Source organism: Pseudomonas sp. NFACC13-1, from assembly GCF_900104425.1.
Classification (GTDB): domain Bacteria; phylum Pseudomonadota; class Gammaproteobacteria; order Pseudomonadales; family Pseudomonadaceae; genus Aquipseudomonas; species Aquipseudomonas fluorescens_AA.
Genome location: NZ_FMXV01000018.1, coordinates 1 through 51,547, shown reverse-complemented (window position 1 = coordinate 51,547; position 51,547 = coordinate 1). Strand labels below are relative to the sequence as shown.

Here is a 51,547-nt window from a genome sequence, read left to right as displayed (position 1 = left end):
CAGGATCTCCACGCTGATCCATCAACCCAATAACGCCATTCGCCCAGCAACGCTGACCATCTACCTCATAAACCTGGTGACCTGCAGCGGTCCTCTCACCCTGGACGAGGAGAACTTCGCGGCTACCGAACTGTACCTTCATGGTCGATTTAGTCACTTTTAAACCTCGCCTTTTACGGATTCTTGATTTGTCTGGAGGCCGCGCCGGTCAAGGCCTCGTCGGGGTTTTGCGAATTTCCATTTCCACCGCATATGCACCCATGAATAGAGGTGAATCCGTTCCCGTCTAACCATGCGTGCCACTTCTCCAACGCTTCGCGCTTGAGCACCGATGCCGAGGTGTGGATATAGGTCTGCACGTTCCTGCTCAGGGTGTGATTCACCAGCATCTCGCCTATGAGGAAATCCACGCCGAGATCCGTCCAGGCGGTGCGGGCCACTTTCCGGAGGTCGTGGCTTGTCCACTCACCCTGGCCCAGGCTGGCGAACACTGCGCAGGCCTGACCCTCTGTCATGGCGCTGCCATTCTTGGATGGGAACAGATAGGCGCCGGTATAGCCGCGTGCGGACTGCCAGTCGCGGTACCGCTTCAGCAGTGCCCCGACCTGTGGCGTGACGGGCAAGGTATGTTCACAGCGGGTCTTGGTGTTCTCGGCTGGCATGAACCACTCGCCCACCTCGCCAAGGGTGATGTGAGCCCAACGGGCCTGGCGCGTCTCCCCTACCCTTGTGCCATGGCAGAGCATCATCAGCGCCAGCATGCAGCCCGCCGGATCATGATCGAACCCGGCGGCCAGTTGCCCAAGGATCGATTCGATCTGCACGGACCGCAGTCGCGATGTCTTAGGCTGGATTTTCGCCTTGGTGAAGTCCGTGAACTTGAACCCGGCAATCGGATTGGTGGCGATCATCTTCAGCTTGAAGGCCTGCTGGAACGCAACCACCAACACGCCCCACATCAGGCGAACGTAGGACAGGCTCAGCACCTCCTGAAGCGGCCACATTACGGCCTGGTCCAGGCTCGAACGCGTAACGGAAGCAACCGGCATGTCCGCCAGGCGTGGGAGAAGGTGACAGTTGATGGCTGACTTAGCGGTTTTCCGGCGCTTCGAGGATAGGCTACGGTCACGGGACTGCCGATCTGCAAACCACGTCAGCAACTCGCCGACGGTGCTCAACGTACCCTCAACGGCGGTGGCCGATGGATCGGCAGCGAGTCGCGCGCGGATCTGGGGCAGCACGCCGAGCAGCGTCTTTGCGTTCAAGTCAGGGTAGCCGGCGATGCGCTCCCACTTCTTTCGATGGACCAGATACCAGGTGCCCCGCTGGCGGTCCTGAGCGAACCGCATGTACAAGCCCGGGTGACGGGGGTCACGTAGCGTTGTCACCGCCTGGTCGGCGGCCTGCCGGCGGATCTCGGGCTCGGTGAGTGATACGATGGCGGTGGTCATGCGGCGACCCTCGTTGGTGGTTGCAGTAGATAGGCCCGGATCGCTTCCAGGGCGTCGATGTGCCCACGGCAAACGATGGCGAGATAGCCTTGCTCGGTCAGCGCCTGGATGTAGGCGTCCTGGCTGGCAGAGACGGCCGCGTCGAACGGCGGCATGGCCTTGAACTCGATGTACAGCCCGAAGTACCCGCCGCGGGCCATGGGCAGCACCAGGTCAGGAACCCCGGCCTTCACGCCCTGCTCTTTCAGCTTGATCGCCACCAGCTTGTGGCGGTGGCCGCCGTTCGGGACGTGGTAGATCAGCTTCGCGGCAGCCGGGTAACGCAGAGTGACCTCCTTCAGTAGCGCGGCCTGCTCCAGGCCTTCACGGTCGATGGACTTGGCGCGCTTCGGCTTCAACCCAAACGCCTTCATGCGGCCCCCTTGACGGTCAGTATCCCGGCCCTGATCAGCGCCTCGTGGGTTTCGGCAATGGCGCGCGGCATGTCCGCCCATTCAACGTCGCCAGCGGCCCGGCCGTCGATGACATCATGGCAAGCGCTGCAGGCGTAGACTGCGACTGTGTCGAAGCCCTTCATGCCCATGCCCTTCTGCCCGCATGGCAAATGCGCCAGGACGGTGGTTTCCGGATTGTGGTTGCAGACGCCGGGCATACGCACGGCGCAGTCCTGGCCGTTGGCCGAGGCCCGGAGTTTCTTCGAGGTCACCTTCATTACAGGCCCCTCACGCGCTGCTCCAGCTCGATCAGCAGCTCTAGGAAGTGCTTCACTTTCTCCAGATCAGCAAGGCCGCCCTTGTCACGCCACCGCGTCACGTACTTGATCACGCTGCCTTCAGCAAACGGAATTCCGTTGGCATGGATGTATTCGATCGGCTGGATCTTCAGTGACTTATAATGACCACCGGCCACTTGGGTATCTAATGCGCTCATTGAGATGCTCCGGCGCGGATTGCGCGCAGTTTGGCCAGGGCGTCGTTGCCAATTTCAGGGGTTCGCTTTGCTTGGGGTGCTGCCAACTCGGCGGCGGGGATCGGCCCCAACGGTTCGCCCTGCCAAAGCTTCCGGCACTGGGCCAGGTAGTGCCGCTCGAAGCTGGCAAGACCCAGTTCACGGGACAGCAGCGGCAGGCTGTGGAAGCCTGCGGCGGCCGTGGCGTGATAAATGGCCGGGTGCATCCACTTCGCCGAGGCGCGCATGGCCGGGTGGCAATTGCGCAGGCCCTGGGCGTAGGCTTTCTCCACACTGGGCAGGCCCAGGCCTTCGGGTGCGAAACACCAGCTGACGAAGACCCCAGGCGCCGGCACAAATGCAACCTTGCTCGCGCTCAGTACCCGCATGCCGTGGTCGATCTGCTCCATTCGGGTGATGCCCGAACGCATGAACTCGCCCAGCCACTCCAGCTTCGCGGCGTTCATCACCGCCTCGGTTGGCCAGGATTGACGCCAGGCGCCGCACGCGCCACGCAGCCGTAGGAAAAGGTTGTCGATCACGACCTTCGTTGCGGGGTTGACTTCAACAACGACTGGATCCGCCGGAGGCTGGTAAGTCGGGTCAGTTCGACGGGTTGCGATCAGGTCGCGGACATGAGTTGCGGTTTTCACAGGCGAACCCCCTTGGCTGTCCAGTCACCGGAACCGTCCATGTCGTCGACCACTTCGCCAGACTTTACCGCGCGGTCACGCTTGATCCACTTGGCCAGGCGATAGCACCAGCCACCAGCCGAGTCGCGGGTTTCGCTTTTTGCGATGAAAAAACCTTTGAACGAGCCGACTATCTCGTCGGTGACTGTGTCGAACTTCAGGCCCATCAGGTGGAGCTGGCTTTCGAGTTGGTCTGGGTCGTAGGTCCACTTGGCAAACATCGAGAAGCGTTGCCGGGAATCAGTTGGTTGATCGAGAGCGTCGAGCGTTTGGCGATCCTGCTCAGCGAGGTGATCGGAAAACTCGCGCTGCAGCTGCTGTTCGGTTACTTGATGGTTAATTGACGTATTGGGTGCAGATTCTGCACCCCGTTCTGTCTCAGGCTGCACCCCGTTCTGTTGTGAGTTGCACCCCGTTGCGTCATCTGCACCCCGCTCATTACGGGGTGCAGGATTTGCACCCCGTATCAGCTGGAGGTCATACACCACCGGGCGCCGGTCGTGGCGATCGATGTGCACGGCGGCAATCGCCTGGTTTCCTTTCTTGATCAGGCCCGACTCTTCCAGGGCGTCCAGCTTGTAACGCACGGTGCGCTCGGACAGGCCAGTGTCCTGGGCAAGGGTCGAAGCCGATGGGAAGGCCCCGGCACCATTGGAGCCGGCATAGTTGGCAAGGCACAACAGCACGTGGCGGGCGCTGGAGTCCTTAAGGGTTTGAACGGGCAGCGACAGCGCCCAGGACATAGCTTGAACGCTCACGACGAGATTCCTTGGAGTTTTTCAGCTGTATTGCACGGAGCGATGGTCTTGTTCATAATGGCCCCACTGTGTTTTACAAATTGTCGAAAGAGCCGCCCTGCCAGGCGGCTTTTTTATGCCTGCGATTCAGGCGGCCTTCAGCGATTCGCGCAGGATGTGAAGCGCGTCGATGGCCTCTTGAATTGCTTTCTCACCCTGGGCTTTTTCGTGCTGGCTGATGTGGTTGTCCGCCGCAGCGTCGAAGATCAGCCGGCCGACATCGCCGCACTCCGCAGAGAGGTGCCCCAAAGCAACCATCAGCGGTTTTGCGGCCGGCTTCTCGCGGGCAACCAGGTCATAACCGAACTGATTAGCAAGCGTTACCAGCGGGCGCATGTCACGGGTGTGCAGCAAGATGCCAAACAGGTGTTCAACGGTCAGGTGGTGGGCGGCGTTGTCGGGGTTGGAGCGCTGCAGCAGGCTCACGTGCGCCAGGCACATTTTTCCAGCCAGCTCCTCCGCCCCACTTTCCTTGACGGTGGTGTGGCAAGCCCTCAAGAAATTTTCCATTCGTAAAACCTCGATTTTGTTTCCGTAGAAGCCCAGCGAAGCGTGAGCGATGATGTGTTCAGCGCGTTAGGCAGCCGACTTTTGAGATGGAAACGGCCGCAGCTCACTCGCCCGGAAGCTCCCGTCTGGAAGCTCCAAAACCCGAATGTCCCGTTTCGCGATGAGCGCTTTGTGAATAGCCGGGGCAGTGACACGAAGAAGCCTTGCGGCTTCGGACTGCCCTTTTTCAGCAACAAACTTGTCGAGGGGGGTCTCGTTCATGATCAAGCCTCGGTTTTAGTTGAGGCTGATATTAACCATCTGTTAATTTTTAATCAATACCGATGGTTTCTTCTTATTTTTAACCGTTGGTATACATTCGCGCGATGACGAAAAAACGAATCCTACCTCCTGACCGCCTGGCCGAGTGCGAAGCCGCGCACGCACTGTTCCTCTCAAAGAAGAACGAGCTGAAGCTGAGTCAGAAAAAGATCGCCGATGCGGCCGGTATGACACCCGCTGCGGTGAACCTCTACTTCAAGGGGATCAACCCCTTGAATGCTCAGTTCGCAGCGGTTTTAGCCCGGCTGATTCAGGAACCGGTTGAGGCTTTCAGCCCGCGCTTGGCTGAAGAGATTCGCAGCCTGACAAGCGCGCCGGTTGTGCGGGAGAACGGCGGCAGCTACTCAACCGGCGGCACAGCGGCCGATGTCGTCCGAGAAATGCTGAGTCGAAGCGGGAAAAACCTTTCCGAGGATGCCCGCAGGCGATTGCTAGCGGTGGCACAGGCTGAGGATGGAGATGGAGCGATCGAGCTGGACTACTACCGCCCCGGCGCTGTCGGGGATGAGGTGTGGATTGCGCACTACGACATCCGCGCCGCCATGGGCGGCGGGCAGATCCCACACGACTATCCTGAAATGCTCCAGGACATCCGAGTCAGCCCCCAGCATCTGCGTGAGATGGGCGTCGAGTTCAAAGAGCACTTCCACCTCAAGATGGTGACAGGCTGGGGCCAGTCGATGGCGCCGACCATCAAGCACCGGGACCCCCTGCTCGTGGACATCAGCATCCGCGAGTTCGTTGGTGATGGAATCTACATGTTTTCCTGGGACGGCCATCTGTACATCAAGCGGCTCCAGTGGCTGGGCGATGACCAGCTCAGCATGATCTCAGATAACGCCCTCCATCCGCCAAGGACGATCCGCGCAGAAGATACCTACATTCAAGCACGGGTGCTTCTGGTGTGGAATGCATGTCTTGTCTAGTTACTCCATGCAGTGACTGATCAAAAAATCTGGGTCATAGGAGCTTTTTACCAGTGGACGATGATAAACATAGCGGCAAATCTCTTGGAGAGATCCTAGGCACAAAGATGGGAGAGATACTGGTAATTTCCATGTACCAGGCTCGTGCAACACTTACGCTTGCAAAGGCAATCCAAGAAGACTCTTCGACATCACCGGATGTGAAGGCGGCGGCACAGGAATCTCTCGCAGTTATTGACCAGATAATTGAAAAAATGGAGCAGTTCGTCGGGGATGATGCTATGGCATCGATCAGACCTCTCGTTGGGAAAACGGAATGAGCAATATTGATCTCAGGCTGATGATGCGGGAGCTTGAAAAGCTGAAAGCTGAGCGGGGCGATCGTGACAACGGATCCGGAGGGGGACATACTGGAGGAAACCCACCAGGAGGCAATGAATTGGAAGCTCGTGTAGCGGCACTAGAGGCCACGCTTCCCGAGATCAAGGAAAAGCTCAACCTGATCTTGGTGAAGGTTGATTCCATAGATAAACATACTGCGACAAAAGCGGACTTGGCGAATACTGAGCTAAGCATGCTGAAATGGTGCGTCGGCACAGCTATCGCTATGACAGGTCTAGCTTGTGCCATCACCTTCGGGCTGACGAAGCTGTTCACAGGAAGCTGAGGCAGCTGTCAATCCGAAGCCCGGCCACAGGCCGGGCTTTTCTTTGTCCATCAGAAAGGTGCCGCCTCCTCTACCCTTTCCATGACCTCTACCAGCCGATCCTCCTCGGCACTCGCCTCCCACCGCAGAGTCACCGACCCATCGTCGTTGAACGTCATGTCTATGCCGTCCGTTTCGGATAGCAGCCCCGTCACTTCCTTCCATTCCCTCTCCCCGTCGTTATCCAGGCGGTGGATTGTCACCCAGCGCTGAATCTGCGCGACCGGGTGATTGATCATGTTCGAGACCCTTAGCCCTAGCCTCTCTATCCCGGACATTTCATACCGCCCGTGGGGCGCCTGTTGTTCTTGTTCGCTCATGATCACCTCCTAATAACTGTACAAACATCCAGTATTAAGTGAAGCATATCGCACGCCCACTAAAAATAAATTAACCATCGGTATTGACGTACAAATATACCGATGGTTAACTACATCCATCGAGACGCCACAGCGACTCGCCAGGGCCTCAACAGACCCGCCGCTCTTTACACAACCTGACGTGACCCAACGACGTACCGGCAACCCCGGTGGTGAGAAAGCTAAACCGTCGTCCATGCAGCCTCTGGATAGCTGCCGTGCTCCCACATGTGAGTACGCGAAACCACGCAAGCCAGCCAGGAAGAACACCGGACACGAAATGTGTGACCTGGCCAGAGATATGAATCGGGCGATGCGCGTGGTGGAGAACAAACACCAATAGGAGGAAACAGCCGATGCACAAGTGAGACCAGCCGGAACGCGGACCGGCAACCCACGACGAACTGCCCTACCCAGTAGGCCGCCGAGCTGCAGTTGGCAGTCGTGTAGCGAAACCGAACCCCACGACCACGGAGCCGAAGCCGATATAGGCGCCGTGAACAGGGAAGCTCAAGGCCGAACAAGCGCAGCGTGAAGCCGTCGGCGGTGTAGCGCGACAGACATTGTTGATGCGATACCCCGGCCTGTCGCCAGCAGCGAGGCCGGGCACATTTGATTCAAGCCAATGACCGACTCCAGTAGCGGGTCACGGCGGACAGCATCACTTCTGCACCTTGGCAACAGGGTGCAGTGGGATGAAAGCAATGAGTAGTAGGCGATTCGCGGGGTCGTTCAGGTACGAGCGACCAGGCCTGATACGTGCCGGGCAGTGCCGGCCGCCTGCATCCCACATCAACCCGCCAGGAGGATGACCATCATGAAATAGCTCAGACCTAGCCCTTCCAACGAAGGCACTCGGCGCTCACATAGGGAGGTCTGTGTGAAGCCAACGAAAGCCCGGTCTCGATCGGGCTTTTTTTCGACCTGCCTTTTTTCGTCAGCACTCTCGCCGGCGCCCAACGGCAAACAGCCGGCGGCCAGAATGCTGACGAATGAACGCAACCCAACACCGAGGGATAAGCCATGCACCCAGCAATGCAAGCCCGCGTCGAAGGCAACATCGCACTTCAAATCCGGGCCACGGCAGCCGCCGCCGAGTTCTACGCGATGATCGGCCGGCCCGTGCCAGTCAGCAAGATTCGCTACCAGGTCGTCACCAAGGGCAACGCCTATCACATCGTTGAGCGCTCCACTGGCTTGACCAAGGGCTTCCGCTGGACCTGGAAGGCAGCCATCAACTTCGCCCAGGTACTCGAAGCACGGGCCGACGGCGTAAAGGTCACGCTGCAGGGTGTCGAGCAATGATAGGCGAGCCAATGCCCAACCCTCGGGACGCAATCATCCAGGACCTGAACCAGAAACTGGAGCAGTTTTTTGGCAGCGGTAAGACTGTCGAACAGATCGAGCCAGGTGCCAGCGCAGAGGCGCCCTTCATCGGCACCACCGGCCACCACAACAAGCTGCGCGCTCAGCGCGACAAGATAGCTCCCAAGGTTCGGGGGCTGGTCGAGGAAGGCAAGACAGTAAGCGAGGTCGCCAGCGTGCTTAAGATGCACATCAAGCGAGTGCAATTGATCTGCAGGGAAAACGCGATCAAGTTTGTTGACGCAAGATAAAGTGCGTCAACAAACTAACTTTTCCGCAGCCCACGCTGGATCTATGTCTCAACCAGAAAACGCAAAGGTAACCAGCGAAAGGGCGACCTGAGCCCAGCAAGCCATATTGAATCCGTTTTCATGCAGCCAGGTTTTAAGTTCCGACTGCTCGATAAGTCCTGGATTCTTGGAATCTTTTATCTGACCAACAGCCTCGCGCAACAAGTCAAGTGGGACGTCATGTGGCAAATTAAGGCTTGCAGCCAGCTCGGAGTAATCGATATTGCTTCCCGCGAAAATCGTTGTACGGTTGAAGGTGCTCTTGTCGTTTTCGAGTTGAAGAGCTACGCCATCCGTAACAATCTTTGTGTCGGTGAAATTTGAAGCGCCATTCTTGCTGATTATTGCAGGTGACATATTTACCCCTCCGTGACACTTCTTGAATTTTTTACCTGAGCCACAAGGGCATCGACTGTTTCGTCCAATGTTTTTGTGTTCAGCCAATGGAGCTCTTGCAATATCCACTGAGGTGTTCGAGAACCTCGTGCCTGTACCACCTTCCACGGCGATAGCGGTGTCCCAATCACCGGTAGCTTTAGTGTCCTCAAACGAACAGTTGACGGGATTGATAATTCGCAGTCCTGTCCATGCCATTTACTTGCCCCTTCTTATTTTTCGCTTCACCCGTCCTGTAATACTCCAACCAAAACCAAATTGCCACCACCGGTCACGGAGGGCGGCGCCATCCTGAGGAAAACCCATGAAGCCCGAAATGATTACCCTGAAGCACGGCGACGCCACGATCAAGATGCCGGCGTCATCCCTTGCCAAACTGGCATTCGCCAGCACGTTCGCAGTGATGTTTCCGCCAGCAGCAAACGTTGAGCCTGTCGCGCCGACAGCCATTCCGGCTCTGGGCGAGTACTGGCCCGGCCTGGGCGGCATCAACGGCGGTCACGTTGCCGCTCGCGGCGATGTTCCAGAGCACTACCTGATCTTCGCTGCAAGCGATATCGGGGAGCACGCATGGGGTCGATACCGCGAAGAGTCGGACGCCACCAGTAAATGGGACGGCAAGGCCAACACCGACGCACTGATCGCGGCAGGAGGTCATCCAGCCGCCGAAGCGTGCCGGGCATACACCGCTGACGGGCACTCCGACTTCGACCTTCCAGCGGCGGCCCAGCTCTATCAGGCCTGGGTCCATGACTTGATCAGCGAGGGCGTCTACTGGTCGAGTTCGCAGCGCTCCGCCGACTTCGCATTCGGCATGTACTTCGATGCTGGCTGTCAGGGCGGCAACGCCAAGTACGACGAGCTCCGCGTCCGCCCCGTCCGCAGATTCTTTATTTAATCCTTCATCCATTCGTTCTTGATCCGGCACCGGGCGCAGCAGCGCCTTTTTTGTTGCCTTCGAAAAGAGGAAAGACCATGTCCGCAGTAGCTCAAGCAGTACCAGCACTGACCATTCCGGCAATCGGCCAGCCCTTCGGCGGCGGCTTCTTCTCCGGCATCACTCGTGACCCTGCCACGGGCAAGCGCTACCTGAACATCACCGCCGGCGCCGAGCATGAGCTGGTCGGTGCCTGGGGCAAATACGGCGAGAAAATCGACGGCGCCGACAGCTTCACCGACAGCCGGGCCAACACTGAGGCCATGGCAGCGGCCGGCAGCGAACTGGCTCAGAAGGTCCTGGCCCTGGACATCGACGGCTTCGCCGACTGGGCCATCCCGGCCCGCGACGTGCAGGAACTGCAGTACCGCAACTTCAAACCGACCACCGAAGAGAACTGGGCTTACGGTCGCAACGGTGACAACCCAAACAGCGAGCCTGTGGGCCTGCTGTACAGCGCCGAATCGCCGACCCAGACCAGCGTCGAAGCCTTCCAGGAAGGTGGCCCTGAGGCCTTCAGAGACACCTGGTACTGGTCGAGTTCGCAGCGCTCCGCCAACAACGCCTTCTTCATGTACTTCGATGGTGGCTTTCAGCTCAACGGCGTCAAGGGCAACGAGCTCCGCGTCCGCCCCGTCCGCAGTCAATTGATTGATTAATTTGCTTATTTAATCCGGCCGCTTGCGGCCGGTGGCCCAAGGAGGGCGCGCCGATGGCGATGCACACGGAGTTGCAAATCTACAAGGTTTCGATGGGTCTACTCCAGATGGCTACGAACCTTACCCGAAACATTCCCCGCGACCTGAAGCAGTCGCTTGGCAAGCGGGTGATTGATGAGTGCATCGACGTGCTGATGTTGATTGCCCGGGCTAACTCGACCCGGGACAAACATCCACACCTGACCTCGCTGGTCGAGAAGGTCCAGGTCATCGAGTTCCTGATGCGGCTTTTCAAGGAAAACCGATTCATCAGCGTCCCGCAGCATGCCAAGGCAATTGAGGTGACCACCTCAATTGGCAAACAGGCCAACGCCTGGAAACGCTCCACCCCAACCGCGCCCGCCACCTGAGAGTTACGGCTTCCAGGTCTGTGCGAATTGAATCTGGTCGTGCCGCTGGCCTTCGGGTCACCGCCATGCGCACAAGAGATACCGCCGGTCTAAAGCGTCCGTGTAGGTCTTGCGCAGTTTCCTCGCTGATCGGCTCTGCCTTCGGCTTGGGGACGTAGATAGCACGATAGGTCGCAGCGCTCCGCCAACAACGCATTCAACATGAACTTCGATGATGGCAATCAGAACAACAACGACAAGAACAACGAGCTCCGCGTCCGCCCCGTCCGCAGATTCGAACGTTGGTCCCTACCCGTTCAGCGATCTTGTCCAGGCCTATTACGACTGCCGACGCTCCAAGCGCAACAGCGACAGCGCGCTGGCTTTCGAAATGGATCTGGAGCGCAACCTGATCGAGCTGCACAACGACCTGATCGCCGGCACCTACCGGCCAGGCCGCTCCATCTGCTTTGTGGTCACCCGACCGAAGGCCCGGGAAGTCTGGGCAGCAGCCTTTCGGGACCGCGTCGTGCACCACCTGCTGTACAACCATGTGGCACCGCGCTTCTACGCCAGCTTCATAGCGGACAGTTGCGCGTGCATCCCGGGGCGCGGCACGTTGTACGCCGCAAAGCGCCTTGAGTCGAAGATCCGCAGCGCCAGCGAGAACTGGTCGAAGCCGATCTTCTACCTGAAATGCGACCTGGCGAACTTCTTTGTCGCCATCGACAAAGAGGTACTACGTCGGCAGTTGGCCGCCAAGATCACCGAACCCTGGTGGCTGTCCCTCGCTGAGCAGATCCTGATGCATGACCCTCGCGAGGATTACGAGGTGCGCAGCCCGGCCCATCTGTTCAACCGGGTGCCGCAACACAAGCGCCTGACCGCTCAGCCTGCCCGCCTGGGCCTGCCTATCGGAAACCTGTCGTCGCAGTTCTTCGCCAACGTGTACCTCAACGCCCTGGACCAGTTCGCCAAGCACCAGCTCGGCGCCAAGCACTATGTCCGCTACGTCGATGACTTCGTGTTCCTGCATGAGTCGCCGCAACAGCTCAATGCTTGGTTGGCCCAAGTACAGGCGTTCCTGCCCAGCCTGGGCGCCAGGCTGAACCCAACGAAAACGATTCTCCAGCCAGTTGACCGGGGCGTCGACTTCGTCGGGCACGTAATCAAGCCCTGGCGGCGGACCACCCGCAAGCGATCACTGGCCCAGGCCCTGAAGCGAACAACCCAGGCGCCAGCCGAGGATCTGCGCGAAACCGCAAACAGTTACTTCGGCCTGCTGAGCCAGGCCAGCCACAGCGAGAAGGATCGGGCAGCCCTCGCCCGCGTCGTGCTGAAGCGCGGCAACACGGTGAACGGCAGCCTGACCAAGACCTACCCGAAGAAATAAACCCACAAACTCGGATCACGCCAGCCGGCGAGGCAATCGGCTGTCTGGAGCAATTATGAATCCCTACCTGATCACCGGCCCGGCCCAGATCGGCATCAGCGGTGGTCGCACCAGCGGGCACATGGTCCACAAGATCCTTGAAGCCCACGGCGGAACATTGCCGCCGGATGTGCACCTGTTTTTCCAGAACACCGGCAAAGAGCGCGAGGAGACGCTGGTCTTTATCGACCAAATCGCCAAGCGGTGGAGCGTGAACATCGTGTGGATGGAGTGGTGCCGCGTTTACGGTCAGCCGGACGATGCGCCCTGGTACAAGCTGGTGGGCTTCGAAACGGCCAGTCGCAACGGCGAGCCCTTCACGATGATGCTCGAGTATTACGCCGCATACCGGAAGGCAGAGAAGAACCTGCCACCGGTGCTGCCGAACTTCTCGAACAATATGTGCACCGCTTACCTGAAGGTGAAGATCGGCGAGAAGCACATGCGAGCCCTGGGCTACACAGAGTGGGACTGCGTCGTCGGAATCCGGTACGACGAACCGAAGCGTTACCACCGAATGATGGCGGCCAACGACCGCGGCGGGACGCGCTGGGACAACGTCTGTCCCTCCTACACCGCCGGCATCACCAAAGAGGATGTCGCCGCGTTCTGGGCGGCTCAGCCATTTGATCTAGGCATGGATTCTGATTTTGGCAACTGCGACCTATGTTGGAAGAAGAACGAAGGAAAGCTGATCAAGACGATCATGGAAGACCCATCGCGGGTTCTTTGGTGGTCAGGCACCGAAGAGAGGTTCGGCCAGGTCTTCCGGCAGGACCGGGCCGATTACAAGACCATGGGCTGGTCGGCTGAGCAGCGCTCCCGGCAAACCGACTTCGATTTCGACTATCTCGCCGAAGACATCGATTGTTTTTGTGGCGACTGAACTCCCCCACTCCACCGCCCGGGCATGCCCCGGCATAGGCTTAGCCGGTAGGAGGTATCCGGGGGCTCATTTTCACCATCGTCTTTGCATGATCTCGCATCCTCGTCACGAGGTAGGACAAATGATACTTTTCGAATGTGGGCTCGGGATGCTCCGGATGAATCCACTCAAAGAAGACCAGGTGTTGAGCCAGAGTCCGGCCGAACAAGGCGTCCATGAGTTTCTCCCCCTCGGCGTATGAAGAGGATTCAAAGTCGTCGAAATTGTGAGCGATGAATTTGTTTCGCAACCGCACAAGTTGTTTCTCATTCGCGAACTTACGAAACATCTTCACCTGTTGCTTTATGTCATCGGGATAAGCTCGGATCTCACTTCCGTAGTCTTTCAGAACATCGTGCAGCTTAGTAAGCGCAAGAATGGCTGAGCTTTTTGTCATTCGAGCTATCGCTAGAAATAAATCACTGTCTGGGCTGACATTAGACTTCGTCAAGTAATCGCGTAGTACTTTCGACGGCGATACTAAATCGTAAATCAAATCGTTCAACAGCCAGCCTAAGTGCTCATTCCTATCCATATTCTTCTCCCCAACTGGAGAGGAAATTGTATCGAGGAGGCATTCCCATGCCCACAGAAAACCGCAATCATCCGGACGACCGTCACGCGATCGAGAACCTGCATCAGCAGTACGTCGGCAAAATTGAAAGATTTTCCGACGACCTGATTGTTTTTCAGGACAAGGCCTACGCCATGGGCCTGGAGCGCGGCACGCTGCTTGCCAAGGGCAGCGTCACGCTGGCGAACACACGCGCCAACCACCTGTACCTGGCTGGTCCAATGACCGGCTTCGAAGACTTCAACTTCCCCGCCTTCAACAAGATGGCCGCCGAGCTGCGCGCCCGGGGTTACGTCGTGGAGAACCCAGCAGAGCATGGCGTCGTAGACGGTGCGGACTGGGCGGACTACATGGCCTACGACCTGACCCGTCTGGGTCTGTGCGGGATGATCGCGTTGCTGCCTGGCTGGGACTTGTCACAGGGCGCCCGCCTCGAAGTGATGATTGCGGAGCACCTCGGCATGCGGGTTGTGAATGCCCATGACCTGGTATCGAAGGAGGCTGTATGAGCGAGTTCAAACGCGAAGACCGCTACATCGTCATCAAGCGCAGCGACCTGAAAAAAGTGCCCGTGTCTTACCGCAGTAGCTTGGTAGAACCGATGTTCTCGCTGCTGTCCCACCTCCCGCGACGCGAATGCCTGGTCATCGAAAGTGACTGGCCTGAGTACGAGTCGTACTGGCAGATGATCGAGCGGCGCATGACCGGGCAACCACCAGTCACAGCAGCAGAGGAACTGGAAGCCGTCCAGCACTGGCGCGGCAAGCATGCCCTGGCGGTGCGCGAACGTGACGCCCTGCAGCAGCGCCTGAACGCAGCGGATCAGCGTATTGATGAGCTGACCGCGCAGCAGGCCGAAAGCCGCATGATCACCCTCTCGGGCTGCGAGTTCAGCGAGCACGAACTTCTACGTACGGCCGTTCGAATGGTGACTGGCACAAGCAGGCGCGGCACGCTGCGCTGGGTGGCGATGAAGGACGCTTTCTGCTGCGGATCCGGTGTCGCGCATGCGCTGTGCCGGCGGTTCGGATTCGATCCCGACGAAACGGTGAAACCATGATGCTCCCCCTGCTCTACATGGCCTGGCTGGTGTATCGGGGGCCCAAGCCATGAGGAAGGTGACTCGATTCGTAGATGACCCGGCGGCACGGTTCGGTTGCCGCTGGGTTCCGGCCACCTATGAGGAGGCCGAGAAAATTACCGGCTTCCGCCTGGATCGCCGCGTCAACTATTCGATCAACCAGGAAGGAGAGGTCGAGCAAGACAGCTGGTGCACTCTCGATTGCTCTGGTTGCAGTTGCGGTTGTGAAGGTGGCTGTAGCTGCGGACCTTCAGCGGGATGCAGCGAATGCGGCTACACCGGCAAGCGGCGGCATTACTTCGGCTTCCCGCCCTCCCCGCCAGAACGCAAGAACCCCTAACCCCCATCCCCCTACAGCCTGCCGGTGAACGGCGGGCGGAGCTATGCCATGAATAAACAAGACCTCGCGGACCGCTTAAGCGGAATCGCCTACCCCTGCCGCATCCACAAGGACCTGATCCAGATCGCCAAGGAATCGGGCCTGGTCATCGTCTACGGCGCCAGCGACGACCTGATGGAGTTCGAAGGCGCAGCCTATGAAGAGATCGGCTGCTACGACGGCGGCACAGCGCTGGTGGATGCCCAAGGCGTACTGCCCGACCGGGACAGCATCGACGATGACGACGAGCTGCAGCAGTACTTCCAGCGCAAGGCCAAGGCGAAGGCCATCGAGGCGCTGTGGTGCAAAGAGGATGGCTACTCCTGGACATACCAAACCGATATCCCTCACGCCACGTTCGAAGTGCTGGAAGACGGCGACAAGTACTGCCGGGGCATCGTCTTCTCGCTGGCGGACCTGGCCTAACCCAAAATCACCTTCTGCCGCCACGCGCGGCATGGAGCACACCCATGTCTGCAAAAAAACTGTTCGAAGTCCTGATCGGCGCGCTGCTGTACCTGCTGGTCAGTCTCCTCTGGTTCGCCTACGCCGTCCCGGGAATGCTCGAGCTCGGCACGGACGCAGCGCTGATCATCGCCGGCTTCGGCTCGCTGGTCTGGATCGCTACCACCGGCTGCATCGTCATTTACATCATCCAGAAAGCGCGGCCCGCGTAAATCATTCAGCCGCCAGGAGCGGCACGGAGCGAATCGTGACCATCACCAAGATCATCAAAGGCCCACACCGCTTTTGCGGGTTCTGGTGGGTCATCGCCGACTGCGGCGGAATCAAGCAGCACATGTCCTTCCGCACCGAGCAACAGGCACGCCAGGTTGCCGTGGGGCAGGACAGCGTGACCATCCATTAAACGTCTGCCGCCGAGCGCGGCGCGGAGCATCAATGCGCCTGATTTCCATAACCCAGGCGGCCGAAATGTTGAGCATCGGCCGCACGACGGCTTACGCCCTGGCAAAGGCCGGGAAAATCCCATGCGTTCGCGGCTTCGGCCCGCTGCGCGTTCATTACGAAAAGCTCGTCCAGATGATCGAGGCTGGTATCCCTGATACCCTCCCGGTCGCGGGCGGCGTACCCGAGGAGAAGGTATGCCCTATAAAAGAGGTAAAACTTGGTGGATCAGTTTCACCGCAGCAGATGGCACGTACGTTAGACGCTCTGCTGGCACCGAGGACTACGCAGCAGCCAAGGCCTTAGAGCAGGAGCACCGCGGCGCGGCCTGGCGGCAAAAGGAGCTGGGTGTTGATCCGCCCAGGACATTCGAAGAGGTCATGGTCGAGTACCTGGGTAATGCAGCATCGTCGCAGAAGAGCTTCGCGACCACTCAGTTCAGGGTCAAATCGCTGCAGCGGCACTTCGCCGGGATGATGATGAACGAGCTTTCGGGCAAGGACGTGCGGGAGTACTCAGCGGCCAGGACCAAGGCCGGCAAGTCGTCGGCCACCATCAACCGCGAGCTGGCAGCATTGTCCGCCGCCATCAACTGGTGTGTGACTGAACTGGAATGGAAACTGCCGAACCCGGTCAAGGGCCGAAAGCTGAAAGAGCCAGAAGGCCGGGTCCGCTGGATCACCCGGGCAGAGGTCGATGGCCTGTGTCGGATTGTGAGAAAGCAGCGCTTCGGCGACATGCTCGAGGACTTTATCCGGCTGGCCGTGAACACCGGGTGCCGGAAAGAGGAAATGCTGGGGCTTGAATGGCGCCGGGTCGATTTTGCCAACCGGCTGATCTATCTGGACGGGGAGCACACCAAAGCTGCCAAGCGGAGAAGTATTCCGCTGAATGAAGGGGCTTTGGCTGCACTTAAAGGAAGGATGGCTGTTCGGGCGGAATATTGCCCGACAACGCCATGGGTATTTACGAGGAAAAACGGAGCAAGAGTTGCCGATCCTTCAACGGGTTTCGATAACGCTTGTATAAAGGCAGGAATAACAGATTTCACGATTCATGACTTGCGTCATACGTGTGCAGCATGGCTGGTGTCCGCCGGAGTGCCGCTCATTGAGATTCGTGATTTGCTGGGACATTCGACAATCCAGATGACCGAGAAGTACGCGCATCTTGCACCGGCCAGGGTACGAAATGCCGTCAGTGTTCTCGATATGGGCTTGTCACAATCTCGCTACAGCGAGAATCCAGCGGTGCTACAGGAGGGGTATCTAAGGCTGGTAAAACCTTGATTTATAAGGTGGTGCGGACGGAGAGACTCGAACTCTCACACCTTGCGGCGCTGGAACCTAAATCCAGTGTGTCTACCAATTCCACCACATCCGCGTATCAAGCTTTTAAAGCAAAGGCGCCAGATTGTTAGATCTGGCGCCTTTCTAGAATATGGGGTGGACGATGGGGATCGAACCCACGACAACGGGAGTCACAATCCCGTGCTCTACCAACTGAGCTACGCCCACCATATTGCCTTGTTGCCTTACTTGTGCCAAAGCTGCCTAATTGGCGCACCCGGCAGGACTCGAACCTGCGACCATCCGCTTAGAAGGCGGATGCTCTATCCAGCTGAGCTACGGGCGCCTTTTTAATCTGTATTCTTGGACGATTACAAACTAAGTGCTTTCAGTTTTGCCGAGTTGAAACAACCAACTCCGCTCCACCTTCTTAACCAGTGCTAGGCTGTGCCCGACAAGTGCGACGAATGTTATAGACGGCCTGATAGGTCGTCAACTCTTTTTTAAAAAAAATTCATTTAATTAAAGGGGTTAGGGGAATTTGCAGACCAAGCGCCTTTGCCCTCACGCCCCGGCATGCGAGAATGCGTTCTCTTTTTTTCCCCTCTCGATGGTTAACCACGCGCAATGACTGCACAACTTATCGACGGCAAATCGATCGCCGCCAGCCTGCGCCAGCAGATCGCCCAACGAGTCACCGAGCGCCGCCAGCAAGGTCTGCGCACGCCCGGCCTTGCGGTGATCCTGGTCGGCAGCGATCCTGCCTCTCAGGTTTATGTCTCGCACAAGCGTAAAGACTGTGAAGAGGTCGGCTTCCTTTCCCAGGCCTACGACCTGCCTTCCGAAACCACCCAGCAAGCGTTGGCCGATCTGATCGACCGCCTGAACGACGACCCGAACATCGACGGTGTTCTGCTCCAGTTGCCGCTGCCTGAACACCTCGACGCCTCCAAACTGCTGGAGCGTATCCGCCCGGACAAAGATGTCGACGGTTTCCATCCTTATAATGTCGGCCGCCTGGCCCAACGCATCCCACTGCTTCGTCCCTGCACCCCCAAAGGCATCATGACCCTGCTGGAAAGCACTGGCGTGGACCTGTATGGCCTCGATGCCGTGGTGGTGGGGGCGTCCAACATCGTCGGCCGTCCGATGGCCATGGAGTTGCTGCTGGCCGGCTGCACCGTGACCGTGACCCATCGCTTCACCAAGGACCTGGCCGGCCATGTCGGCCGTGCCGACCTGGTGGTGGTGGCCGCCGGCAAACCCGGGCTGGTGAAGGGCGAGTGGATCAAGGAAGGCGCCATCGTCATCGACGTGGGCATCAATCGCCAGGAAGACGGCAAGCTGGTGGGCGACGTGGTCTACGAGACCGCCCTGCCCCGTGCTGGCTGGATCACCCCGGTACCCGGCGGCGTAGGCCCGATGACCCGTGCCTGCCTGCTGGAAAACACGTTGTACGCGGCCGAGACCCTGCATAGCTGATCGACGCGCCAACAAAGACCTGTGGGAGCGAGCTTGCTCGCGATGGCGGTGGACCGGCCAACATCCAAGTTGACTGACACACTGCCACCGCGAGCCAGCTCGCTCCCACAGGCGTTTCCGGGCCCGGACTCAGCCGCCAGGTATGTCGGTCGCGCAAACTACAAAATTTTCAGATTCGATTCGCCAGAATCGCCCTTCATTAAACTTTATTTATTCACAAGCCTTGGCGTTACAGGCATATAGCGCTGCTATCGCCCATACTCCTAAAATGCGACGTTTTCTTTAAAAGTCGTTGCTCAACGGCACCTTCAACTCCATCGAGTCTACTCGCGTGAAAATCCGTCTTTCGATCATCAGCCTGTTCATCGCTTTCACAGGCCCCTTCATCACGCACAATGCCGTTGCACAGGAAACCACCGCGGCCCCTCGGGATTCAGCCAAGCTGCAAGTGGCCTCGGGCAGCGCGATGCTGTTGGACCTGCAGACGGATAAAGTCGTCTATTCGAGCAACCCGGACGTGGTGGTGCCCATCGCGTCGGTGACCAAGTTGATGACCGGCCTGATTGTGCTGGACGCCAAACAGAACCTGGATGAATACATTTCCATCACTATTGCCAACACTCCAGAGATGAAGGGCGTGTTTTCCCGGGTCAAGCTCAACAGCGAACTGTCGCGCCGGGACGTACTGCTGATCGCCCTGATGTCTTCGGAAAACCGCGCCGCCGCCAGCCTCGCCCACCACTATCCGGGCGGCTATGCGGCATTCATTGCCGCCATGAACGCCAAGGCCAAGGCACTGGGCATGACCAGCACCCATTACGTCGAACCCACAGGCCTGTCGATCAACAACGTCTCCACCGCCCGGGACCTGACCAAGCTGTTGATCGCCGCTCGCAAGTACCCACTGCTGAGCGAACTGAGTACGACCAAGGAAAAAACCGTTACCTTCCGCAAGCCTGTGTACAGCCTGGGATTTCGCAACACCGACCACCTGGTCCACAAGGCCAACTGGGATATCCAGTTGACCAAGACCGGCTTCACCAACCAGGCCGGTCACTGCCTGGTGCTGGTGACGAAAATGGGCAATCGCCCGATGGCGCTGGTGATCCTCGACGCCTTTGGCAAATACACGCACTTCGCCGATGCCAGCCGGATTCGTAGCTGGGTGGAAACCGGAAAAAGCGCCGCCGTGCCCGCCGTGGCCCTGCAATACAAGGCCGCCAAGAATCTCAAGAGCCGCCAGAGTGGCGTGGTGGAAGCCTCCAAATAACCCAACGGCACAAAACTGTGGGAGCAAAGCCTGCTCGCGATAGGGATAAGCCAGTCGACAATGCCGCTGACTGGTCTGCCACCATCGCGAGCAAGCTTTGCTCCCACAGGTTATTTATGGCTTCAAGTCACCCAGCGGATCATAGGGCTTGGGCTTGCGCTCATCCTCCTTGTCCAGGGGCGCCTTGGCCGGCCCTACCGGGTCGACCTGAGGATCTTCAAGGTCCGGCGAGTCCGGATCGAATCCCAGGTCATCAGCGCTGGAATGCTCTGATGAATGTGGCCCCGTAGGTGTTTTCGACTGTGCCATGCGTGCCTCCTCCAATCACGGTCGGAAAATGCCCAACCCTGACGATAGGAGCCTCAGGCCTGCCGGGTTGTGCCCGGCAAGTGACGAACGGGGCAATCGATCAATGCGCAGCGCCCAGGGCCTTGGTGGCCCGCGCTGCGGCTTGCTCCTGCCCTGCCCCACCCAGATCAGCCGCCGCTTTCAGCCAACGCTGCGCATCGACATTGGCGGGAAGCTGCGTGGGTCGCTGGAGCAGCACCGCCCAGCTGCCCGCGCTCTGGAAGGCCGATTCGAAGGCACTGAAGCTCATCAACTGCCGCCGGTTCATGCCTGCACGCAGCAACACCGTCTGCTTCTGGCGATTGTAGCCGGCGAGAATCCCATACCGAGGCGCGGCCCAGAACGCCGAACCGTCGATATAGCGCACCAGCACCGGATAGCCCGCCGCGACCTGCTCCAACAGCGCAGACAGCTTGGCGTCCAGGGGATACACCAGCAACCCGTACTCCCGCGCCAGGGTGGGCATATTCTGCTGCAAACCGGCTTCGCCACCGGGCAGGTGCAATGGTTTTTCCAGCAGCCCCGGGGTGATGACAGTGCCTTGCAACGTCAGCAAGGCGGCCAGGGACTGCGGAGCCCCCTGGTACATTTCGCCACGGTAGAACGGCACGCTATTGAGCTCCACCCGCTCGGGCAGGCGCTGGATTTGCGGCGATACGCTGCCCGCGCAACCCGCCAGGGCGACGAGGCAGGACACCGCCAGTACCAGTGATCGAAACGATGGAATGACCGGCGACATGAGGACTCTCTTGTTCAGGCACCCGGCATCCGGGCCGGGCTTGGGTCGACGATCATAAGGTGCGCACAGCCCTGGGTATAGCCATAAGCATCGTTTTACAGCGGCAATAGAACGAACCGATCCGAACCCCAGCGCCATGGATCGATTAGCTGCAACACTTGAGCGACTAGACTGTCCATTGTACTGGGTACGATATCCCGAACCGGGGATAGAAGGAGGCACAAATGAGCCTGACGACGACAATCCTGATGCTGATATTCGGCTGGCTGAGCGTAGCCACGGCCATGCTGTGGGGAGTGCTTCGAATCGCTCGGCGCCATCATCATGCGCCACCTGCGCCATCGGAAAAATCTGCCAGACCTGCCCGGCGCCACGCCGCCGCACACTGACCTTTCACGTTCAAACCCATAGCGCTCAAATAAAAAAGCCACCCGGGCCTGGCCCCGGGTGGCTTCTGCCTGCCTGGAATCAGGCGTTGTTGGTCAGTGCCTTTTCCTTGGCCCGACGGGACAACATATTCAACACCTCGATCGCCGCCGAGAACGCCATGGCCGCATAGATATAGCCTTTCGGTACATGGGCACCGAAGCCTTCGGCGATCAGCGTCATGCCGATCATGATCAGGAAGCCCAGGGCCAGCATGACCACGGTCGGGTTGTCATTGATGAACTTGGCGAGCGGCTCAGCCGCCAACAGCATCACCAGCACCGATACAACGACAGCGATGATCATGATCGGCAGATGCTCGGTCATGCCCACGGCGGTGATGATGCTGTCGATGGAGAACACCAGGTCCAACATCAGGATCTGACCGATGGCCGCGGCAAAGCCCAGGGTCACGCCGGACGTCTGCGACTTGGGATCATTTGGCGCCGGGTCCATGCTGTGGTGGATTTCAGTGGTCGCTTTCCACAGCAGGAACAGGCCACCGGCGATCAGGATCATGTCTTTCCAGGAGAACGCCTGGCCCAGGATTTCGATGACCGGTTCGGTCAACTGCACAATGAAGGCAATGGTGCTCAACAAGCCCAGGCGCAGGATCAGCGCCATGCCGATACCAATCCGCCGTGCCTTGGCACGATGCTGTACGGGCAGCTTGTTGGTCAGAATCGAAATGAAGATCAGGTTATCGATGCCTAGCACGATTTCCATCACGACCAGAGTCGCCAGGGCAATCCACGCGGTGGGGCTGGCGGCGAGCTGTAAAAGATAATCCATGGGTCAGTCCTGACTGATGTGACGCGTTAGATGGTTTTGGTAGGGGTTTGTGTTTCGTCAGCTTCGTCCGCCGGCGCTTTCTTCGGGCTGATCAAGCCACCGGTGGCTTCGCTGATCGCCTGTTCGGCGGCCTTGTGGGTGTCGTCGATGGCCTGCTTGGCGGTTTCCGCTGCCTGTCCCATCAGTTGCTGGGCACTTTTTTCAGCCTGTTCACAACCCGCCAGTGTCGTTACGGACATCACCAACAGGGCTGCCAGCCCCAGGGATTTGTATGTCATGGAATCAATGCCTCTTGGGAGAATGAAAGGAGCACGAAAGTGACCCACCCATGGCGAGGCATTCTAGAGACGCGAATACTTCAGGAAAATTCGTATTTTCAGCGGTTATACTTCGGTTTTTACGAATCAATGTGATCCCATGCTCAATTATCGACAACTGCATTACTTCTGGGTGGTGGCGAAAACCGGCAGCATCGTGCGCGCGTGCGAGCAGTTGAACCTGACGCCACAGACCATCAGCGGTCAGATTTCCCTGTTCGAGCAGACCTATAACATCAAACTGTTTCGTCGTGTCGGGCGGCAGTTGGAACTGACCGAAGCCGGCCGTCAGACGCTCCCCTACGCCGAACACATGTTCCAGTTGGGCGGTGAGTTGGAACTGATGCTGCGAGCCCAGCCCAATGAACAGCAAACCCTGTTCCGGGTCGGGGTGGCGGATGTGGTGCCCAAATCCATCGTCTATCGACTGCTGGCGCCGACCATGGAGTTGAGCGAGCCGCTGCGCATCACCTGCCGCGAGGACAAGCTCGAACGGCTACTGGCGGACCTGGCGATCCAGCGTCTGGACCTGGTGATTTCCGACAGTCCGATGCCGACTCACCTGGACATCAAGGGTTACAGCCAGAAACTGGGGGAATGCGGGATCAGTTTTTTCGCCACCGCCGCGCTGGCCGAACGCTACGGGCAGGATTTCCCCCATGGCCTGCATGACGCTCCGCTGCTGATTCCCGGGCCGGAAACCGTGGTGCGCAGCCGCTTGCAACGCTGGTTCGCCGAACAACAGATCCAGCCGCGCATCGTCGGTGAATTCGACGACAGCGCGCTGATGCAGGCCTTCGGTCAATCCGGCAGCGGGATTTTCATCGGCCCGAGCGTGATCGCCGAAGAGGTCAAGCGCCAGTACGGCGTAGAAGTGATCGGCCAGACCGATGCGGTAAGTGAATCCTTCTACGCCATTTCCGTGGAACGCAAGGTCAGCCACCCCGGCATCGTCGCGATTGCCGAAGGTGCGCGTCGCGAGTTGTTCAGCGCTTAGCCATCCATGCAAGCCGCGCGGGGCTTGACGGTCATCAGCAGCAACGCCAGCAGAATCGATACAAAGATGAACCCGGCCGCCGCGAAGCCGACACTGCCCAGGCCCAGGTTATCGATGACTCGGCCACCAACCATCGCCCCCAGGCCAATCCCCAGGTTGGCCCCGGCAATGTTCAACGAGGCGGCAAACGCCGGGGCCTGCGGGGCCGCCTTCATCAGCCGCACATGGCTGACCAGGAACAACGCGGCCTGGGTCACGCCCCAGATGCCCATCGCCGCCGCCAGCGCGAGGGGCGAATGAATGCTCGGCACCAACGCCACCATGCCGCCGATCAGGAACAGGCAGAACACCATCGACGCAATCAACGGATGCCGGTCCACCGCACGACCGCCCAGGGAATTGCCCAACAGCCCGACTGCACCAAAGCCCATCAGGCACCAGCCCACCAGGGTGCCATCGAATCCGGCGAGGCGCTCGAGGATATCCGCCAGATAGGTGTAGGCGGTGAACATGCCGCTGAACACCAGGATCGACAACAGCACGTGCCCCTGCATCAGTGGGCTGCGCAGGATCTTCAATTGGGAGCGAAAGCTCACCTGCTGCTGGTGCAAATTGGTTTTCGGCAAATAGATAAACAGCAACAAGGCCTTGGCGAAGGCAATGACCGCCAGGATCGCAAACGCGCTGCGCCAGCCAAACGCATCGGCAATCAACGTGCCCACTGGAATGCCGAACACTGTGGCGCAGACGATGCCGAAACCGATCCGGGCGATGGCCCGCCCGGCCAGCTGCGGCCCGACAATGTCCACCGCCGTTTCACTGGCCAGCGCCCAGAACACCGGCAGGCCCAGGGCCGGGATCAACCGGGCAATGGCCATCACCCAGATGTTGGGGGCGAAGGTGGCCAGCAGGTTGGCCAGGCCGAACATCACCAGCACGCTGATAAACAGCTTGCGCCGCTCGAAGCGAGCGAACCAGGCCGTCAGGAATGGCCCGAACGCCGCCACCGTAAACGCGAACAATGTCACCAGCAGCCCCGCCTGGGGAATGGTGACGTGCAGGTCGCGGGCAATGGACGGTAACAGGCCAACGATGACGAATTCCGTGGTCAGCACGGTAAAACCGGCGGCCGACAACAGGAAAATGGGTAAAAGCATGCAGAACTCCAGCAAACGACGACACCAGCGTTAGCCCGAGGGCCCGCTGGCGGAAAGAAAGTGAGAGCGGCAAAGCCTAACAGAATGCGCGCTTCATACAAACGCTTGGCATGGCCCGGATAAGGGTGACGGACTGCCACAGGTCCGTCAGATTTTTCATCGGCTGTGATAAAGTCCGCGGCCTGCAAATGCCGTACTTTCTCTCGGTCCGCTCATGTGGCCTGCCCGCTTGTTGCCCTGATTCGTCGACCGTTGAACACAATAAAATCAGAGATGCCGCTATGACAGCTTCGTCCGCTACCCCTTTGCAACGCCTCAAACGCACCAGCCTGGTGGCGCAAATCATCATTGGCCTGATCGCCGGTATTGTCCTGGCATGGCTGGCGCCCGACCTGGCGAAATCCACCGCATTCATCGGCAAAGTCTTCGTGTCCGCGCTCAAGGCCGTGGCGCCGATACTGGTGTTCGTGCTGGTCATGGCGTCCATCGCCAACCACAAACACGGCCAGGAAACCCATATCCGCCCCATCCTGTTCCTCTACCTGCTGGGCACCTTCGCCGCAGCGGTGGTCGCCGTGTTTGCCAGTACCCTGTTTCCGTCCAGCCTGGTGCTGTCGACCCAAGACGTCGCGGTCACGGCGCCCGGTGGCATCAGCGAGGTGCTGCAAAGCCTGCTGCTGAGCGTGGTGGATAACCCGGTCCGGGCGCTGATGGACGGTAACTTCATCGGCATCCTGGCCTGGGCCATCGGCATGGGCATCGCCATTCGCCATGCGGGCCAGACCACGCGTACCGTGCTCGAAGACCTGTCCAACGGCGTGACCGTGATCGTGCGCCTGGTCATCCGCTTCGCCCCGCTGGGGATCTTCGGGCTGGTGGCCTCGACCCTGGCCACATCCGGCTTCGGCGCCCTGCTCGGCTACTTGCACCTGCTCACGGTGTTGATCGGTTGCATGCTGTTCGTGGCGTTGGTGATCAATCCGCTCATCGTGTTCTGGAAACTGCGTCGCAACCCTTACCCACTGGTGTTCACCTGCCTGCGCGAAAGTGGTATCACAGCGTTTTTCACGCGCAGCTCGGCAGCGAATATTCCGGTGAACCTGGAACTGAGCAAACGCCTGGGCCTGCACCAAGACACCTACTCGGTATCGATCCCCCTGGGCGCGACCATCAACATGGCCGGCGCCGCCATCACCATCACCGTACTGACCCTGGCGGCCGTGCACACCCTGGGTATTGCGGTGGACGTGCCAACCGCCGTGCTGCTGAGCGTTGTCGCCGCCATTTGCGCGTGCGGCGCATCCGGGGTCGCCGGCGGTTCGCTGTTGCTGATTCCCCTGGCGTGCAGCCTGTTCGGCATTCCCAGTGAGATCGCCATGCAAGTGGTCGCGGTGGGCTTCATCATCGGTGTCCTGCAGGACTCGGCTGAGACGGCGTTGAACTCGTCGACGGACGTCCTGTTCACGGCGGCGGCGTGCCTGGGTGAGGAAGAGAAGCTCGCGCGTACGGCGTGACAATTGCCGTGGCTGTGCGCTTGTCATCGCGAGCAAGCTCGCTCCCACAGGGGCAGCGGCGCTGATGCAATAGCCGCTACGCCACACATTCCTTGTGGGAGCGAGCTTGCTCGCGATAGTGGCGCCGAGGATGTAACAGACAGCCACAAAAAAGCCCGGGAACGGCCCACACCGTCCCGGGCTTTTTCATGCCTGCGGGGTTAGAACGCGCCCATGTAGTCGCGCTTGCCCACTTCCACGCCATTGTGGCGCAGCAACGCATAAGTGGTGGTGACGTGGAAGAAGAACTGCGGCAGGCCGTAGGTCAGCAGATAATTCTGGCCGCTGAAGCGCTTCTCCTTCGGCGTGCCCGGGCGGGTAACGATTTCGATGCTTTCCTTGCCATCGATCTGCGCAGGGCTGATGCCGTCGATAAAGGCCAGGACCTTGGCGATCAGGGCTTGCAGCTCGGCGAAAGTGGTCTCGCTGTCCTCATACTTCGGCACCTCGACCTCGGCCAGGCGGGCGGACACACCCTTGGCGAAGTCCACCGCGATCTGCACTTGGCGCACCAGCGGGAACATGTCCGGGTACAGGCGGGCTTGCAGGAAAGCGTTCGGGTCGATGTTCTTCGCGGTGGCGTGGGCTTCGGCCTTGTTCAGAACATCGCTCAACGCGTTGAGCATCTGCTTGAAAACCGGGACGGAAGCGGCGTACAGGGAAATAGTCATGGCAATCTCATGCAGGTGGCAGGAAAGAATGGATCAAACGGCTGCGATTATAGCCACGCCTTGTTGCACGGCTTGTCTTTTATTGCGCAAGGATTAGGCTAGGCGGCTTCCACAGCATAGGGAACGCGCGATGAGCATCGAAGAACAACAGCAGGCTGAAGAACCACGGCTCAATAGCACGGAAATCCGCATCCTCGGCGCGCTGGTCGAGAAACAGGCCACCAACCCCGAGACCTACCCGCTGACCCTCAACGCCCTGGTACTGGCCTGCAACCAGAAAACCAGCCGCGAACCGGTGATGAACCTCAACCCGGGCCAGGTCGGCCAGAGCCTGCGGGCGCTGGAAGGTCGCGGTTTCACCAAGCTGGTGATGGGCAGCCGCGCCGACCGCTGGGAGCATCGGGTCGACAAAGCCCTGGAGCTGGTACCGGCCCAAGTGGTCCTGATGGGCCTGCTGTTCCTGCGTGGCCCGCAAACGGTCAATGAGCTGTTGACCCGCAGCGGACGGATGCACGACTTCGAAGACGCCGAACAAGTGGTGCACCAGCTCGAACGTCTGATCGCCCGCGGCCTGGCGTTGCTGGTGCCACGCCAGGCCGGCCAGCGCGAAGACCGCTATGTGCACGCCATGGGCGACCCGGCGGACATCGAAGCGATTCTCGCCGCCCGCCAGCACCCGGTGGAGCGTGGCGCCGGCGGCGGTGTCTCGCTGGAACGCATCGAGGAGCTCGAAGCGCGGATCGCGGCACTGGAAGAACGCCTGGCGCGGCTGGAGTAGCAGCGCCTACGCTGACCGGGCGAAGGCCACGGCTTTTTCGAATTGCTCCAGATTGGGCCGCACACCGGTGTACAGCACGAACTGCTCCAGGGCCTGGATCGCAATGACTTCCAACCCGGTGATGACCCGTTTGTCCTCGGCCCGGGCGCGTACGATCAGCGGCGTTTCCGACGGGATCGCCACCACATCGAACACGGTCTCGGCCGCGGCGATGGTCTCGGGTTCAAACGCCAACTGATCGGCTTCCGGGCCACCGGTCATGCCGATCGGCGTGACGTTGATCAGCATCTGCGGCCGCCGGGCGCCCAGTTCCGCTTGCCATTCATACCCCAGGGACTCGGCCAGGGCTCGCCCGGTGGCTTCATTGCGGGCAACGATCAGCCCGTTCCTGTAGCCCCCATCGCGCAAGGCACTGGCCACAGCCTTGGCCATACCACCGCTGCCGCGCAGGGCAAAGGTCGAATCCTGGGGCACGGCATGGCTTTGCAGCAATTGGGCGATGGCGATGTAGTCCGTGTTGTAGGCCTTCAGATGGCCGTTGGTGTTGACGATCGTGTTGATCGACTGGATCGCGGCGGCGGAAGGATCCAACTCGTCCACCAGGGCGATGCAGGCTTCCTTGAACGGCATCGACACGCCGCAGCCGCGAATGCCCAGCGCGCGGATACCGCCCACCGCCCCAGGCAGGTCCTGGCTGCTGAACGCCTTGTAGTAGAAATTCAGCCCCAATTGTTCATACAAATGATTATGAAAGCGCAGGCCGAAGTTTCCGGGACGTCCCGAGAGCGACATGCACAGTTGGGTGTCTTTGTTGGGATTGATCTGCATGCGTGTCTCCTTGCATTCACTTTCGGACAGACGGAAGCACCGTCGCCAAAAGTTTATTCGATGATGATACCGCCAGGCCCGGCCCGATCTCAGGCCGCTGGATGACGCGGCGCGGTAAAGAAAAGCGCTACAGACCTTACACAATATTTACCCAACGGCGTCGCAAATCCTGAGAAAATCGCTGTCATAGCAAGTATCCCCGCGACCCTCATCGGGTCTGTTGCAGACCACAGGCGCCGGGGCCGAAACGAGGAACAGCCATGAATCGTAGACTTCCCATCATCGCCCTGCTCATGGGGGCACTCGCGGTCACCGGCCAGGCATCCGCCCACGGTCGTGGTGGTTGGGAGGGGCCCGCCGTTTTTGGTGCCATCGTCGGTTCGGCCATCGTTGGCTCAGCCATCATCAACCGTGATCGGCCGGTGTATGTGCAGCAACAACCGGTCTACTACCAACCGCAGCCGGTCTATGTGCAGCCACCACCGCCGGTGTACTACCAGCCGCAGCCGGTGTACGTAGAACAGCCTATCTACTATCGCCCGGCGCCGGTGTATTACGGGCCACCACGGGGCTACTACTATGGCCCACCCCGGGGTCATTACGGCCGCTGGTAAGCGGCTCCCGGGCAGCACAAAAAAGCCTGTGATCATTGATCACAGGCTTTTTCATGTCTGCTGGTTAAACCGGATTTGTCAGACGTGCTCGCTGCTTTTCAGCCGGATCGGCCCATGCTCCGCCGGCTCGTGGACAGGTTCCACCACGGGAATCTCGTTGCCATCACAATCATGCAGCTTGCCGTCACTGAAATAGTCGCCTTCGCGTAGCGCCGCCAGGTCCTGGTAGCGCAGCACCCGCTCGGTACCGGCGGCGAAGACTGACTGCTGGTCGGAATTGCCCGTGGTGAAGTGATTGAACGCCAGGTTCAGCACGATCGCCATGATTGCCGAAGAACTGATGCCCGAATGAAAGATGGTCGCGAACCAGCTCGGGAAATGGTCGTAGAAATTCGGCGCGGCAATAGGAATCATGCCGAAGCCGATGGAGGTGGCGACGATGATCAGGTTGACGTTGTTGCGGTAATCGACTTTCGACAGCGTTCGGATGCCGCTGGCAGCTACCGTGCCGAACAGCACGATACCGGCACCGCCCAGCACCGAGGTCGGCACTGCGGCGATCACCCTGCCCATGAAGGGCAACAGGCCGAGCACCACCAGGAACACCCCACCGGTCGCCACCACGAAACGGCTCTTGATTCCGGTCACGGCCACCAGCCCGACGTTCTGGGCAAAGGCACTCTGGGTGAAGGAACCGAAGATCGGCGCGATCATGCTCGACAGCATGTCCGCCCGCAAGCCATTACCCAGGCGCCTGGAGTCGACTTTGGTGTCGATGATCTCGCCCACCGCCAGGATGTCGGCAGAGGTTTCCACCAGGGTCACCATGATCACAATGCACATCGACAGGATCGCGGCGATATGGAACGTCGGCATGCCGAAATGGAACGGTGTCGGGAAGCCGAACATCGGGCCTTGGCTGACCGATGAAAAGTCCGCCATGCCGAGGAACACCGCGATGACCGTCCCCATGACCATCGCCAACAGAATCGACAACCGGGAGATGGTCGCGCTGCCCATTTTGCTCAACAGCAGCACCAGGACCAAGGTCACTGCGGCCAGGCCAATGTTCGCCATGCTGCCAAAATCGGCGGCGTGGCTGTTGCCGCCCATCGCCCAACGCGCCGCCACCGGCATCAGGGTCAGGCCGATGGTGGTGATCACAATGCCAGTGACCAGTGGCGGAAAGAACCGGGTGATGCGTGAAAACACCGGGGTGATCAGCAGACCGATCAGCGACGCTGCGATCACCGCGCCGAGGATGGCTTGAAAGCCCCCTTCCCCCCCGCTGCCGACAATCGCCACCATGGTCGCGACACCCGAAAACGATACGCCCTGCACCAAAGGCAACTGGCAGCCGAAAAACGGCAGGCCGAGGGTCTGCAGCAACGTGGCCAGGCCCCCTGCGAACAATGACGCAGCAATCAACAGGCCGATGTCCGCCGGCGAAAGCCCGGCCGCCTGGCCGATGATCAACGGTACGGCGACAATGCCACCGTACATGGTCAACACATGTTGCAGGCCGTAAGCCATATTCGCGCCGACGCCGAGATTTTCGTCCTCGGGCCGTGGGAGTGAAACATGGGGCGTTTTCATGGTTCGGGGATTCCCTGTTTTTTGTTATGGGCACACTGTATTCAAAACTCAGGACAAATGTCCATAGAGTTGTATACAACTTACTGCATGCACATCTGGAACAGGCCTGCGGCCAACCGCCTTTTTATCCTTGAAGCAACCCCACAAGCGCGGGCCGCAACAGCTCCCGTGGCGGCACGCGCAGGTTGAACTCCTGTTCCAGCAGATCGATCAACTCATCGGCATCGATGATCACCCGCCGCTCGCTCTCCTGCCCTATGCGGTGCACGGCGTAGCTGTTGCCGTTCAGGGTCTTGCGCAATCCCTCACCGGTGCGGGCCACCATCAACCGGCCCATGAACGGCGACTCCGGATGGCTGCAGACGTACCAATTGCCGACGGTGTAGTCGATGTCTTCCTGGCGTTGCAGGTCGAACAGGTACATCGGCCGCCATTCGCCGGCAACGTTGGCGCGCAACAGGTAACCGTCCGCAGGGGTCTCGATGCGGTACGGCTCATGGGGCGTGACCTGGGTCTCACGGCTGTCCAGCAGCAGCGGCGCGGTGGGCACCATGCCGCCAAAGCCGACGTCAGTGATATAGCGCACGCCGTCGATCGTCACCAGGCTCAGCCGATGGGTCCGGGCAGGCCAGGCGTCCTCCGGCGCATTCATCACCACGCGCCCAGTGATGCCACGGGCATCGAAACCCAATGCCTGCAACAGCGCCAGGAATAACTGGTTGAGTTCATAGCAATAGCCACCACGCCCGTCTTCAAAAACCTTGCGCTCGACCGATTCAAGGTCGATGGGCACGGGCTGACGCAGCAACGTCGACAGGGTTTCAAAAGGGAATTCAGCAGTATGGCGCCATTGCAGCTGGCGCAAGGTGTCGAGCGTCGGCGCCGGTGGTGCGTCGAAACCCAGGCGCCGCAAATAACGGGTCGTATCGCTCAGTGGGGGATGACTCATGAGGGTGTCCTTTTCCCGGGGTCGGCCAGCGCTCACAACGAGCGCACGGCTCATGGGCGCAGGTATAAGGCATTCCTCTCACAGAGACAACAATCGGCCCCGTCAGCGCCGTTTACGCGAAGCCAGCCGGATCCAGGTGGGCGCATGGTCGCTGGGGTGGGGCTGGTTCCGGACCCAGGCGTCCACGCCGCCCTCGCTCAGGTAGGCGCTGGCGACCGGGTTGAGCAGCAGGTGATCGATGCGCAGCCCGGAGTTCTTTTGCCAGTGCTGGCGGAAATAATCCCAGAAGGTGTAGAGGCGCTCGTCCGGATACAGATGGCGCAGCGAATCGGTCCAGCCCTGGTCCAGCAACCGCTGGTAACACTCGCGGCTTTCGGGCTGCAACAGCGCATCCTTGAGCCAGGAACGCGGGTTGTAGATGTCCATGTCGGTGGGCACCACATTGTAGTCACCGGCGAGCACAACGGGATGGTCACTGGCCTGCAGCCCCTGGGCGTATTCGATCAGCCGTTCGAACCAGGCCAACTTGTAGTCGAACTTGGGACCCGGTTGCGGATTGCCGTTGGGCAGGTAGAGGCACCCCACCAGCACTCCGTGCACCGCCGCCTCCAGATAGCGACTGTGGCTGTCGTCATCCCCGCCGGGCAGGCCACGGCGGCTCTCCAACGGCTGCGCGTCACGGGCCAGGATCGCGACACCGTTCCAGGACACCTGCCCGTGCCAGATTGCCCCGTACCCCACCGATTCCAGCTCCGCCGCCGGGAAATCCTTGTCCACGGCCTTGAGTTCCTGCAAACAGACAATGTCGGGTTTTTCCCGCTCCAGCCATTCCAGCAGGTTGGGCAGCCGTGCCCGGATGCCATTGATATTGAAGGTCGCGATCCGCAGGTTTTTCATAGGCCCAGCACTCGAAACGTCACGTTACTGGCTGTGACCGTCAACCCGGCGCGGTGGTTGCAACGGGTCTTCGTCAGCCCCATGGCCGATGTTCCAATCGCTCTCAACGATCCGAGCGCGCCAGCGTATCCAGCCCGCTTTCTGTCGATAACACCGCCACCCGGTTGCGGCCACTGTGCTTGGCCTGGTAAAGCGCCGCATCGGCGCGCTGGATGAAGACTTCGATGCTGTCCAGGCTGCTGGGCACAAAGGCATAGCAGCCCAGGCTCACCGTGAGGAAGCCGGTCGGGGAGCCGGAATGGGTGATGTGCTTGTCGATGACGCTGCGGCGGATCTGCTCGGCCAACGCCATGGCCCCCGAAAGGTTGGTGTCGGGCAGCAGTACCGCAAATTCTTCGCCGCCATACCGTACTGCCAGATCGGCCTTGCGATGGCAGCAACTCTTGAGCACCTTGGCCACTTCCGCCAGGCAGTGATCCCCTGCCACATGCCCATAGGCGTCGTTGTAGCGTTTGAAAAAATCGATGTCGAGCATGATCAGGCTCAAGGGACTGCGCTGACGAGCGCCCCGACCGAACTCGATGTCCAGGGCCCGTTCGAACAGACGCCGGTTCGCCAGCCCGGTGAGGCTGTCATGGGTGGCAATCAGTTCCAACGCCTCCTGCGCCTTGCGCAAGTCCGCTTCGATCTTTTCGCTGTTGCGTACCTGACGCACGAAGACCCAGCCGAACAAGCAAATGCCCAGGACCACCAGGCCTACGATGAGGCTGGATTGGAACGCCCGGTCATGCCAGCCCGCCAGGATCGATTCTTCGGACACCGCGGCGACGACCACCAAGGGATAAGCCTGTAAATGTTGATGCCCGTACAGCCTGACGACACCGTCGACATCCGAACGGATGATCGCATCGCCAGACATCCCTGCCGAGAGGTCATGGTTGTAGATATGTTCCTCGGCCAATGGGCGACCGATCCGCGCCTCATCGAAGGGGCGCCGGGCCAACAGCGTCCCGTCGGACAAAGCCAGGGCCATCTCGCCTTGCTCATCCAAGCTGAAGCTTTTGAAGAACCGGTCGAAGTAGGACATTTTGATGCCGGCCATCAACACGCCTTGGAAGTTGCCGTCTCGATCATTCAAGCGCCGGGAAACCGGGATGATCCACTCACCGTTTTGCCGACTGCGTATCGCCGGGCCGATATGGGGGACCAGGGAGGCGTTCTGCTGGTGGAAAACGAAATACTCTCGATCCGCCACCCCTGCCCCCCTGTGCAGGTCTTCAAAGGAGGTAATGACCCAATGACCGCGCTTGTCGAACAGGAACAGGCCATGCATCTGTTCAAGCGATTGCACGCGGCGCGCAAGAGTTTGCTGCAAGCGTGGCTGGACCGCAGGACCAAAACCGTCGACCTGGATCCAATCCGCCAGACTGGCCAGGACCAGATCGGCCTGGATGAAGGTGTCTTGGGCCTGCTGGGCCATGGCCCGGGTAAGGGTGGCCGAGGCGATGCGGGCCGACGCCAGGTCGTGGCTGCGCGATTGCTCCAACTGCAGGTAAAGCAAACCGCACAGGCACAGGCACACTGCCGCGATAAACATAACCGCAGCCTTGAGCAGCGGCAGGCGTTTCAGGGCACCGGCAGGGATATGAAAAGGATCGTAGATGGAGATTGGCAAGCGAATTCCCGAAGAGGGCAAAGCATGTGCGAATTCGCGCATAACCCCCAATATTCGTGAGCTTAGCCTACCGCCTGTGAGGCGGCAATTTGCCCGTGCAGCGGAGCCGATGGGTGGCTGGAGTGGATCCAAAACCCCGTACCTGGGCCAGTAAGAATGTCCGTTTCAGAACGAATAAATCTCCGCCTGTCGTAGGAGCTGCCGAAGGCTGCGATCTTTTGATCTTGATTTTGATGGTTCACTTTTGACTCAATTGTGTGGGACAAGATCGCAGCCTCGTTGCACTCGACAGCTCCTACATGGGGCAAGCTCCCCTCGCTACCGATCTCTTTGCAAACAAACCTTCCTGGGGACTATCTAAATTGCGTAACGCCCCATAACGTATGGTCGCCTTTGACTTCCAGGTGCCCCGTCGACCATGAGCCAACCGACCCGAATCGATGATGAACAGGCCCTGACCCGACCCGGCGCCGTCAGTCTGCGCGAGGCGTTCTGGTTCTGGCTCAAACTGGGTTTCATCAGTTTCGGCGGCCCAGCGGGGCAGATCGCGATCATGCACCAGGAGTTGGTGGAGCGGCGGCGCTGGATTTCCGAGCGGCGCTTCCTGCACGCCCTCAATTACTGCATGTTGCTGCCGGGGCCTGAGGCCCAACAATTGGCGACGTACCTGGGCTGGTTGATGCACCGAAGCTGGGGTGGAGTGATCGCCGGCGCGTTGTTCGTGCTGCCTTCGCTGTTCATTCTCATCGCGTTGTCGTGGCTGTACATCGCCTTTGGCGAAGTGCCGGTGGTGGCGGGTATTTTCTACGGCATCAAACCGGCGGTGACGGCCATCGTGGTGCATGCCGCCCACCGGATCGGCTCCCGCGCGCTCAAGAACAGTTGGCTGTGGGCGATCGCGGCGGCATCGTTCAGCGCAATATTTGCCTTCGACCTGCCCTTCCCGCTGATCGTGCTGGGTGCGGCTGTCGTCGGTTATTTCGGCGGCCGCTGGGCCCCGGGAAAATTCAGCCTGGGTGGTCACGATACCCAACACAAATCCTTCGGCCCCGCCTTGATCGACGACGACACGCCGACCCCGGACCACGCCCGGTTCAGCGCCGCCAGGTTGGCCCGCCTGGTGGTCGTCGGTGCCCTGTTGTGGATCGTGCCCATGGGCCTGCTGACCGCCGTGTTCGGCTGGGGCGGCACATTGACGCAAATGGCCTGGTTCTTCACCAAGGCCGCGCTGCTGACCTTCGGCGGTGCCTATGCGGTCTTGCCCTACGTGTACCAGGGCGCCGTCGGGCACTTCGGCTGGCTGACGCCGACACAAATGATCGACGGCCTGGCCCTGGGCGAAACCACGCCCGGGCCCCTGATCATGGTCGTGGCCTTCGTCGGTTTCGTCGGAGGTTACGTGATGCAGGTGTTCGGCCCCGAACAGGTCTTCCTCGCCGGTGCCGTCGCGGCTACGCTGGTGACCTGGTTCACGTTCCTGCCCTCGTTCCTGTTCATCCTGGCCGGCGGCCCGCTGGTGGAATCGACCCACAACGCATTGAAATTCACCGCACCGCTGACGGCGATTACCGCGGCGGTGGTCGGGGTAATCCTCAACCTGGCCTGCTTCTTCGGTTATCACGTGCTCTGGCCCAACGGTTTTGCAGGTGCCCTAGACTGGCCGTCAGCGATCATCGCGATTGCTGCGGCAGTTGCGCTGTTTCGCTACAAGCGCGGCGTGATCCAGGTGTTGCTGGCGTGCGGGTTGGCCGGGTTGGCGGTGCATTTGCTGCGCTAGACGAGGCGCTTGCTCAGGTAGGTCGCCGAGGCCGGGCACAAGGTCTTGAACTGGGCCATCGCGCTGATCGACGCGGGCGCCAGCGAGCGATCCTCCTGCTGATAGCCCTGGCCAGAAAAAAACGCCGCGGCGCTGTCGGTCAACAGGTGGAGCCGCTCCACCCCCTCGCGTCTCGCAAACGCTTCGACAGCGGTCAGTACCGCCACCCCAGCCCCCCGCCCGCGCTGCCCCTCAAGGACAACCAACGAGCGTAGCAACCGCTCGGCCCCCTCCCCCTCGATGCCAGCAAACCCCACGTCGACACCCTGGTGGTTGAAGCTGAAGAACTGGCGACCGGAATATGTCAGGTCGCCCACGGGTAGCCCGGCTTGGGTGAGTGCATCACGCAAGGGTCCCAAGTCGTTATTGCTCAGTGCTTTCATGTGCATGGCATGTCCTCGTGGATGTCTCGGTGATCGAGATCGCATGAGACTCCCCCCACCCGCCATGACCCAGCGCAATGGGCACTCCAGCCCATCAGCTAAGCTCAACCTATCATCACGACAAGGAATCGACATGAGCAAGGCAGACGAGCTAGCAGCCAAACTGAGGAAAACCCAACAGACCCGTGCGGATACCGACAACTGCGCCGACCTGGCGATCGAGCACTGGCCCGCCCAGGTCTACGAGCTGTATCGCCAGATCGAAACCTGGCTGGCTCCCGTGTGCGAGGCGGGCCTGGACATCCGGCGCAATCCCACCCACGTCTTTGAAAGTCATTCCAGCGGTTCGACGTACAACTACGCCATCGACCAACTGATGATCGAAGGCAATCATCGCCGCATTCTATTCGACCCGATTGCGCGCTTCTCGCCCAAGGGAGAGGGCTGCATTGAAGTCCATATGAAGGGGCAGGAACACTGCATCGTGCGCACACTCGGTGAGCATGGTGAATCGCTTTGGCATATCCAGGCCCTGCGCCCGACGGGGCAACAGCGCCCTGAACCTGCCATTCTGGACGAGGACGCCTTGCTCTCGCTGGTAGAAGAAGGCCTTGGCCTATAACGCAAATGGGCGCCCCTTGATCGCCCATTTTCAAGGGATAACACGCTAGATCTGCGGCGCTGATTCGAGTGCTGGATCGCTTTCGGGCACCGGCAGCGTCAATTCTTGCGCCGGCCTGCCCACAAGTCTATTCAAAGCATTGTCGATTTCGTCAGCCGCGCCTTGCGCATATCGAACATCCGCCCAGCTCCAGTACGGATCGGATATCAGCCCGCCCACCGCCTGTGCGCACAATTCATCGCTGCTGATGCCCATTTTCCCGGCTGCGGCGATCACGGCCATAAGGGCTTGCTCTAATTGGGAAATTCGCTCGGTCGTCACAATGAACCAACGTGATGGATAACAAACCCAGAGCATAACAAGCCATCAATATGCCACCAACTCCAGGCGCCCAACGGTCGCCCTTCCTGGCGTGCATGCTTCGCCTCAACCCGCCGCACCATAGGACGCCGCCCCCCCAGTCGATGAAGATTCCCGCGCCGCCGACCGAGCAGCCAGCACCGTCAGCACAGCGGCCACAGCCAACACAGCCGCACTGGTTTCGAAGGTCGCGCGATAGCCACTCAGATCAAACAGCAGGCCACCCACTGTCGCGCCCGCTGCGATGGCGAGCTGGACGATCGCCACCATCAAGCCGCCACCGGCTTCGGCATCTTCCGGTAGCGTTCGCGAGAGCCAGGTCCACCAGCCTACGGGCGCTGCCGTGGCCACCAGCCCCCAAAGGCCGAGCAGGAGGGTCGTGATCGTGACCGAGCCGCCGAACCCCACCAGGGCAATGGCAATCGCGGCCATCAACAGGGGGATGACGATAAGCGTCCGATAGAGGTTGTTTTTCAAGCAGATCCCGATCAGGAAAGTGCCCAGCAGCCCCGCCACACCGATCACCAACAACATGAAGGACAGCATTGAAACACTCACTTGCGTCACCGTTTCAAGGAACGGTCGCAGGTAGGTGAACAACATGAACTGCCCCATGAAAAACGTGCTGACCGCCAGCATGCCCAGCGCGACGGGTGCCCGGGTCATCAACTTGAAGACGTTGGTACTGCCCTGCTTCGCCTTCGAAGGCATGGAGGGCAGGCGCAACAGCAGCCAGACCAGGGCGATGGCGGCGACCGGCACGATGCAGAAAAACGCGCCACGCCAACCAATGATCGCCCCCAGGAAGCTGCCCAGCGGCGCAGCGACCACGGTCGCCAAGGCATTGCCGCCATTGACGAAGGCCAGTGCCCGCGGAACCTGAGCGTCCGGCACGAGCCGCATGGCCGTGGCCGCCGACAGCGACCAGAAGCCGCCAATCGCCACGCCGATCAACGCGCGACCGACCATGAATACCGGGTAATTCGGTGCGAACGCCACCACGGAGCCTGAAACGATCATCAGCAAGGTCAGCCCCAGCAGAAGCCATTTGCGGTCGACCCGGGCGGCAATCGAGGCGATGAACAGGCTGGTGATCAGGGCAAAGGCGCCAGAGACGGCAATGCCTTGACCAGCCTGCCCTTCACTGACATGAAGATCGGCCGCTACCGGCGTCAGCAAGCTGACGGGCATGAACTCCGAGGCAACCAGCACGAACGCGGCGAGCGCCATGGCAAATACCGCGCCCCAGGCGGGCGGGTTTTGTGACAATGGGTTATCGGTCATTGAATGACAATCCTGTGTTGCTTGATGGAGCTGTGGGAGCGAGCTCGCGATTCTTTGGTGGATCGAGTGAGGGAGTATTTTCAGCGCTCGATCCGGCCGTCCGGTAACGCATTACGCTGGGATGCTTGCCTGATCCTATGAGTTCTTCCATCGCGTATAGGCAGCGCTTCGTTTAGCACGTTAATGTTCTGCCTATAGCGCTTGAGCCGAGATGACACCCGGAGCCGACATGGCCGTCCAACGCAGATCCGTACAAGAGACATTGACCGCCATCATTGGCGCCCGGACTCCGCACCCGGGCGACTTCGAAACGCCCATTCCCGGCCTCGCCTTCTTCCGGCGTGAAGCCCCGGCGCCGCCGGTGATCTGCATGATCGAACCGAGCATCGTGCTGGTGGCCCAAGGCGAGAAGCAGGTGTGGATCGGTGGCGAAGCCTATGGCTACGACACCGGGCGGTTCCTCATGACCTCCCTGGACATCCCGGCCAATTCCGAAGTGCTGCAGGCAAGCCCGGAGCAACCCTGCCTGGGCCTGGTCCTGAGGCTCGACTTGCGCATGGTGGCCGACCTGATCGCCCAAGGCAGCCTGTCGCCGCCGCATGATCGAGCGGTCGGGATCGGCGCAGGAACCGGCACCGCGACGCCGGACCTTTTGGCGCCGTTCGCACGCCTGCTGGCGTTGCTCGACGAACCGGAAGCGATTCCCATACTGGCACCTTTGATCCAGCGCGAGATCCACTACCGGCTGCTGCTCAGCGACCAGGCCGCCCGACTGCGGCAGATCGCCTCGGTCGATAGCCAGGGCTACCGGATCGCCAAGGCCATCGACTGGCTGAAATTGAACTACACCGAGCCCGTGCGCGTGAACGACCTCGCGGCGCGGGTGCAAATGAGCGCGCCGACGTTTCACCACCACTTCCGCCAGCTCACGGCGATGAGCCCGCTGCAATACCAGAAGTGGCTGCGGTTGAACGAAGCCAAACGCTTGATGCTCAACGAACACGTGGACGTGGCGAGTGCGGCCTTCAAGGTGGGCTACGAAAGCCCTTCGCAATTCAGCCGCGAATATGCCCGCTTGTTTGGCGTGCCACCCAAGCGGGACATCGCGGCGTTGCGCGGGCCAGCCAACCAGAGCAAGGCGGTTTGATTGATTCAGGCTTGACTGATTGTGGCGAGGTAGCTTGCTCTCGCTGGGCTGCGCCCGTAGGAGCGGTCTAGGTACTCAAGCCGATCCAACCGTGGACGCCCACGTAGAGACCGACGCCGATGATCAACACGCTGGACAGGTAAGGTGCCCGACGAGCAACGGTGCCCAGCCAAGGCCAGCGATTGGAAGCCTGCCTTGCACCAATGGCCGCCGCAGCCCCCACGGTCACGAGGGTCATCGCCAGGCCGATGCTGAAGCACAGGACGAGCAGGCCGCCCAGCGCGACCGCTTTGACTTGCAGGCACAGCAACAGGACGGTAATGGCCGCAGGACAAGGAATCAGCCCGCCCGTGAGCCCGAACAGGATGATCTGGCCCGTGGTGACCTCCCGGTTGGTGAAGCGCTTGCGGATGTCGTTGGCATGCGCCTGTTCGTGGGTGTCCTGATAACCCTCCAGTGCCAACGCCGGGCCTTTGGGTTCGGGGTGCTCGTGTTTGTGGTGATGGTCGTGATCGTGATGATGGTGGTGGTCATGCCCTTGTGCGAACTTGAACATCTGCTCGCCGCGCCAGGTTCGCCACAGCATCCACAGCGCGATGGCAATGATCAACGCAGAAGATGCCAGTTGGAAATAAGGTTCCGTGGTTTCGGCATCGAGCCCCTGACCCAGATACATGCCGCCGATGGCAACCAGCCACACCACGACAGTGTGGGACAGCGTCGCCGCCAGCCCAAGCAACACCGCCTGCTTGACCGAACCCCGGATCGCCACGATAAACGCCGCCATCATGGTTTTCGAATGGCCCGGCTCCAGGCCATGCAAGGCCCCCAGCAAGATAGCGCTGGGAAAATACAGCCAGGCCTGAGCGCCACCCTGTTGCAGCAATTCAGCAAAATCTGGCATGTAGGGCCTAGAGGTACTTGGTGATTTGCTTGAAGGCTTCCAGCGGCGCGCGCTCGCCTTTATTCAACGACGAAACGGTGTCCTCCAGACAGTGATCGATGTGATCCTGGATCAACGTTCGTTTGGCCTGGCACACCGCTTTTTCAACCGCATGCAACTGCTGGGCAATCTCCACGCACTCACGCCCCTCTTCGATCATCGTGATGATGCTGCGCAAATGGCCATCCGCGCGCTTGAGGCGCTTGATGATCGCTGCGTGGCTTTGGTGGGGATGTTCATGATCATGCGCATTCATGACTTGGGCCCTGGGTTTCGATGAATTTGCGTCGCCATCCTATCCCCCCAGGGAGGATACAAGCAACTCATCGAAACGCTGACTAACCTGTGGGAGCGAGCCTGCTCGCGATGACGGCAGCACATCAAACATCGCCATCAACTGCCCCACCACTATCGCGAGCAAGCCCGTTCCCACAGGCTCCAGGCTGCACAGGATGATGAGCAAGGCAATGCAGGCGACCTTGTGAGGTCGCCCACTTTCATTACAGCGCCAGAACCTGCGCCTGCAATCGCCGCCCGATCACATCCAGCAAATCACACCCGTCGCGCAGGGGGATCGCCAGCACTTGGGCAAGATCATGGAGTACCACCGCGTCCGTACTGATGTCGGAACGCATGGCGAGGTTTTCCAGCAACTGGGTGACAGCGGCGATGCGGTAAGCAGCGGTATCGTGCAACACGTCCAACGGCGCTTCAGTGTCGATCAGGAGCGCGTGGAAATTGTTTTCGATACCGGTGATGGGCATGTAGCGGGACATGAGGGGTTACTCCTGCGGGAATGGGAGGTCGGTGGCGGATTGAGATGCCGCTGGCAAAGGGAGCGAATCCGGGATCGAGATTCGGATACTTGGCAGGAGATATTCTTGGGTGACGCTAGACGAAAGCCACCTTGGATTGGCTGTGGTTTTCGGAGGGTTGGGGGTGAGCTTTTTCATTGGCTTGTACCTAGGTTATGTAAAGGAACTGCCTTCACCACTTCCACCTGGTGGGTGGCAGCTGTACGCGGGTGTGGAAGACCGAGAACCTAGGACCCGGCGCACCCGAAGGCGCCCCGCGTACAGCCGCCGTAATTTAACAGCAGACCTAGGAAAAGCGTCTGCTTTTTAATTTAGCGGTGCAACGCGCTAGGTTTTCACAAGGGCTTCCACACCCTCTCGCTGAATTTGCAGCGACGGAGAAAACTTAGCGCACGGGGTGATTGGGTGGATAGTCAGCGGGGAGCGACGCAGCTTGAGGGAAATTTCCGATTGAGGTGTCCGGAGCTGGACTCAGCAGTTCAGGCGGTGGGATGCAAAGAATGATTTCGATACGAATGAGCGCTCAACGCCATAAGCAGGGCTGAGGTTTCATCGTATGGTTGAGCGCACCCGTCCTGGCTGCAAGTCAAACGAAAGGGCTGACACAGGGTCTTTTTTATACATATAGAATATGCATAATGACAACATTCAGAACTCAGTATGATCCAGCAAAAAACGTCGCTAACAAGAAGAAACACAAGGTGAGTCTGGCCGATGCCGAAGCTGTGTTTTATGACGAAATGGCTCTTGAGCGTGAGGATAATGATCATGATGAAAAGCGGTGAATTATCATGGGGCAAGACGCCTGCGGTCGTGTACTCGTCGTTGCATACACCTACCGTGAGCCAGATTTCGTTCGTCTTATCAGCGCACGACTAACCTCCAAAAAAGAACTACGTCAGTACCTGGGAGGTTGACCCCATGAAAGAAGAATACGATTTCAGCACAGCCAAGCGTGGGGCGGTTGCAAGCAGCAAAGGCAAAACCCGCATAACCATCATGCTTGATGAGGACGTGATCGAGGCCGCTCGCGAACGCGCCGAAAGTGCTGGTACTGGATATCAGACACTCATCAACAATCTACTGCGTCAGGCTTTGATATCTGAAACTGCCCACAATCTGTCACCGGCAGCCCAAAAGCGAACCCGAACAGTTAAACCCTATGCAAACGGTATTACCCGGTCCGACGTGAAGGATCTGGAAAAGCGCCTAGCCGCCATGACTGAGGAGCTGCACAAGATGGTGGACGCATCCAGGCCCGGTAAAGCCAAAGCATCGGTATGAACTGAGAGGATCGATTTACTCAGGAGCAAGGCACTGTCTTAACCCAGTGCCTTCACCCACACCCACAATAATCCGCTTGCCCATTTTCTCCCCCACCTCCAACGCCTGCCCATCCCGCTGCTTCCCCCGCCGCGCCAAACCCACCAGGCGCGGAATCAACTCGCCTTCCGGCAAGTGCTGCCAGAATCGCCCTGGCATGTGCTGACGCAACGCTTGGGGATTGAGCCGCGCCGGGTTGAAGATGTGTCTGTAATAGGTCCGCCACAGCTCAGCCCCGGGATCTTCCGCGTGCCGCGCCCAATGCTGCCACTGCTCGGGGCACCGTCGCTGGTAATCCAACGACTGCCCATCGAAACGGATACCGTCGCGAGGCGTTGCGATCAGCCAGCGCTGTTGTCCCAGTCGCTCGGCAAAATGACCACTGGCGCTTTCGAGGATGTCATGGGCCGGTTGGTGGTAGGCGACCAGATCCAGCTGCAGTTGCTCGGCCAATGCTTGCGGCAAGGGAACGAAGCGGACGAAGGCATGCAGATGATGAGCCTCGCGCTGGACCTGCTTGATCCGCCGCTGCAGCTCACTGCCCAGGCGATCGCCCGCGAGCATGGCCGTGCGGTCGCCGTGGGCAACCCGCCAAAGCACTTCGTACAGAAGGTTCCAGCGCTGTTCGCCCTGGTAGCGGCCAGCCTGTTCGAGCTGGGTCAGCAAGGCCGCGGGAACTCGCGTACGGAACGGGCCCGGTCCTTGGGGCAGCGACGCCGGCATGGCCAAAAGATCGGCCATCGGGCCTTGGGCCCATGTGACATCGCTCGGGTCGATACCATGGCCGAGCAGCGTTCGAGCCTGGTCCCGCCACGTAGCGAAATCGTTCTCGCAATCCAGGGCAATCACGACCAAAGCCCCATCTGCATCGGCCGCTGGGGGTCACGCAACCGCGCCCGCAGCAGGCCGCTGCGCACCTGGGCGTCGGCAGGCCGGTAATCGCTGGTGACAATGAACGGTCGCGCCTTCTCCAGCACGCACCGCAACTGCACCAGGTCGTCATAACGCACACGCCGCTCCCGGCGCAGCGCAACCAGGCGTTGCACACTACGCAGGCCAATCCCCGGAATACGCGCCAGCAATGCGGGTTCGGCGCGGTTGACATCCAGCGGGAACACCTCGCGATTGGCCAGCGCCCACGCCAGCTTGGGGTCGATATCCAAGTCCAGGTTGTGGGTTTCGCTCAAAAGCTCGCCTGCCTTGTAGCCATAACCGCGCATGAGAAAGTCCGCCTGATAAAGCCGGTGCTCGCGCAGCAACGGCGGTGCCGCCAGGGGCACGCTGGCGGGGCTGTCGGGAATCGGGCTGAACGCTGAATAGTAAACCCGTCGCAAACCGTACCCCTGGTAGAGCGACTCGGCGTTGCTCAGGATGGCGTGATCATCGCTGGCATCGGCCCCCACAATCACCTGCGTGCTCTGCCCGGCCGGGGCGAAGCGAGGCGCCCGCGGCTCACCGGCCACCGCCTGTTGCCCCTGGTGGATGGTGCCCATGGCTTGGCGGATGGTCGACAACTGCTTTTCCGGTGCCAGGCGCTTGAGGCTGATATCGGAGGACAGCTCGATATTCACGCTCAAGCGATCAGCCAACCGCCCCGCTTCCTCGATCAACAGCGGATCGGCATCGGGAATGGTCTTGAGATGGATATAACCACGAAACTGATGCTCTTCCCGCAGCAACCGCGCCACTCGGATCAACTGCTCCATGGTGTAATCGGCCGAGCGAATGATGCCGGAACTCAAAAACAACCCACTGATGCAGTTGCGACGATAAAAATCCAGGGTCAACCGAACCACCTCCTCCGGCGTGAAGCGCGCCCTCGGCACGTTGCTGGAACGACGGTTGACGCAATACTGGCAGTCGTACAGGCAAAAATTGGTCAGCAACACCTTCAGCAACGAAACGCAGCGCCCATCCGGCGTATAGCTATGGCAAATGCCCATGCCATCGGTGGCCCCCAGCCCATGACGACCACGGGAGCTGCGCTTGGGGGCACCGCTGCTGGCGCAGGAAGCGTCGTACTTGGCAGCATCGGCGAGAATGCCGAGCTTGGCGATAAGCTGCATGAAGTGAACTCGAATACTGGATATAAATACAGTATTTTGAGATACGCCGAGATGCAAGCGCCATTGGTCAATTCAACACCTGCCATGAGTCACCCTGGCCATGACGTAGGCCACGCCGGTGGGATGGGCTATAATCGGCCAACCAACGCGATTGAGGTCCAGCCCCATGGGCAATGTCAGCCTTGAAACCAAAAAGGCCTATGCCGCCAGGACGCGCAGATCCAACTACGCGGCTAGCCTGCGCCTGGAAGGCTTCAAAACGACCTTCGCCGACGGCCAACGCAAAATGCCAACGCGCGAAGAGGTCTTGAAGGCCTTCACCCGACCTGAACCTGATGCCTGACAAATATGGAGTCGGTGAAGACGCTTACTGCTATCCCGGCTCCGCGGTCCTTCGCAACAAGCTCGATATTCGAGACGAACCAACTCTAAGCGAAGCCGAACAACAACTCTCGACCATCGCAGCGGACAACGTCGAATTCAGCCCACCTCCCTACAGCCTGGCTTACCTTCAAAACATTCATCGAGTTCTCTTCTCGGACCTGTTCGAATGGGCCGGAGAGCTGCGCACCGTTGGCATGTCCAAACAAGCCACCCGCTTTTGCCAACCCCAGTACATGGAGGCGGAAGCCAACAAAATCTTCATGAGCATGGCGGCGGCCAACTGGCTCGAAGGGCTGGACAGGGCAGACCTGATCGTCGCCGTTGCAGAAACCTATTCCGACATCAACGTCGTACACCCCTTCCGCGAAGGCAATGGCCGTGCCCAGCGCATCCTGTTTGAACACCTGATCATGAATGCCGGGTTTGAAATCAGTTGGTGGGGGATTGAGAAAGACGAGTGGATCTACGCCAATATCGCGGCCTATAACTGCGTCATGGAGCCTATGGAGCAGGTTTTTGAGAAGTGCATAGGAAAGACAATTCAACCTGAACTCCCCGCCCCCTAGTATCAACCCGAATCGCAACTCGGCTTCCCCCTCATGGAATATCTGAAGTCAGATCCAACTTAACGCGTTTCCATTCCCCATTAGCTTCATAATAAGCAATATTTCTATACTCATACACAACATCCAGTGTTCTGAGTCTAACCCTACCAGGCAAAGTCGCACGAACAGCACCAGAACTTTGCGTCACAAGAAATGGGCTACTTGACTTTATTTTATCAAGCGCTGCAGCAGAGTCATCGGTTTTCTCGATGAGAAAATATCGATAGACAAACGGGACTGTTGCCCCACCCGAGTCATAAAGTACTTCGTAGATCGCACCGGTGGTATCGACTGGCGTCACGGAAATTATTCTTGACGGAGCCGGCAAAAATGGACCGCTAAAGAAAATATATGCAGCCTGAACAATACAAACCAGCAACAGGATTAAAAAAGCCAACTTATAAGCCTTTGGTTTTAGCATATCTTATACCTGCCTTTATCCAGAGATTTGGTCCATCCTATCATCACCGTAGGGTGACTCTGCCCACCACTTCCCAAACTCCGCCTTCGATGTCCCCGCTACGGATTGAGCAGCACCAGCAGCTCTTAATAATACCTGCTCCGGAATACCCGCCGCAGTGCCAGTAGCACCGTAATTAAAATTACCAAACGCCTCGAACTCTCTACCAAGCTGCTTATAATCCCACTCACCTTTGTTTCGAACCTTAGTGTAAAACACTCCGAGAACGTAAGCCTCCCCACCTGCAATTACTTCAGCCGCCTCTCTCCATTTCCTTGCCTCTTCCAAGTTCCCGTCCAACTTAACACCGGGCGGCGATAACGGAGGGTTACCTGAAGCGGCTCGCTCTTCTGATTGTTTTTCTTGAGCCTCAATTAATTTTAACAGTCGTCCTTCGAGACTAATGATCTCATCATTCAACACGTCGCTTCGATAGGCCGCTTGAATAGCTGCAAACTCCTGCTCGAACGAAACATCAGGATCTAGTTGATTATCCCGTGTACGCTCAAGAAACGCTTTAAGATCTTGTTTCTTGAAATCCACACCAGGGTACTTTCCCAATACCAAGTTCAGTGCAGATAGCTCTCTCCGTTCATCATTTAATACCTGATTTACCACCTTAACTCCCTTATTGACCCAGTCAACAGGAGTCGCTGTGGGATCAGGTATTTTTGCGGCAACCGCATCAAGCCTGGACTGTACGTTCACCTCCACATTGACTTTATCCAAATTGTACTTATGGACAATCGGATTTTTCCTTGTATTGTATTTAGCTGCCCAAGCAGCTACCCCGGCCCACACCTTCAAGTTCTCTTTTTCTTCCGCAGCCGAAACGGCAGAAATTAAAGCTCGTGACTTGTCAGTTAAAATTTTTATTCGCTCCGCGAGCACCCTCCCTCTATACGCCGCAGTAATAGATCGGAGCCACGCCTTATAAGTTTCCAGCGGTAGCCTACCATTGCGCCTACCATGATATTTACGAAATCAACTGCCCTATTCTTCATATCTCGATCAAACGGACTGCTACCGAAAAAACTATTTGCCACCATCAAACTTTGAGTGAGCTCTGACTAGTCCTTTGACAACATTTCATCAACAACATTTCTTTCAGCTTTCAACCTATCCAAAGAAGAACCATTAGCGAAACCGACAGCAGCATTAATTTCCGAATCAAGCTCAGAACTCAACCTACCAAAATAAGAACTATATGAATTATCGATACTTCTATTTAGTTGGAAAATCGTAAAAATAACAGTCATTATCAGACGTTCACTTTTAACGTCCCGCCGCTTAAAAAAATTCTCAACTTCTACAATCTCTACCACTTGCCCGTTCCAAGTACTGGCTTTGCAATATATCCTAAGATAGGACTCGGGGGATTAGGTAGGGGGCCATCGGGGGTGATAACTAACGGCGGTAGCTCTAACGGTCCTGTCATAAGTTGCTCCATTTGTATTATCGCATGTATAAATCGACGTTTTTGTACGCCAATCCATACAGAAGTTCTTATTGCGCTCTCTTCCGATAGCAAAATCACTGTATAAAAAAATATTTAACCATGCAATGAATTTTTATGCGTTTACGCATAAACAATGAAATACACCCATTATCCAACGTCACCGCCCCGCTCTGTAACCGATACATCGCCTACAGATTTGGCAGCTATGTAGTCGACCTCGTACATAATTTAGGGAATTTTCCTACGCGCCAATTTCCTGCCGATTTTTATCAGGAAATTTATAGTTCCGGCATTTATTATTACTTAATAAGCATAAAATTTATTAAGAGGGCGGTAAAAATCTAGCGATCTATAGTCACTACGAAAACCCGGTTCGGACGCCATTTGAACGAGCCTCAGGGAAGACAGAACACCGTTTCCCCTTATATAAGGATAGTCAACAGTTATGTTTATGACTAACAGCAACGATAACAGCGGGGAGCTTTTGGGTCAGAAGCGGCGGCGCCGCTGGAGCCCAGAGCAAAAACTGGCAATGGTTCGCAAGAGTGGCCAAGCGACAACGGCTCCCCCCTTCCGCGAAGGCAATGGCCGTGCGCAACGCAGCCTCTTCGTGCACCTGATCATGAACGTCGGGTTTGAAATCAGCTGGTGGGGATAGAGAAAGATGCATGGATTTTCGCCAAATTGCGGCTTGCTCAGCGCCTTACGCTGCATTCCGTAAAAGTGCTACAGTTGTCAGCAACTAACATCTGCTAAAGCACTAAAAATGCTCACGACAAAATCCTTCACACCCAACGAAAAAGGTCGTGACTTTGTAGTGGGCGACATTCACGGACATTTCAAGCTTCTGAAAAAAGCCTTGGGCAAAGTAAATTTCAATACCGAAGCAGACCGCATCTTTTCTGTGGGCGACCTTATCGACCGAGGCCCTGACTCCTTGGATGTACTGAATTGGCTTGGGAAACCGTGGTTCCATGCCGTGCGCGGCAATCATGAGCAGATGCTCATTGATTGCGTCTCCGGCCACGGGAATATACCTAGGCATATCCGAAATGGTGGAGCCTGGCTCTACGAGTTACAGCCGACTCTTCAACATAAACTCCTGCAAGCCTTGCAAGCGCTTCCGCTGATCATTGAAATCAATCTATCAAGCGATCAAACAGTTGGAGTAGTACATGCCGAAGCGCCAAATATTAAAAGTAACGATGGCTGGCAGGAAGCGAAGGACGCTATTAGCGGAAAATCTGGAAAGTCGAATCAACGACAAGCCTTGAAAACAGCGCTGTATGCCAGGAAAAAAATCGAGCGGCAAGACCACTCCTCCATCAACGGAATAAGCCAGCTCTATGTAGGGCACTCAACCGTATCCGAGGTCATGAGGCTGGGCAATGTCGTCTATATCGACACGGGCTGTGGATTTGCTGATGGCGCGTTAAGCCTGATAGAAATCCCATTCGAAACTGTCGTGAGCATCAGCATGAGCGGGTGAGGTTCTCATTCATGCCACCCTGGACCTGATAAACCGTGCCCCTTTCGTAATTTGCATCCGACCCACCATGCCCAGCCCCTTAAAAACTATAGTACATATAAGCTATTGACGGCAGCTTCATCGCTGACTAGATTTCGCTAGCGCTAGCTCCCGGCCGCGGCAACCTTGTTTAAAAGTTTGTTTTGAGACAGTGCTGAAACAGCGCTTATTGTAGTGGGCGCTGATATAGTCGTATTTATTAGTTTATAACGAGACCTACACAATGATGATTAACAATAAGCTCATTCAGATAGCACTCACTGGTTCTTTGGTCTCTCTCCTAGCAGGATGCGGTAGTATCGCATCCTCAATGGCGAATGATAGCGACTTGCAGCAAAAAGCAGGTGTAGCCCTAAATACTTCACCGGACGGGTTGAAGATCCTGGATCGTAGTACATCACTTGATTCGGTTAAATTCAGGGTACAAAGCAGTAAAGGTGTCTACAATTGCTACTACACCTCAGTTTATGGTGCGATCGATTCTGACACTCTGTGCTCAGGTCCGGTTGATGGTACTAAAGGTGAGGATATAAAGACGACATCCGCACAGTGTAATGCTTTGACCAAAGCCGCTGGTCGCTGCTGAGTATGACTTCAACATCTCGTCTGTTAATTCCTGCTATAGTAGTGGGAATTTCCTTGTTGTCTGGGTGCGTCCCAATCCAACCTATTCAGCGAGGTGGCGCGGCTCAAGACTCGAGTCTACCCTCAGAAACTGCCGAGCGCCGTAAAATCGAAGATCAACTCTTCGCCACCGCGCAGTCAGCAGGTAAGGTGATTCTGGTAATACCCAGCGCCAGCCTAGACAGTTTGAAAATAGACTTCAATAATAACGACTCAACGATGGAGTTCTTGAAGTTGCGCTCGGCAGTCACCGAGTGGACAAACACACGTAACCCGTCTGTTGCATTCAAAGTGGGTTATGACACGAAAACCACCGATATTGGTGCGCCTCAGGGGTCTTATTTTCAAGTGGTTTTCGGTCGTACTTTATACAAAATATATTTAGTCGAACCCGGCCACTACTCTATTACCGGCGTGAGCTATGACTTACCAAGGACGCCTGGCTACGAGACGCCCGGCGAGCGTGGAATTCGCCCTTCGACCTTAGGTTACGTCACTCTCGAGCCTAAGAGCTTCCGTGAATACGATCGTGGCCAAAAGTGGGAGGATGCCAGTTATAGAACGGAGACCGTTGAGGAACAACGTTGCACGGCAGTTCGCGTGGTAAACGGCGAGTGTGTAAGCACTGCCAAATACTCTTATGATGTGAAACAACAGACTGCTGCCGCAGGTTGGCGAGAAACTATAAAGCAGCGGGACGTAGAAGGCAGGACCGTTTCTGCTCATTTAGCCAAGGAGTTCGCAACATTCGATGTGGCAGCAGGCGAAGTGGTGCTGGTAGATGGTTTCTTTGCTGACCCGCCAAGCATCGATTATAAGCAAGGAAGTTGTAGGCAAACTCAGCAGAGCCAAATGCGGTGCGAGTTGGAACAAGTCAAGATGGTTAAGCTGCTCGGTGAAGTCGACCAAGTGCTGCATGCTGACAACCCTGCAGACTACGGGTTTCCGAAATTGGCCCAAGTGCTCAAGCAGTTGAAATATCGTCCTATACATGTGCAGGCGCGGCAAACGTCTGGGCAATCGACTTGGGGCCCCACCTACGTACTTAAGGCCGATTGATCAACTTGGGGTTTTCTGTGAGAAGCTTTGATGACAATCATGGGAGGGTGTTCGCCGGTATCCTGGATAGAACTCGCAAAAGTGCCGAATGGATATCGATGCTGGCGCGTCCTCCGTTTCTCCTTGAGGATGTGATAGCTCGCCCGGTTTTTTGGGGAGTGTCAGAAATTTTGTGTTCGGGCATAACATGAGTCAGAGGTGCATGTATGCCAACCAAAAAGAAACCCCTGCGTGACCTGCCCAAAATC

General features: G+C 58.5%; 66 protein-coding genes, 3 tRNA genes and 2 pseudogenes. 35 read left to right on the top strand and 36 right to left on the bottom strand.

Annotated elements, in window-relative coordinates; genetic code table 11:
* Positions 1-173 precede the first annotated feature (173 nt).
* The 8 genes from BLQ55_RS20885 to BLQ55_RS20850 all read right to left on the bottom strand — a co-directional run bounded on the left by BLQ55_RS20885 (position 174) and on the right by BLQ55_RS20850 (position 4,659).
* A complete protein-coding gene (locus BLQ55_RS20885; RefSeq protein ID WP_092256590.1) occupies positions 174-1,451 on the bottom strand; it encodes a tyrosine-type recombinase/integrase in 1,278 nt (425 codons plus the stop codon).
* Positions 1,448-1,864, bottom strand: a complete 417-nt coding sequence (locus BLQ55_RS20880) for a VRR-NUC domain-containing protein (RefSeq protein ID WP_092256586.1) — start codon at positions 1,862-1,864, stop codon at positions 1,448-1,450. Before BLQ55_RS20880 ends, BLQ55_RS20885 begins: the two co-directional genes overlap by 4 nt.
* Positions 1,861-2,163, bottom strand: a complete 303-nt coding sequence (locus tag BLQ55_RS20875; protein ID WP_092256583.1) for a nuclease domain-containing protein — start codon at positions 2,161-2,163, stop codon at positions 1,861-1,863. Before BLQ55_RS20875 ends, BLQ55_RS20880 begins: the two co-directional genes overlap by 4 nt.
* Entirely contained in the window at positions 2,163-2,381 is a 219-nt protein-coding gene (locus tag BLQ55_RS20870) for a DUF3310 domain-containing protein (RefSeq protein ID WP_092256580.1), read from the bottom strand. Before BLQ55_RS20870 ends, BLQ55_RS20875 begins: the two co-directional genes overlap by 1 nt.
* Positions 2,378-3,052 carry a replication protein P gene (locus BLQ55_RS20865; protein ID WP_092256577.1) on the bottom strand — a complete coding sequence of 225 codons (675 nt, stop codon included), beginning with the start codon at positions 3,050-3,052 and terminating at the stop codon, positions 2,378-2,380. Before BLQ55_RS20865 ends, BLQ55_RS20870 begins: the two co-directional genes overlap by 4 nt.
* Complete coding sequence (locus tag BLQ55_RS20860) at positions 3,049-3,834, bottom strand: helix-turn-helix domain-containing protein (RefSeq protein ID WP_092256574.1); 786 nt, start codon at positions 3,832-3,834, stop codon at positions 3,049-3,051. Before BLQ55_RS20860 ends, BLQ55_RS20865 begins: the two co-directional genes overlap by 4 nt.
* A gap of 141 nt (positions 3,835-3,975) precedes the next feature.
* Positions 3,976-4,398 (bottom strand): phage regulatory CII family protein, encoded by a 423-nt coding sequence (locus BLQ55_RS20855; protein WP_092256571.1) that lies wholly within the window; start codon positions 4,396-4,398, stop codon positions 3,976-3,978.
* Between the two features lie 66 nt (positions 4,399-4,464).
* Positions 4,465-4,659, bottom strand: coding sequence for a Cro/CI family transcriptional regulator (locus BLQ55_RS20850; protein WP_092256568.1), 195 nt, complete (start codon positions 4,657-4,659; stop codon positions 4,465-4,467).
* 104 nt (positions 4,660-4,763) lie between these two features.
* On the opposite strand from BLQ55_RS20850, the gene BLQ55_RS20845 reads away from it, so the two are divergent.
* Genes BLQ55_RS20845 through BLQ55_RS32600 form a run of 3 tightly spaced genes read left to right on the top strand, consistent with a single transcriptional unit; the run spans position 4,764 to position 6,312 of the window.
* Positions 4,764-5,645: a LexA family transcriptional regulator gene (locus tag BLQ55_RS20845; protein WP_143011762.1), complete on the top strand. Its 882-nt coding sequence runs from the start codon at positions 4,764-4,766 to the stop codon at positions 5,643-5,645.
* A gap of 53 nt (positions 5,646-5,698) precedes the next feature.
* Positions 5,699-5,965: a hypothetical protein gene (locus BLQ55_RS20840; RefSeq protein WP_092256565.1), complete on the top strand. Its 267-nt coding sequence runs from the start codon at positions 5,699-5,701 to the stop codon at positions 5,963-5,965.
* Positions 5,962-6,312 (top strand): hypothetical protein, encoded by a 351-nt coding sequence (locus BLQ55_RS32600; RefSeq protein ID WP_256326629.1) that lies wholly within the window; start codon positions 5,962-5,964, stop codon positions 6,310-6,312. Before BLQ55_RS20840 ends, BLQ55_RS32600 begins: the two co-directional genes overlap by 4 nt.
* 50 nt (positions 6,313-6,362) lie before the next feature.
* On the opposite strand, the gene BLQ55_RS20830 is transcribed toward BLQ55_RS32600, so the two are convergent.
* A complete protein-coding gene (locus BLQ55_RS20830; protein WP_092256562.1) occupies positions 6,363-6,671 on the bottom strand; it encodes a DUF1654 domain-containing protein in 309 nt (102 codons plus the stop codon).
* 1,062 nt (positions 6,672-7,733) lie between these two features.
* Here BLQ55_RS20830 and BLQ55_RS20820 point away from each other — a divergent pair.
* Together BLQ55_RS20820 and BLQ55_RS20815 are read left to right on the top strand one after the other, a co-directional pair.
* A complete protein-coding gene (locus BLQ55_RS20820; RefSeq protein WP_092256558.1) occupies positions 7,734-8,015 on the top strand; it encodes a hypothetical protein in 282 nt (93 codons plus the stop codon).
* Between the two features lie 11 nt (positions 8,016-8,026).
* On the top strand, positions 8,027-8,326 hold the full coding sequence (locus BLQ55_RS20815; RefSeq protein ID WP_256326627.1) for a hypothetical protein: 300 nt from the start codon (positions 8,027-8,029) through the stop codon (positions 8,324-8,326).
* A 48-nt stretch (positions 8,327-8,374) separates the two neighbouring features.
* Here BLQ55_RS20815 and BLQ55_RS20810 read toward each other — a convergent pair whose 3' ends face one another.
* Complete coding sequence (locus BLQ55_RS20810; protein ID WP_092256552.1) at positions 8,375-8,959, bottom strand: SEC-C metal-binding domain-containing protein; 585 nt, start codon at positions 8,957-8,959, stop codon at positions 8,375-8,377.
* Between the two features lie 106 nt (positions 8,960-9,065).
* Here BLQ55_RS20810 and BLQ55_RS20805 point away from each other — a divergent pair, with 106 nt between their 5' ends.
* The 5 genes from BLQ55_RS20805 (at position 9,066) to BLQ55_RS20785 (ending at position 13,064) form a co-directional block, all read left to right on the top strand.
* Positions 9,066-9,659 carry an Lcl C-terminal domain-containing protein gene (locus tag BLQ55_RS20805; RefSeq protein ID WP_092256549.1) on the top strand — a complete coding sequence of 198 codons (594 nt, stop codon included), beginning with the start codon at positions 9,066-9,068 and terminating at the stop codon, positions 9,657-9,659.
* A gap of 77 nt (positions 9,660-9,736) precedes the next feature.
* Entirely contained in the window at positions 9,737-10,357 is a 621-nt protein-coding gene (locus BLQ55_RS20800; protein WP_092256545.1) for an Lcl C-terminal domain-containing protein, read from the top strand.
* Between the two features lie 53 nt (positions 10,358-10,410).
* The gene (locus BLQ55_RS20795) at positions 10,411-10,767 is read left to right on the top strand and encodes a four helix bundle protein (protein ID WP_092256540.1); all 357 of its coding nucleotides are present in this window, start codon (positions 10,411-10,413) and stop codon (positions 10,765-10,767) included.
* A gap of 211 nt (positions 10,768-10,978) precedes the next feature.
* A complete protein-coding gene (locus BLQ55_RS20790) occupies positions 10,979-12,139 on the top strand; it encodes an RNA-directed DNA polymerase (RefSeq protein ID WP_176814232.1) in 1,161 nt (386 codons plus the stop codon).
* Between the two features lie 55 nt (positions 12,140-12,194).
* Complete coding sequence (locus BLQ55_RS20785; RefSeq protein ID WP_092256534.1) at positions 12,195-13,064, top strand: adenine nucleotide alpha hydrolase family protein; 870 nt, start codon at positions 12,195-12,197, stop codon at positions 13,062-13,064.
* A 40-nt stretch (positions 13,065-13,104) separates the two neighbouring features.
* On the opposite strand, the gene BLQ55_RS20780 is transcribed toward BLQ55_RS20785, so the two are convergent.
* Positions 13,105-13,638: a hypothetical protein gene (locus BLQ55_RS20780; protein WP_092256530.1), complete on the bottom strand. Its 534-nt coding sequence runs from the start codon at positions 13,636-13,638 to the stop codon at positions 13,105-13,107.
* A gap of 47 nt (positions 13,639-13,685) precedes the next feature.
* Between BLQ55_RS20780 and BLQ55_RS20775 the strand changes: the two genes are divergently transcribed.
* From BLQ55_RS20775 to BLQ55_RS20750, 7 genes are all read left to right on the top strand, one after another.
* Positions 13,686-14,186, top strand: coding sequence for a DUF4406 domain-containing protein (locus BLQ55_RS20775; RefSeq protein ID WP_092256527.1), 501 nt, complete (start codon positions 13,686-13,688; stop codon positions 14,184-14,186).
* Entirely contained in the window at positions 14,183-14,737 is a 555-nt protein-coding gene (locus BLQ55_RS32595; protein WP_256326626.1) for a hypothetical protein, read from the top strand. The genes BLQ55_RS20775 and BLQ55_RS32595 overlap by 4 nt, the downstream gene beginning before the upstream one ends.
* A gap of 409 nt (positions 14,738-15,146) precedes the next feature.
* On the top strand, positions 15,147-15,563 hold the full coding sequence (locus tag BLQ55_RS20765; RefSeq protein WP_092256523.1) for a hypothetical protein: 417 nt from the start codon (positions 15,147-15,149) through the stop codon (positions 15,561-15,563).
* 44 nt (positions 15,564-15,607) lie between these two features.
* Positions 15,608-15,814, top strand: coding sequence for a hypothetical protein (locus BLQ55_RS20760; RefSeq protein WP_092256518.1), 207 nt, complete (start codon positions 15,608-15,610; stop codon positions 15,812-15,814).
* 35 nt (positions 15,815-15,849) lie between these two features.
* Positions 15,850-16,005, top strand: coding sequence for a hypothetical protein (locus tag BLQ55_RS32220; protein ID WP_176814231.1), 156 nt, complete (start codon positions 15,850-15,852; stop codon positions 16,003-16,005).
* Between the two features lie 32 nt (positions 16,006-16,037).
* Positions 16,038-16,349, top strand: a complete 312-nt coding sequence (locus tag BLQ55_RS32950) for a helix-turn-helix domain-containing protein (protein ID WP_092256515.1) — start codon at positions 16,038-16,040, stop codon at positions 16,347-16,349.
* The gene (locus tag BLQ55_RS20750) at positions 16,241-17,332 is read left to right on the top strand and encodes a tyrosine-type recombinase/integrase (RefSeq protein ID WP_092256512.1); all 1,092 of its coding nucleotides are present in this window, start codon (positions 16,241-16,243) and stop codon (positions 17,330-17,332) included. The genes BLQ55_RS32950 and BLQ55_RS20750 overlap by 109 nt, the downstream gene beginning before the upstream one ends.
* 9 nt (positions 17,333-17,341) lie before the next feature.
* On the opposite strand, the gene BLQ55_RS20745 is transcribed toward BLQ55_RS20750, so the two are convergent.
* The 3 genes from BLQ55_RS20745 to BLQ55_RS20735 all read right to left on the bottom strand — a co-directional run bounded on the left by BLQ55_RS20745 (position 17,342) and on the right by BLQ55_RS20735 (position 17,678).
* Positions 17,342-17,426, bottom strand: a tRNA-Leu gene (locus BLQ55_RS20745).
* Between the two features lie 58 nt (positions 17,427-17,484).
* A tRNA-His gene (locus BLQ55_RS20740) sits at positions 17,485-17,560 on the bottom strand.
* Between the two features lie 41 nt (positions 17,561-17,601).
* Positions 17,602-17,678 (bottom strand) — tRNA-Arg (locus BLQ55_RS20735).
* Between the two features lie 281 nt (positions 17,679-17,959).
* Here BLQ55_RS20735 and folD point away from each other — a divergent pair.
* Together folD and pbpG are read left to right on the top strand one after the other, a co-directional pair.
* Positions 17,960-18,814 (top strand): bifunctional methylenetetrahydrofolate dehydrogenase/methenyltetrahydrofolate cyclohydrolase FolD, encoded by an 855-nt coding sequence (folD, locus tag BLQ55_RS20730; protein ID WP_003199858.1) that lies wholly within the window; start codon positions 17,960-17,962, stop codon positions 18,812-18,814.
* Between the two features lie 331 nt (positions 18,815-19,145).
* Positions 19,146-20,084 carry a D-alanyl-D-alanine endopeptidase gene (gene pbpG / locus BLQ55_RS20725; RefSeq protein WP_092197231.1) on the top strand — a complete coding sequence of 313 codons (939 nt, stop codon included), beginning with the start codon at positions 19,146-19,148 and terminating at the stop codon, positions 20,082-20,084.
* Positions 20,085-20,198: 114 nt separating this feature from the next.
* On the opposite strand, the gene BLQ55_RS20720 is transcribed toward pbpG, so the two are convergent.
* Entirely contained in the window at positions 20,199-20,393 is a 195-nt protein-coding gene (locus BLQ55_RS20720; protein WP_092256509.1) for a DUF6021 family protein, read from the bottom strand.
* Positions 20,394-20,493: 100 nt separating this feature from the next.
* Positions 20,494-21,171 carry a hypothetical protein gene (locus BLQ55_RS20715; protein WP_092256506.1) on the bottom strand — a complete coding sequence of 226 codons (678 nt, stop codon included), beginning with the start codon at positions 21,169-21,171 and terminating at the stop codon, positions 20,494-20,496.
* 224 nt (positions 21,172-21,395) lie between these two features.
* Here BLQ55_RS20715 and BLQ55_RS32215 point away from each other — a divergent pair, with 224 nt between their 5' ends.
* Entirely contained in the window at positions 21,396-21,560 is a 165-nt protein-coding gene (locus BLQ55_RS32215) for a hypothetical protein (protein WP_170847540.1), read from the top strand.
* 79 nt (positions 21,561-21,639) lie between these two features.
* On the opposite strand, the gene BLQ55_RS20710 is transcribed toward BLQ55_RS32215, so the two are convergent.
* Both BLQ55_RS20710 and BLQ55_RS20705 read right to left on the bottom strand, forming a co-directional pair.
* Positions 21,640-22,389: a TerC family protein gene (locus tag BLQ55_RS20710; protein WP_092256503.1), complete on the bottom strand. Its 750-nt coding sequence runs from the start codon at positions 22,387-22,389 to the stop codon at positions 21,640-21,642.
* A gap of 26 nt (positions 22,390-22,415) precedes the next feature.
* On the bottom strand, positions 22,416-22,667 hold the full coding sequence (locus tag BLQ55_RS20705; protein ID WP_092197243.1) for a hypothetical protein: 252 nt from the start codon (positions 22,665-22,667) through the stop codon (positions 22,416-22,418).
* A gap of 139 nt (positions 22,668-22,806) precedes the next feature.
* Here BLQ55_RS20705 and nhaR point away from each other — a divergent pair, with 139 nt between their 5' ends.
* Positions 22,807-23,703 (top strand): transcriptional activator NhaR, encoded by an 897-nt coding sequence (gene nhaR / locus BLQ55_RS20700; protein ID WP_063322135.1) that lies wholly within the window; start codon positions 22,807-22,809, stop codon positions 23,701-23,703.
* Here nhaR and BLQ55_RS20695 read toward each other — a convergent pair.
* On the bottom strand, positions 23,700-24,860 hold the full coding sequence (locus BLQ55_RS20695) for an MFS transporter (protein ID WP_092256500.1): 1,161 nt from the start codon (positions 24,858-24,860) through the stop codon (positions 23,700-23,702). The two genes, nhaR and BLQ55_RS20695, sit on opposite strands and share 4 nt — an antisense overlap.
* A 281-nt stretch (positions 24,861-25,141) precedes the next feature.
* On the opposite strand from BLQ55_RS20695, the gene sstT reads away from it, so the two are divergent.
* Positions 25,142-26,374 carry a serine/threonine transporter SstT gene (sstT, locus tag BLQ55_RS20690; protein ID WP_092256497.1) on the top strand — a complete coding sequence of 411 codons (1,233 nt, stop codon included), beginning with the start codon at positions 25,142-25,144 and terminating at the stop codon, positions 26,372-26,374.
* 200 nt (positions 26,375-26,574) lie between these two features.
* Here the strand turns inward: sstT and BLQ55_RS20685 are convergent, their stop codons facing one another.
* Positions 26,575-27,084 carry a DUF1993 domain-containing protein gene (locus BLQ55_RS20685; protein ID WP_092197249.1) on the bottom strand — a complete coding sequence of 170 codons (510 nt, stop codon included), beginning with the start codon at positions 27,082-27,084 and terminating at the stop codon, positions 26,575-26,577.
* A 130-nt stretch (positions 27,085-27,214) separates the two neighbouring features.
* Here BLQ55_RS20685 and BLQ55_RS20680 point away from each other — a divergent pair, with 130 nt between their 5' ends.
* Entirely contained in the window at positions 27,215-27,862 is a 648-nt protein-coding gene (locus tag BLQ55_RS20680) for a YceH family protein (protein WP_053120815.1), read from the top strand.
* A gap of 6 nt (positions 27,863-27,868) precedes the next feature.
* Here BLQ55_RS20680 and BLQ55_RS20675 read toward each other — a convergent pair whose 3' ends face one another.
* Positions 27,869-28,690 (bottom strand): shikimate 5-dehydrogenase, encoded by an 822-nt coding sequence (locus BLQ55_RS20675; RefSeq protein WP_092256494.1) that lies wholly within the window; start codon positions 28,688-28,690, stop codon positions 27,869-27,871.
* Between the two features lie 260 nt (positions 28,691-28,950).
* Between BLQ55_RS20675 and BLQ55_RS20670 the strand changes: the two genes are divergently transcribed.
* Positions 28,951-29,304 (top strand): hypothetical protein, encoded by a 354-nt coding sequence (locus tag BLQ55_RS20670; RefSeq protein WP_092197252.1) that lies wholly within the window; start codon positions 28,951-28,953, stop codon positions 29,302-29,304.
* Between the two features lie 78 nt (positions 29,305-29,382).
* Here BLQ55_RS20670 and BLQ55_RS20665 read toward each other — a convergent pair whose 3' ends face one another.
* From BLQ55_RS20665 to BLQ55_RS20650, 4 genes are all read right to left on the bottom strand, one after another.
* Positions 29,383-30,900: a nucleobase:cation symporter-2 family protein gene (locus BLQ55_RS20665; RefSeq protein ID WP_092197255.1), complete on the bottom strand. Its 1,518-nt coding sequence runs from the start codon at positions 30,898-30,900 to the stop codon at positions 29,383-29,385.
* A gap of 124 nt (positions 30,901-31,024) precedes the next feature.
* Positions 31,025-31,849, bottom strand: a complete 825-nt coding sequence (locus BLQ55_RS20660) for an arylamine N-acetyltransferase family protein (protein WP_092197258.1) — start codon at positions 31,847-31,849, stop codon at positions 31,025-31,027.
* A gap of 102 nt (positions 31,850-31,951) precedes the next feature.
* Complete coding sequence (gene xth, locus BLQ55_RS20655) at positions 31,952-32,746, bottom strand: exodeoxyribonuclease III (protein ID WP_092256491.1); 795 nt, start codon at positions 32,744-32,746, stop codon at positions 31,952-31,954.
* Between the two features lie 103 nt (positions 32,747-32,849).
* On the bottom strand, positions 32,850-34,421 hold the full coding sequence (locus BLQ55_RS20650; RefSeq protein ID WP_092197777.1) for a sensor domain-containing diguanylate cyclase: 1,572 nt from the start codon (positions 34,419-34,421) through the stop codon (positions 32,850-32,852).
* Positions 34,422-34,839: 418 nt separating this feature from the next.
* Here BLQ55_RS20650 and chrA point away from each other — a divergent pair, with 418 nt between their 5' ends.
* Complete coding sequence (chrA, locus tag BLQ55_RS20645; protein WP_092256488.1) at positions 34,840-36,198, top strand: chromate efflux transporter; 1,359 nt, start codon at positions 34,840-34,842, stop codon at positions 36,196-36,198.
* On the opposite strand, the gene arsN2 is transcribed toward chrA, so the two are convergent.
* The gene (gene arsN2 / locus BLQ55_RS20640) at positions 36,195-36,626 is read right to left on the bottom strand and encodes an arsenic resistance N-acetyltransferase ArsN2 (protein ID WP_092256485.1); all 432 of its coding nucleotides are present in this window, start codon (positions 36,624-36,626) and stop codon (positions 36,195-36,197) included. The genes chrA and arsN2 overlap by 4 nt on opposite strands.
* A 127-nt stretch (positions 36,627-36,753) precedes the next feature.
* Between arsN2 and BLQ55_RS20635 the strand changes: the two genes are divergently transcribed.
* The gene (locus BLQ55_RS20635) at positions 36,754-37,242 is read left to right on the top strand and encodes a hypothetical protein (RefSeq protein ID WP_092197264.1); all 489 of its coding nucleotides are present in this window, start codon (positions 36,754-36,756) and stop codon (positions 37,240-37,242) included.
* 45 nt (positions 37,243-37,287) lie between these two features.
* Here BLQ55_RS20635 and BLQ55_RS32210 read toward each other — a convergent pair whose 3' ends face one another.
* Positions 37,288-37,524 (bottom strand): hypothetical protein, encoded by a 237-nt coding sequence (locus BLQ55_RS32210; RefSeq protein ID WP_176814230.1) that lies wholly within the window; start codon positions 37,522-37,524, stop codon positions 37,288-37,290.
* A gap of 144 nt (positions 37,525-37,668) precedes the next feature.
* Positions 37,669-38,886, bottom strand: coding sequence for an MFS transporter (locus tag BLQ55_RS20625; protein ID WP_092256482.1), 1,218 nt, complete (start codon positions 38,884-38,886; stop codon positions 37,669-37,671).
* Positions 38,887-39,115: 229 nt separating this feature from the next.
* Between BLQ55_RS20625 and BLQ55_RS20620 the strand changes: the two genes are divergently transcribed.
* The gene (locus BLQ55_RS20620; RefSeq protein ID WP_092256478.1) at positions 39,116-40,033 is read left to right on the top strand and encodes an AraC family transcriptional regulator; all 918 of its coding nucleotides are present in this window, start codon (positions 39,116-39,118) and stop codon (positions 40,031-40,033) included.
* Positions 40,034-40,100: 67 nt separating this feature from the next.
* On the opposite strand, the gene BLQ55_RS20615 is transcribed toward BLQ55_RS20620, so the two are convergent.
* From BLQ55_RS20615 to BLQ55_RS20605, 3 genes are all read right to left on the bottom strand, one after another.
* On the bottom strand, positions 40,101-40,937 hold the full coding sequence (locus BLQ55_RS20615; protein WP_092256475.1) for a nickel/cobalt efflux protein RcnA: 837 nt from the start codon (positions 40,935-40,937) through the stop codon (positions 40,101-40,103).
* Positions 40,938-40,944: 7 nt separating this feature from the next.
* Positions 40,945-41,232 carry a metal-sensing transcriptional repressor gene (locus tag BLQ55_RS20610; protein ID WP_092197282.1) on the bottom strand — a complete coding sequence of 96 codons (288 nt, stop codon included), beginning with the start codon at positions 41,230-41,232 and terminating at the stop codon, positions 40,945-40,947.
* A gap of 244 nt (positions 41,233-41,476) precedes the next feature.
* Entirely contained in the window at positions 41,477-41,752 is a 276-nt protein-coding gene (locus tag BLQ55_RS20605) for a hypothetical protein (RefSeq protein ID WP_092256472.1), read from the bottom strand.
* A 677-nt stretch (positions 41,753-42,429) separates the two neighbouring features.
* Between BLQ55_RS20605 and BLQ55_RS20600 the strand changes: the two are divergent.
* Both BLQ55_RS20600 and BLQ55_RS20595 read left to right on the top strand, forming a co-directional pair.
* Positions 42,430-42,708: pseudogene (locus tag BLQ55_RS20600) on the top strand (BrnT family toxin).
* Between the two features lie 4 nt (positions 42,709-42,712).
* Entirely contained in the window at positions 42,713-43,075 is a 363-nt protein-coding gene (locus BLQ55_RS20595; protein WP_060743052.1) for a DUF6364 family protein, read from the top strand.
* Positions 43,076-43,090: 15 nt separating this feature from the next.
* Here BLQ55_RS20595 and BLQ55_RS20590 read toward each other — a convergent pair whose 3' ends face one another.
* Together BLQ55_RS20590 and BLQ55_RS20585 are read right to left on the bottom strand one after the other, a co-directional pair.
* On the bottom strand, positions 43,091-43,969 hold the full coding sequence (locus BLQ55_RS20590; RefSeq protein WP_092197291.1) for a TIGR03915 family putative DNA repair protein: 879 nt from the start codon (positions 43,967-43,969) through the stop codon (positions 43,091-43,093).
* Positions 43,960-45,180, bottom strand: a complete 1,221-nt coding sequence (locus tag BLQ55_RS20585; RefSeq protein WP_092256469.1) for a putative DNA modification/repair radical SAM protein — start codon at positions 45,178-45,180, stop codon at positions 43,960-43,962. Before BLQ55_RS20585 ends, BLQ55_RS20590 begins: the two co-directional genes overlap by 10 nt.
* A 166-nt stretch (positions 45,181-45,346) precedes the next feature.
* Here BLQ55_RS20585 and BLQ55_RS20580 point away from each other — a divergent pair, with 166 nt between their 5' ends.
* Complete coding sequence (locus BLQ55_RS20580) at positions 45,347-45,523, top strand: YhfG family protein (protein ID WP_092256466.1); 177 nt, start codon at positions 45,347-45,349, stop codon at positions 45,521-45,523.
* The gene (locus tag BLQ55_RS20575; RefSeq protein ID WP_092256464.1) at positions 45,516-46,130 is read left to right on the top strand and encodes a putative adenosine monophosphate-protein transferase Fic; all 615 of its coding nucleotides are present in this window, start codon (positions 45,516-45,518) and stop codon (positions 46,128-46,130) included. Before BLQ55_RS20580 ends, BLQ55_RS20575 begins: the two co-directional genes overlap by 8 nt.
* Positions 46,131-46,161: 31 nt before the next feature.
* Here the strand turns inward: BLQ55_RS20575 and BLQ55_RS31715 are convergent, their stop codons facing one another.
* From BLQ55_RS31715 to BLQ55_RS31710, 3 genes are all read right to left on the bottom strand, one after another.
* Positions 46,162-46,590, bottom strand: a complete 429-nt coding sequence (locus BLQ55_RS31715; RefSeq protein WP_143011760.1) for a hypothetical protein — start codon at positions 46,588-46,590, stop codon at positions 46,162-46,164.
* Between the two features lie 15 nt (positions 46,591-46,605).
* Positions 46,606-47,520, bottom strand: coding sequence for a polymorphic toxin type 44 domain-containing protein (locus tag BLQ55_RS32590; protein ID WP_256326625.1), 915 nt, complete (start codon positions 47,518-47,520; stop codon positions 46,606-46,608).
* A 179-nt stretch (positions 47,521-47,699) separates the two neighbouring features.
* Complete coding sequence (locus BLQ55_RS31710) at positions 47,700-47,954, bottom strand: hypothetical protein (protein ID WP_143011759.1); 255 nt, start codon at positions 47,952-47,954, stop codon at positions 47,700-47,702.
* Between the two features lie 699 nt (positions 47,955-48,653).
* Between BLQ55_RS31710 and BLQ55_RS20565 the strand changes: the two are divergent.
* From BLQ55_RS20565 to BLQ55_RS20550, 4 genes and pseudogenes are all read left to right on the top strand, one after another.
* Positions 48,654-48,740: pseudogene (locus tag BLQ55_RS20565) on the top strand (cell filamentation protein Fic); the annotation flags it as partial.
* Positions 48,741-48,854: 114 nt separating this feature from the next.
* Positions 48,855-49,577 (top strand): metallophosphoesterase, encoded by a 723-nt coding sequence (locus BLQ55_RS20560; RefSeq protein ID WP_092256461.1) that lies wholly within the window; start codon positions 48,855-48,857, stop codon positions 49,575-49,577.
* 262 nt (positions 49,578-49,839) lie between these two features.
* Complete coding sequence (locus tag BLQ55_RS20555) at positions 49,840-50,202, top strand: hypothetical protein (protein WP_092256458.1); 363 nt, start codon at positions 49,840-49,842, stop codon at positions 50,200-50,202.
* A gap of 257 nt (positions 50,203-50,459) precedes the next feature.
* Positions 50,460-51,299, top strand: coding sequence for a hypothetical protein (locus tag BLQ55_RS20550; RefSeq protein ID WP_256326624.1), 840 nt, complete (start codon positions 50,460-50,462; stop codon positions 51,297-51,299).
* Positions 51,300-51,547 lie beyond the last annotated feature (248 nt).

What these genes read in the sequence shown, in the direction of transcription:
- BLQ55_RS20885 (WP_092256590.1), bottom strand. Translation starts at nt 1,451, where the DNA reads ATGACCACCGCCATCGTATCACTCACCGAGCCCGAGATCCGCCGGCAG.
- BLQ55_RS20880 (WP_092256586.1), bottom strand. Translation starts at nt 1,864, where the DNA reads ATGAAGGCGTTTGGGTTGAAGCCGAAGCGCGCCAAGTCCATCGACCGT.
- BLQ55_RS20875 (WP_092256583.1), bottom strand. Translation starts at nt 2,163, where the DNA reads ATGAAGGTGACCTCGAAGAAACTCCGGGCCTCGGCCAACGGCCAGGAC.
- BLQ55_RS20870 (WP_092256580.1), bottom strand. Translation starts at nt 2,381, where the DNA reads ATGAGCGCATTAGATACCCAAGTGGCCGGTGGTCATTATAAGTCACTG.
- BLQ55_RS20860 (WP_092256574.1), bottom strand. Translation starts at nt 3,834, where the DNA reads ATGTCCTGGGCGCTGTCGCTGCCCGTTCAAACCCTTAAGGACTCCAGC.
- BLQ55_RS20855 (WP_092256571.1), bottom strand. Translation starts at nt 4,398, where the DNA reads ATGGAAAATTTCTTGAGGGCTTGCCACACCACCGTCAAGGAAAGTGGG.
- BLQ55_RS20850 (WP_092256568.1), bottom strand. Translation starts at nt 4,659, where the DNA reads ATGAACGAGACCCCCCTCGACAAGTTTGTTGCTGAAAAAGGGCAGTCC.
- BLQ55_RS20845 (WP_143011762.1), top strand. Translation starts at nt 4,764, where the DNA reads ATGACGAAAAAACGAATCCTACCTCCTGACCGCCTGGCCGAGTGCGAA.
- BLQ55_RS32600 (WP_256326629.1), top strand. Translation starts at nt 5,962, where the DNA reads ATGAGCAATATTGATCTCAGGCTGATGATGCGGGAGCTTGAAAAGCTG.
- BLQ55_RS20830 (WP_092256562.1), bottom strand. Translation starts at nt 6,671, where the DNA reads ATGAGCGAACAAGAACAACAGGCGCCCCACGGGCGGTATGAAATGTCC.
- BLQ55_RS20820 (WP_092256558.1), top strand. Translation starts at nt 7,734, where the DNA reads ATGCACCCAGCAATGCAAGCCCGCGTCGAAGGCAACATCGCACTTCAA.
- BLQ55_RS20815 (WP_256326627.1), top strand. Translation starts at nt 8,027, where the DNA reads ATGCCCAACCCTCGGGACGCAATCATCCAGGACCTGAACCAGAAACTG.
- BLQ55_RS20810 (WP_092256552.1), bottom strand. Translation starts at nt 8,959, where the DNA reads ATGGCATGGACAGGACTGCGAATTATCAATCCCGTCAACTGTTCGTTT.
- BLQ55_RS20805 (WP_092256549.1), top strand. Translation starts at nt 9,066, where the DNA reads ATGAAGCCCGAAATGATTACCCTGAAGCACGGCGACGCCACGATCAAG.
- BLQ55_RS20800 (WP_092256545.1), top strand. Translation starts at nt 9,737, where the DNA reads ATGTCCGCAGTAGCTCAAGCAGTACCAGCACTGACCATTCCGGCAATC.
- BLQ55_RS20795 (WP_092256540.1), top strand. Translation starts at nt 10,411, where the DNA reads ATGGCGATGCACACGGAGTTGCAAATCTACAAGGTTTCGATGGGTCTA.
- BLQ55_RS20790 (WP_176814232.1), top strand. Translation starts at nt 10,979, where the DNA reads ATGATGGCAATCAGAACAACAACGACAAGAACAACGAGCTCCGCGTCC.
- BLQ55_RS20785 (WP_092256534.1), top strand. Translation starts at nt 12,195, where the DNA reads ATGAATCCCTACCTGATCACCGGCCCGGCCCAGATCGGCATCAGCGGT.
- BLQ55_RS20780 (WP_092256530.1), bottom strand. Translation starts at nt 13,638, where the DNA reads ATGGATAGGAATGAGCACTTAGGCTGGCTGTTGAACGATTTGATTTAC.
- BLQ55_RS20775 (WP_092256527.1), top strand. Translation starts at nt 13,686, where the DNA reads ATGCCCACAGAAAACCGCAATCATCCGGACGACCGTCACGCGATCGAG.
- BLQ55_RS32595 (WP_256326626.1), top strand. Translation starts at nt 14,183, where the DNA reads ATGAGCGAGTTCAAACGCGAAGACCGCTACATCGTCATCAAGCGCAGC.
- BLQ55_RS20765 (WP_092256523.1), top strand. Translation starts at nt 15,147, where the DNA reads ATGAATAAACAAGACCTCGCGGACCGCTTAAGCGGAATCGCCTACCCC.
- BLQ55_RS20760 (WP_092256518.1), top strand. Translation starts at nt 15,608, where the DNA reads ATGTCTGCAAAAAAACTGTTCGAAGTCCTGATCGGCGCGCTGCTGTAC.
- BLQ55_RS32950 (WP_092256515.1), top strand. Translation starts at nt 16,038, where the DNA reads ATGCGCCTGATTTCCATAACCCAGGCGGCCGAAATGTTGAGCATCGGC.
- BLQ55_RS20750 (WP_092256512.1), top strand. Translation starts at nt 16,241, where the DNA reads ATGCCCTATAAAAGAGGTAAAACTTGGTGGATCAGTTTCACCGCAGCA.
- folD (WP_003199858.1), top strand. Translation starts at nt 17,960, where the DNA reads ATGACTGCACAACTTATCGACGGCAAATCGATCGCCGCCAGCCTGCGC.
- BLQ55_RS20720 (WP_092256509.1), bottom strand. Translation starts at nt 20,393, where the DNA reads ATGGCACAGTCGAAAACACCTACGGGGCCACATTCATCAGAGCATTCC.
- BLQ55_RS20715 (WP_092256506.1), bottom strand. Translation starts at nt 21,171, where the DNA reads ATGTCGCCGGTCATTCCATCGTTTCGATCACTGGTACTGGCGGTGTCC.
- BLQ55_RS32215 (WP_170847540.1), top strand. Translation starts at nt 21,396, where the DNA reads ATGAGCCTGACGACGACAATCCTGATGCTGATATTCGGCTGGCTGAGC.
- BLQ55_RS20710 (WP_092256503.1), bottom strand. Translation starts at nt 22,389, where the DNA reads ATGGATTATCTTTTACAGCTCGCCGCCAGCCCCACCGCGTGGATTGCC.
- BLQ55_RS20705 (WP_092197243.1), bottom strand. Translation starts at nt 22,667, where the DNA reads ATGACATACAAATCCCTGGGGCTGGCAGCCCTGTTGGTGATGTCCGTA.
- nhaR (WP_063322135.1), top strand. Translation starts at nt 22,807, where the DNA reads ATGCTCAATTATCGACAACTGCATTACTTCTGGGTGGTGGCGAAAACC.
- BLQ55_RS20695 (WP_092256500.1), bottom strand. Translation starts at nt 24,860, where the DNA reads ATGCTTTTACCCATTTTCCTGTTGTCGGCCGCCGGTTTTACCGTGCTG.
- sstT (WP_092256497.1), top strand. Translation starts at nt 25,142, where the DNA reads ATGACAGCTTCGTCCGCTACCCCTTTGCAACGCCTCAAACGCACCAGC.
- BLQ55_RS20685 (WP_092197249.1), bottom strand. Translation starts at nt 27,084, where the DNA reads ATGACTATTTCCCTGTACGCCGCTTCCGTCCCGGTTTTCAAGCAGATG.
- BLQ55_RS20680 (WP_053120815.1), top strand. Translation starts at nt 27,215, where the DNA reads ATGAGCATCGAAGAACAACAGCAGGCTGAAGAACCACGGCTCAATAGC.
- BLQ55_RS20675 (WP_092256494.1), bottom strand. Translation starts at nt 28,690, where the DNA reads ATGCAGATCAATCCCAACAAAGACACCCAACTGTGCATGTCGCTCTCG.
- BLQ55_RS20670 (WP_092197252.1), top strand. Translation starts at nt 28,951, where the DNA reads ATGAATCGTAGACTTCCCATCATCGCCCTGCTCATGGGGGCACTCGCG.
- BLQ55_RS20665 (WP_092197255.1), bottom strand. Translation starts at nt 30,900, where the DNA reads ATGAAAACGCCCCATGTTTCACTCCCACGGCCCGAGGACGAAAATCTC.
- BLQ55_RS20660 (WP_092197258.1), bottom strand. Translation starts at nt 31,849, where the DNA reads ATGAGTCATCCCCCACTGAGCGATACGACCCGTTATTTGCGGCGCCTG.
- xth (WP_092256491.1), bottom strand. Translation starts at nt 32,746, where the DNA reads ATGAAAAACCTGCGGATCGCGACCTTCAATATCAATGGCATCCGGGCA.
- chrA (WP_092256488.1), top strand. Translation starts at nt 34,840, where the DNA reads ATGAGCCAACCGACCCGAATCGATGATGAACAGGCCCTGACCCGACCC.
- arsN2 (WP_092256485.1), bottom strand. Translation starts at nt 36,626, where the DNA reads ATGCACATGAAAGCACTGAGCAATAACGACTTGGGACCCTTGCGTGAT.
- BLQ55_RS20635 (WP_092197264.1), top strand. Translation starts at nt 36,754, where the DNA reads ATGAGCAAGGCAGACGAGCTAGCAGCCAAACTGAGGAAAACCCAACAG.
- BLQ55_RS32210 (WP_176814230.1), bottom strand. Translation starts at nt 37,524, where the DNA reads ATGGCCGTGATCGCCGCAGCCGGGAAAATGGGCATCAGCAGCGATGAA.
- BLQ55_RS20625 (WP_092256482.1), bottom strand. Translation starts at nt 38,886, where the DNA reads ATGACCGATAACCCATTGTCACAAAACCCGCCCGCCTGGGGCGCGGTA.
- BLQ55_RS20620 (WP_092256478.1), top strand. Translation starts at nt 39,116, where the DNA reads ATGGCCGTCCAACGCAGATCCGTACAAGAGACATTGACCGCCATCATT.
- BLQ55_RS20615 (WP_092256475.1), bottom strand. Translation starts at nt 40,937, where the DNA reads ATGCCAGATTTTGCTGAATTGCTGCAACAGGGTGGCGCTCAGGCCTGG.
- BLQ55_RS20610 (WP_092197282.1), bottom strand. Translation starts at nt 41,232, where the DNA reads ATGAATGCGCATGATCATGAACATCCCCACCAAAGCCACGCAGCGATC.
- BLQ55_RS20605 (WP_092256472.1), bottom strand. Translation starts at nt 41,752, where the DNA reads ATGTCCCGCTACATGCCCATCACCGGTATCGAAAACAATTTCCACGCG.
- BLQ55_RS20595 (WP_060743052.1), top strand. Translation starts at nt 42,713, where the DNA reads ATGAAAGAAGAATACGATTTCAGCACAGCCAAGCGTGGGGCGGTTGCA.
- BLQ55_RS20585 (WP_092256469.1), bottom strand. Translation starts at nt 45,180, where the DNA reads ATGCAGCTTATCGCCAAGCTCGGCATTCTCGCCGATGCTGCCAAGTAC.
- BLQ55_RS20580 (WP_092256466.1), top strand. Translation starts at nt 45,347, where the DNA reads ATGGGCAATGTCAGCCTTGAAACCAAAAAGGCCTATGCCGCCAGGACG.
- BLQ55_RS20575 (WP_092256464.1), top strand. Translation starts at nt 45,516, where the DNA reads ATGCCTGACAAATATGGAGTCGGTGAAGACGCTTACTGCTATCCCGGC.
- BLQ55_RS31715 (WP_143011760.1), bottom strand. Translation starts at nt 46,590, where the DNA reads ATGCTAAAACCAAAGGCTTATAAGTTGGCTTTTTTAATCCTGTTGCTG.
- BLQ55_RS20560 (WP_092256461.1), top strand. Translation starts at nt 48,855, where the DNA reads ATGCTCACGACAAAATCCTTCACACCCAACGAAAAAGGTCGTGACTTT.
- BLQ55_RS20555 (WP_092256458.1), top strand. Translation starts at nt 49,840, where the DNA reads ATGATGATTAACAATAAGCTCATTCAGATAGCACTCACTGGTTCTTTG.
- BLQ55_RS20550 (WP_256326624.1), top strand. Translation starts at nt 50,460, where the DNA reads ATGGAGTTCTTGAAGTTGCGCTCGGCAGTCACCGAGTGGACAAACACA.